A 56,221-nucleotide genomic window follows, 5' to 3' on the forward strand; every position below is an offset into this window, starting at 1 on the left:
CGGGCAGCAGGGGCGGCGGGGTGTACGGCAGCGACCCCAAGGGGGCGCGTAGGGGTCGCTGGCGTACCTCCCACCGGCCGCCGCCCGCCGGCGCGCCCGCCCCTCCGGTCGGGTCAGCTAGGGGCGGTCAGGTCGTAGACCGCCTCACCGTCGACCGTGCTGGCCAAGTAGGTCTCCGCCACCCACGCCGCGATCTCCTGGGCGGCCCGGCTGCCGCCGTTGGCACGGAAGCCCGAGCCGCCGAGGAAGTAGTGGATCTTGCCAGCCCGGACGTCTGCCTGGAACTGCGCCAACGTGGGCGACGGGTCGCTGCCGTTGAAGCCGCCCACCGGCATCACCGGCAGCCCGGTCGCCAGCTGATACCCGGCCGCGTTGTTCGAGCCGATCGTGGCGGCCGCCCAGGTGTACCGGCCGGCATCCCCGGTCAGCAGGGCCCGAAGCTCGGCGCCGGGGACGCGGGCGTCCAGCAGCCCGCCCATGCCGCCCCGACTGCCGGCTGGTCCGCCCGCACCGGACTGACCCGCACCGGACTGACCCGCGCCGGGCGCCCCCGGGGCGCCGCCCGCCTGTTGGCCGCTTCCGGGCACCTGCCCGCCGAGGTCCTGGCCACCGCCGGGAACCTGACCACCGCCGGGCAACCGGCCGCCGCCCGGGACCTGGCCACCACCCGGCACCTGGCCACCACCCGAGACCTGGCCACCACCGGGCACCTGGCCGCCGCCCGGGACCTGGCCACCACCCGGCGCCTGGCCACCACCGGGCACCTGGCCACCACCCGGCACCTGGCCACCACCCGAGACCTGGCCACCGCCGGGGAACCGGCCGCCACCAGGGACCCGCCCGCGGCCGTCGCCCTCGCCCCGAAAGCCGCCGCGGAATCCCGCGCCCCGGAAGCCGCCGCCCGGACCGAATTCGCCGCGTACGGCCGGGCCGGCCGACGGGATCGAACCGGTGTGCGCCACGGCCGCCGTGTCGAGGGCGTACCCGATCGGGCCGGCGAACGCGGCGGCCGCGCCCACGGCCAGCACCGCGGCCGAGAGCCACCGGGGCAGCCGGGCCACCACGACCAGCGCGGCCGCCGCGACCAGCCCGGCCACCAGCACCGCCGGGCGCAGCCACGGCTGCCAGTCCGCGCTGCGCAGCAGCAGCACGTACGACCAGAGCGACGTGCCGGCCAGCGTGCCGGCCAGAACGGCCACGGCCGGTAGCCACCGGCGACGGCGCCAGAGCAGCATCACCCCGGCGCCGACCAGCGCGCCGATGGCCGGGGCCAGCGCCACCGCGTAGTACGCGTGGAAGATCCCCTGCATGAAGCTGAAGGTGATCGCCGTGACCAGCAGCCAGCCGCCCCAGAGCACCAGCCCGGCCCGCCCCCGGTCGGTCCGCCCGGCCCGGCCGGCCAGCACCAGCCCGGCCAGCAGCAGCACCAGCGCGGCCGGCAGCAGCCAGCTCACCTGGCCGCCCAGCTCGGCGCCGAACAGCCGCAGCCAGCCGGTCTGCCCGGAGGCCGGGCCGAACCGCCCGCCACCGCCCACGCTGCCCTCCTCGGCGCCGGTGATCCGGCCCAGGCCGTTGTAGCCGAAGGTCAGCTCGAGAATGCTGTTGTGCTGCGAGCCGCCGATGTACGGCCGGGCGGCGACCGGCATCAGCTCGACGATCGCCACCCACCAGCCGCCGGCCACCATCATGGCCAGTCCGGCCAGCAGCAGGTGCCGGATCCGCCGCGCCGCGCCGGTCGGCGCCGCCAGCAGGTACGTGGCGGCGAACGCCGGCACCACGAGGAAGGCCTGCAGCATCTTGGTGAGGTACCCGAACCCGACGAGCGCGCCGGCCAGGGCGAGCCAGCGGGCGCTCGCGGTCTCCACGGCACGGACGGTGGCGTACGCCCCGGCCACCAGCAGCAGCACGAGCAGCGCGTCCGGGTTGTTGAACCGGAACATCAGGGTGGCCACCGGGGTGACCGCCAGCACCGCGCCGGCGAGCAGGCCGGCGGCCGGGCCGTACCAGCGGCGCACGGCCGCGAAGAGCAAGCCGACCGCGGCCACCCCGGCCAGCGCCTGCGGCACGAGGATGGCCCACGGGTTCAGCCCGAAGACGCGTACCGACAGGCCCATTACCCAGAGCGAGGCCGGGGTCTTGTCCACGGTGATCGAGTTGCCCGCGTCGGAGGAGCCGAAGAACAGCGCCTTCCAGCTCGCGGAGCCGGCCTGCGCGGCGGCCGAGTAGAACGAGTTGGCCCAGCCCGAGGCGCCGAGCCCGCACAGGTAGAGCAGTGCGGCGCCGAGCAGCAGGGCGGCCAGGGCCGGACGCACCCACCGGGGTTCCAACGCCGGACCGGGCGCCGAAGTGCAGTCATCCATGCCGGGAAGCCTTCCGGACCGCGCTGGCCCGGGACCGTGTGACGGCTATGCGTCGGCTGTCAGCAGCGGCAGCCGGATGGTGAAGGCGGTGTGCCCGGGCCGGCTGTCCATGGCCACGCCGCCGTCGTGCGCCTCGACCACGGCGGCCACGATGGCCAGCCCGAGTCCGGTGCTGCCGGCCGCCCGCGAGCGGGAGCTGTCGCCGCGGGCGAACCGCTCGAACACCTCCGGTTGCAGCTGCGCCGGGATGCCGGGCCCGTCGTCGGTGACCGTCAGCTCCGCCGCATCGTCCACGACGGCCAGCGAGGTGGTCACCGTGGTGCCCGGCGGGGTGTGCGTACGGGCGTTGGCCAGCAGGTTCGCCACCGCCTGGTGCAGCCGCTCGTCGTCCCCGGTCACCCGGACCGCCTCGGGCGGCAGGTCGAGCCGCCACTTGTGGTCCGGTCCGGCCGCGTGCGCGTCCCCCACCACGTCCACCACCAGCGCCGACAGGTCCACCGGCACGCTGGCCAGCGGGCGGCCGGAGTCGAGCCGGGCCAGCAGCAACAGGTCGTCCACCAGCCGGGTCATCCGGGTGCTCTCCGACTCGACCCGGGCCAGCGCGTGGGCCACGTCCGGCGGCACCTCCTGGCGGGACCGCCGGGTCAGCTCGGCGTACCCGCGGATGGCCGCCAGCGGCGTGCGCAGCTCGTGGCTCGCGTCGGCCACGAACTGGCGTACCCGGGTCTCGCTGGCGTGCCGGGCCGCGAGCGCGGCGCCGACGTGCCCGAGCATCCGGTTGAGCGCGGCGCCGACCTGGCCCACCTCGGTCCGCGGGTCGGTGTCGGCGGCCGGCACCCGCTCGGAGAGCGCCACCTCGCCGCGGTGCAGCGGCAGCTCGGCCACCCGGCCGGCGGTGGCGGCCACCCGGCGCAGCGGCCGCAGGGACCGGCGGACGATGAGCGTCCCGGCCGTGCCGGCCGCGATCAGGCCGGCGCCGGCCACCCCGGCCTCGGCGGCCACCATCCACCAGAGCGTCTCCTCGACCTGCCCGAGCGGCAGCCCGGTGATCACCCGGCCGTTCGGCGTGGCCCTGCTCATCAGCCGGTAGTCACCGAGCCCGGTCAGGGTCCGGGTGTACGGTCGGCCGTCGGCCGGGAGCGTCACCAGCGGCGCCAGCTCGGTGGCCGTGAGCGCCCGGGCGCCGCCCTCCTCCTGGTACAGCCGAGCGGACACCGCACCCGCGTCGCCGGCCCCGATGACCGTGCCGACCGGGGCGCCGGGGAACGGCGGTGGGCCACCGGTCGACGCCCCGTCCTGGTCGGTGTCGGGCAGCAGCGGCCCCCGGTGGTCCCGCCACGGTTCGCCGCGCCGCACGGCCGCGGTGAGCTGCTGGTCGAGCTGGTGCACGAGGACGTTGCGCAGCGCCACCGTGGTGACCGTGCCGATCGCCACGCACACCACGGCCAGCAGGCTGAGCACCGCGACCAGCAGCCGGGTGTTCAGGGTGCGGCCGGCCCACCAGGACCGTCCGGCGGCGAGCCAGCGGACCGGACGGCGGACGGCGGGTTCAGTCCGCGGGCTTGAGGACATAGCCCGCCCCGCGCAGCGTGTGGATCATCGGCGACCGTCCGGCGTCGATCTTCTTGCGCAGGTACGAAATGTAGAGCTCGACCACGTTCGCCTGGCCGCCGAAGTCGTAGTTCCAGACCCGGTCCAGGATCTGCGCCTTGCTCAGCACTCGGCGGGGATTGCGCATCAGGTACCGCAGCAGCTCGAACTCGGTGGCGGTCAGCGCGATCAGCTGGCCGGCCCGGCGTACCTCGTGGCTGTCCTCGTCGAGGGTCAGGTCGCCGACGCTCAGCACGGCCTCCTCGCGGGCGTTCACCGCCGAACCGGCGCGGCGCATCAGCCCGCGCAGCCGGGCGACCACCTCCTCCAGGCTGAACGGCTTCGTGACGTAGTCGTCGCCGCCCGCGGTGAGGCCGGCGATCCGCTCCTCCACGGCGTCGCGGGCGGTGAGGAACAGCACCGGCACCGCCGGGTCGTGCGCGCGCAGCCGCTTGAGCACCTCGAGCCCGTCGAAGTCCGGCAGCATCACGTCCAGCACCACCGCGTCCGGCTGGAACTGCCGGGCCGCCCGCAGGGCCGCGTTGCCGGTGCCGGCGCTGCGCACGTCCCAGCCCTCGTACCGCAGGGCCATCGACAGCAGATCGGTCAGGGTCGCCTCGTCGTCGACCACCAGCACCCGGACGGGCTCCCCGTCCGGGCGGCGGAGCTCGACATGCCCGGTCGCGGCTCGTCCGTTCATGACCATGTCCTCCAGGTTGCCGGGGCAGGCTGTGCCAGACCCCGGTCCAACCTGTGTATCAGCTGTGCGGGCCGCGCGGGCGGCCCGGGCCGCTATCCGCGGTAGCTCAGCACCGCCGCGACCAGCCGGACGACCGTGCCGTGCAGGGCCGCGAAGACCGAGCCGGCGCCGGGCCCCGGCGCGCCACCGGCGTACGGGTCGACGGCCTCCAGCAGCAGCTCGTTGATCCCGCCCACCAGGGCCAGGGCCATGTCCGGGGGCAGCTCCGCCAGCTCCGGGTCGGCCCGCCGGGCGGTGGCCACCAATTCCACCAGCGCGTCGGCGAAGCGGCGCTGGGTCCGCTGCCGCAGCCGGTACGCGCGCGGCCCGGCCGCCTGCATCTCCACCAGCACGGCGCGGCTGACCGCCGGCATCTCGTCGAGCGCGGTGAGGTACGCGGACACCACCGCGACGACCCGGTCCCGCCACGGCTGCCCCGGGCCCCCGGTGCCGCGCAGCACCTCCAGCAGCCGGTCGCAGCTGTCGGCGTAGAGCGCGAGCAGGCAGTCCTCCTTGTCGGCGAAGTGCTCGTAGAAGGTGCGCTTGGAGACCCGGGCCCGGGCCACCACGTCGGCGATGGTGCAGGCCGCGTACCCCTTCTCGGCCACCGCCTCGGCGAGCCCGGCGATCAGGTCCGCACGTACCCGGTCGGGGGGCCGGGTGGCACGGACCGGGCCGGACGGGCGCGCCAACCGGTCGTTCGCCATCTTCCGCCCGCCTCTACCCGGTGGTAACTTTCCGGTATCCGTGGTACCAGACGGTACCGTCTGCTCCGGATTTCCGGATCCGCCCCGCGGAGAGGAGTCGCCCCCATGGCCGGTGGGCAGCGGCAGCATGTCCGGGTCGCCGTGCTGGGCGCCGGCTTCGGCGGGATCGGCGCCGCGATCCGGCTCCGCCAGCACGGGTACGACGACTTCGTCGTGTTCGACCGTGCCGACGACGTGGGCGGGACCTGGCGGGACAACACCTACCCGGGCTGCGCCTGCGACGTCCCGTCGCATATGTACTCGCTCTCCTTCGCTCCGAACCCGGACTGGACCCGCAGCTTCTCCGGGCAACCGGAGATCTGGGCGTACCTGCGCGGCTGCGTGCACCGGTTCGGCCTGACGAAGCACCTGCGGTTGGGGCACGAGGTTACCGGTGCCGCCTGGGACACCGACGGCGCTCGCTGGCTGATCGACACCTCCGGCGGCCCGTGGAGCGCCGGCACCCTGGTGGTGGCGGCCGGCCCGCTCTCCGAACCGGCCGTGCCCGACCTGCCCGGGCTGGCCGGCTTCGCCGGCGAGGTGTTCCACTCTGCCCGGTGGCGGCACGACCTCGACCTCGCCGGCCGGCGGGTGGCGGTGATCGGCACCGGCGCCTCGGCCATCCAGTTCATCCCGCGGATCGCCCCCCGGGTGGCCGCCCTGCAGGTCTACCAGCGCACCCCGCCGTGGGTGCTGCCACGCGCCGACCGGCGGATCCGGGAGTGGGAGCGGCGGCTGTTCCGCGCGGTGCCGGGCGCCCGTCGCGCGGCAAGGGCCGGCGTCTACTGGGGCCGGGAGGTGGCCGCCACGGCGTTCCTGCGCCCGGCCGTCATGCGGGCCGGCCAGGCGGTGGCCGGCCGGCACCTGCGCGGCGCCGTGGCCGACCCCAACCTGCGGGCCCGGCTGACCCCGGGCTACACCATGGGTTGCAAGCGGGTTCTGCTGTCCAACGACTACTACCCGGCGCTGACCCGGGACAACGTTGAGCTGGTGACCGACCGGATCAGCGAGGTCCGGCCGGCCGGGATCGGCACCGCCGACGGCACGTTCCGACCGGCCGACACCATCATCCTGGGCACCGGCTTCACCGCCACCGAGCCGCCGCTGGCGCGGCTGATCCGCGGCGCGGACGGGCGGACGCTGCGCGAGGCCTGGGGCGGCAGCATGCGCGCCTACCAGGGGGTGACCGTGACCGGCTTCCCGAACCTGGCGCTGCTGCTCGGCCCCAACACCGGACTGGGCCACAACTCGGTCGTCTTCATGATCGAGTGCCAGCTCAACCACCTGCTCGGCCTGCTCCGGCTCACCGAACGGGCCGGCGCGCCGGTGGAGCCGACGCCCGCGGCCCAGGACGCGTTCGTGGCCGGGGTGGACCGGCGGATGCGCAAGACCGTCTGGACCCGGGGCGGCTGCCGCAGCTGGTACCTCGACGCCACCGGCCGCAACTCCACCCTGTGGCCGGGCTACACCTGGTCGTACTGGCTGCGCACCCGCCGGTTCGACCCGGCCGCCTATCGGACCATCGCGCCGGCGGGACCGGGTGTCCCGCCGGCGCCCTCGGAGGGAGTCGCATGACGTCAGTGCTGTCCGGTCGGGTCATCCTGGTCACCGGCGCCGCCCGCGGCATCGGCGAGCACACGGCCCGGCTCGCCGCCCGGCGCGGCGCCCGGCTCGCCCTGGTCGGCCTCGAGCCCCGCCGGCTCGCCGGGCTGGCCGACGCGCTCGGACCGCAGCACGCCTGGTTCCCGGCCGACGTGACCGACCAGGCCGCGCTCACCGCGGCGGTACGCGGCACGCTGGACCGGTTCGGTCGGATCGATGCCGTGCTGGCCAACGCCGGCGTGGCCAATCGGGGCACCGTGGCCACCGGCGACATCGAGGCGCTCGCCCGCACCGTCGAGATCAACCTCATCGGGGTCATGCGCACCGCGGCCGCCACGGCCGAGGCGCTGATCGCCAGCCGCGGCTACCTGCTGCTCGTCTCCAGCGCCGCCGCGTTCGCCGCGATGCCGGGCATGGCGGCCTACTGCGCATCCAAGGCCGGGGTGGAGCAGTTCGGCAACGCGCTCCGGCTGGAACTGGCCCACCACCGGGTCTCGGTCGGCACCGCGCACATGTCCTGGGTGGACACCGACCTGGTGCGGGACGCCAAGGAGGACCTGCCCGCGTTCCGGGCCACCCTGGCCAGGCTGCCCTGGCCGTTCGGCGCCACCACCTCCGTCGAGGCCTGCGCCGAGGCATTCGTCCGGGCCATCGAGCGCCGCCAGCGCCGGGTGTACGTTCCGGCCGGGTTGGCCGCCGCCCAGGCCGTCCGGTCCCTCCTGGTCAGCCCGGTGAGCGACCGGATCATCGGCCGGTCGGCGCGGACCGCCGTACCGGCCATGGAGGCCGAGGTACGGGCGCTGGGCCGGGCCTTCGGCCGGCACACCGCGGTGGCCGGGGCGGAGCCGGAGACCGACTGAGATGGCGCTCGACATCGTCTTCGACCGTCGGGGCGCCGGCGAGCCGCTGGTGCTGCTGCACGGCATCGGGCACCACTGGCGGGCCTGGCTGCCGGTGCTCGACCGGCTGGCCGCCGTACACGACGTGATCGCCCTCGACCTGCCCGGCTTCGGCGAGTCGCCGGTGCCGGCCGCGGGTCTGCCGCCGGACATGCGGGCCGTGGTGGCGGCCGTGGCCGACGTCTTCGCCGAGCTGGGCCTGTCTCGCCCGCACGTGGCGGGCAACAGCCTGGGCGGAGCCATCGCGCTGGAGCTGGCGGCGGCCGGGGCGGTGGCGTCGGCCACGGCGATCTCGCCGGCCGGCTTCTGCACCCCCGCCGAGCTGCGCTGGGCTATCGGCGTGCTCAGCGCGCACCGGCTCGCGGCCCGGCTGCCCGAACCGGTGCTGCGCCGGGTGCTGGCCGGGGTGGCCGGCCGGAGCGCGTCGTTCGGCATGATCTTCGCCCGGCCGGCCCTGGTGCCGGTGGAAGCGGCCCTGGCCGACGCCCGGGCGCTGCGCGGGGCCCGCGCGTTCCGCGCCGTGGCGCGGGCCGGCCGCGGGTACGCCTTCGCGGGCGCGCCCGCCGTCCCGGTGACCGTGGCCTGGGGCACCCGGGACCGGATCCTGCCCTACCGGCAGGCCGCGCTGGCCCGGCAGCGGCTGCCGGGCGCCCGGCACGTCGACCTGACCGGCTGCGGCCATGTGCCGATGTACGACGATCCGGAGCTGGTGGCGTCGGTCATCCTCGGCACCACCGGCGCGGCCGGGTTTCACGGCCGGCCCGCCGGGTAGCCGGCGGCGTGGCCGGGTTCGACGGGCATCGGTCGAGCCGAGCGGAGTCCCCGGCCCGGCTACCTGGGGGGGTCGCAGATGGCGGAGTCAGGTTTCTGGGTGCCCGAGGTCGCCGCGGCCACCGCGGCGGGTGGGCACGTCCGCACGGACGACGGCGAGCTGTCCTCGGCGCTCGCGTCGCCGCTGGCGCCGCACTGTCATGGCCTGACGCCGGAACAGCTGCTGGCCGCGGCCTTCGCGTCCTGCCTGCACCACGCGGCCGTGGAGGCCGCCTCGGGCGTCACCGACGAGGCGCACACCGTCCAGGTCCGGGCGGAGGCGCGGCTGGGCCGGGACCCCGACGGTCGGTACCGGGCCGAGGTCCGGGCCAGCATCGGCTCCGCCGGGCTGAGCCGCGAGCAGCTGGCCGACCTGGTCGAAAACGCGGACCGGCTGTGGCCGTTCTCCAGCACCGACGGCAGCCGGCATGTCCTCACGGTCACCGCGGCCGACCACCGCGCCCGGCAGACCACCAGGTAGCCCGCGCGCTCCCGCCCCGGGCGGCGGAGGCGGTCAGCGGCGGAAGCCGGCCGTGACCGCCCGGTGGTCGCTGGCCGGGGTGCGTACCGTGCCGGCGGCGGCGGCCGTGAGCCCGCGGTAGAGCACCTGGTCTGGCCGGGTCAGCGGCAGCCGGGCCGGCCAGGTGAAGCCGGGACCCGTCCCGGCCTGCGCCTGCGCGTCGGCGAGCTGGCTGGTCAGCGGCCCGATGATCCGGTCGGTCGGCGCCGTGTTGAGGTCGCCCAGCACGATCAGCTGGGGGGCCGGGTCCCGACGCACCCGGTCGGCCAACATCCGCACGCCCCGGTCTCGCAGCCCGGTGGCGCCGGCCCGGGCCGAACCGAGGTGGACCACGTACACGGCCACGTCCCCGCCCGGCACGGACACCACGGCCCGCAGGGCCCGAGTCCAGCCGAGGCCGGTGTCCACGCCCACCTCCTCGCGGATCGGGAACCGGCTCCAGAGCCCGACGGTGGAGACGCCGGCCCGGTACGGGTAGCCGGCGCGCAGGGCGTCCGCCACGGCCGCCCGGTCGTCGTCGCCGATCTCCTCCAGCGCCACCAGGTCGGGGCCGCCGCGCAGCAGCGCCGTGACGGTGGACAACGGCTCCGGATTGCCGGCCATCAGGTTCTGGCTGGCCACCCGGAACTGCACCGGACCGCCGCCGCCGACCGGCAGCCAGGGCAGACCGACCAAAACGGTCCACACCGCCGCCGGGAGGCCGACCGCCGCCAGCGCCGCCCGCGAGCGGCGCAGCAGGGCGGCGAGCAGCAGCGGCGGCAGGACCAGCACGGCGTACGGCACGGCCGTGTCGATGAGGCTGCCCATCCCGCGCACGTTGGGGATCAGCCGGTGGCCGGCGATGCCGGCCGCGAGCAGGACGGCCACCGACGTCAGCACCGTCCCCCGCCGGCGGCCGCGCTCCCGTACCACCGGTTTTCCGTCGGTCGCGTCGGTCCAAGCGGTCACCGGTTGGGATCGTATCCCCGGGCCGGGCCGGGCGGTGGCCGTTCGCCGGGATGCGGCCCCCGGCGCCCCTCGCCGCGGTGGCTCGGGCTTCACGGAGGCGGCTCGGGGCTCACGGAGGCGGCTCGGGGCTTACGGAGGCGGCTCGGGGCTTCGGCCGGTCCGTTCGGCCCCGGGCCGGCCCGGCCGGCCGGTCCCCCACCGGGTCGACCGTTCGGCGGATGCGCTCGGTGGGCCGCACCGCGGCCGACGGCCGGCGTCGTCCGTCCTATTACTGCATTCTTCAGACGGCGTTTCCGACATTACTGATGAGTGTGCTTAGCGGGGCTCCGTTGGCTCCTGTGGCTGTTGGCGAGGACTCGTGGGCAAAAGTGTGGGCCAGGCCACGCCACGGGCCCGGGTAATCGACGAATCACCTGTCTAGCCTCGGCGGGTGCATGGCAAGGACAAGATCGACACGGATTTGACCATCAACCCGTCGACTACCCGTTCGGAGGATGCCCTCTCGACCGTTGGTCGACCCGGGCCGGCCCCCGCCGTCGTCCCCGGCCAGCGACGCCTCGGTCGGGCGCTCCGGTCCACCCCGCTGCGACTGGGCCTCGCGGCCGCGCTGACCTGCGGTCTGGGCGGCGTGGCGGTGACCGAGACCCGTTCCGCCGGCCGCCCGCCGGCGGTGGACCCCGTACGGGCGGCGCTGGCCGACCGCGCGGTGGCGGCCGCGGAGCAGCCCGCGTCCCGGTCCACCCAGCGGGCCCCGGTGCCGTCGCCGTCGGCCAGCCCGACGGCCAAGCCCAAGCCGAAGCCCAGGCCGAAGCCGAAGGCCAGGCCCGCCCGGCCGGCCCGACCCCGGCCGGTGGCCGGGCTCACCCAGGCTCAGATGGACAACGCGGCCGTCGTGGTACGGGTGGGTCGCCGGATGGGCATCCCGCGGCGCGGTCTGATCGTCGCCATCGCGACCACCATGCAGGAGAGCGACCTGTACAACCTGGCCAGCGACGTCGTACCCGAGTCGCTGGACTACCCGCACCAGGGCTCCGGCGCCGACCACGACTCGGTCGGGCTGTTCCAGCAGCGCCCGAGCAGCGGCTGGGGCAGCGTCGCCGACCTCATGCAGCCGGCGTACGCGGCCCAGCAGTTCTTCCTGGCTCTGGCGGAGATCCCCGACTGGCAGGACATGAGCGTCACGCTGGCGGCGCAGACCGTGCAGGTGTCGGCCTTCCCGGACGCGTACGCCCAGCACGAGGACCGGGCGACCACCGTGGTGGACGCGCTGCTCTGACGGAGCGCAGCCGCCGGCGAGCCTCAGCCGGCCTCGGCGGCCGGCGCGGCCACTGCCGGCCCGAGTCGCGGCGCCGGCTCCCGCGCCTGCGTCCGTCGCTCCGGCGGCAGCTCGATGACCACGCCGCGCAGCAGGTCGTCGACCCGGGCCTCCCGGCACCGGCGCAGGTACAGCGCCGCCTCGAAGTCCCGGCGAGCCTGCAGGGCGTCGTCGTACGCCCGGTCGCGGACCTGCCGGGCCTCCTCCTCGGCCACGAGCAGGGCCTGGCGGGCCCGGGTGAGCAGCTCGCCAACCTCGCGCTCGGCCGGGGTGCCGCCGGCGGCCGTGGCCGGCCAGGTGGCGGCCAGCAGGCTGCGGAGCTGGTAGAGCTCGGCCTGCACCGAGCTGAGTTCGGCCCGGACCGGGGCGGCGGCCACCCGTTCCGCCGCGTGCGCCAATCGGTCACCAAGATCACGTAGGGACGACTCGATCCGGTTGCGGTGCCCCTCGGGATCGACGGCGGAAAATTCCATGTGCGGTGCCCCCATGCAGCGGAGTCCTTCGCCTGAGGTCAATCCTGACCGCACGAGCGCATCCGGTCAGCCAGATTCCCGAAATTTGCTCGGGATCCTCGGACCGGCGGTCGGCGGGACACCGCGAAACGGCTGGGGCGGTCGGACACCGCAAAGCGGCTGGGGCCGTCGGACACCGCGAAACGGCTGGGGCGGGCCGGTCGTCAGGCCTGCCGGGGCAGCACGACCACGCGGCCGAAGAACTCGTCGATCCGTCGCACCACGTCGGTGAAGTCGTCGAGGCCGATGGGCTTCGTCACGTACGCGTTGGCCTGGAGCGTGTAGCTGCTCAGGATGTCGGTGTCGGTGCTGGAGGTGGTCAGCACGACGATCGGGATGGTCCGCAGGTCCTCGTCCCGCTTGACCTCCCCGAGCACCTGCCGACCGTCCATCCGGGGCATGTTGAGGTCCAGCAGGATCATGTCGGGCCGTTCGGCGCTCGGGTGCCGGCCCTCGCGGCGGAGGAACTCCATCGCCTCCTGGCCGTCGCTCACCACCGCGATCTGCTTGTTGATCGAGGAGTCCTCCAGCGCCTCCTCGATCATCAGCACATCGCCCGGATCGTCGTCGACGATGAGGATGCGGATCGGGTCGGACACTGCTGCCGCCATGGGCACCGCCTCTGTCAAGGATCGACCGACGGCCGACCGCTGGGGCAATCTAGCCGACTACCGCTCGGTCAGCCCGGCGGGGTCGGCCGCCGGCTCGTACCGGAGCACCTGCTCCAGGCCGCTGACGGTGAGCACCCGCGAGACCCGGCCGTTGGCCCCGGTGAGCCGCAGCCAGCCGCCGCGGGCGGCGGCCATGTTCTCCCCGCGAACGAAGGCGGCCAGCCCGGTGGAGTCGCAGAATTCCAGACCGCGCAGGTCCACCAGCAGGCGCGTCTCGCCCGCCTCGATCCGTTCGTCGATCAGGGCGTTGAGCTCGGGCGCCGTCGCCATGTCGAGCTCACCGGTCACCTGGATCCGGCTGATCTCCCCGGACCGGGCGTGCGTGACGGAGAACGTCATCCCCTGCCCTTCCGTTCGGAGTGAACCGTTTGCTGTCCGGCAAGCATACGCGCCGCGCCGCCGCCGGGGCAGGGGGTGCCCGGCCGGCGACGGTGGCCCGGGCCGGCCGCGCGGCCGCCGGCCCAGTGGCCGCCAGCGCCGGTGGCCGCCAGCGCCGGTACGGTCGCTCAGCCGGTGACGGCCGGCGCGGGAACGCGGAGGTCCCGGTCCGCCCCGAGGAACCGGCGCGCCCGCGGGAAGTCCCGCAGCTCACCGGCGAAGTGCGCGAGCGTGGCCTGCACGGGCGCGGCCGGTACGCCCCGGCTGCCCAGCACCTCGAGCAGCCAGTCCAGGAACTCCTCGAACAGCGTCGGGTCGTCGACATAGACGGCCGCGGCGAGGAAGTCGACGATGTACCCGAGGTCCTCGATCGTGCGGTCCAGCTGGTCCGGCGTGTAGTCGCGGACCGCGGGAGAGGCCTGGCGCAGCGCCCCCAGCGCGCTGTCGATGAGCTCGCCGCGCCGCCGGACCAGGCCCGCGTACTCGTCGTCGGCCAGCTGCGGCGGCGGGCCGGACGGCGGCCGGTCCAGCAGCTCCTCGTTGCCGACCAGCTCGGCGGCCGTCACGGCGTCCGGCGCCCAGGTCACCCCGAGGCGCTCGGCCCACCGGCCGTCGGCGCCGAACCCGCGGCCGCCGACCAGGATGGGCACGTCGGCCCGCCGGCACGCCTCGATCATGGCGTGCGCCTGCGGCAGCCGCATCGGCACCGCGCAGCCCAGGGCGACCGCCTGGGCGTCGTTGCGGTGCAGGTAGGACACCAGGTGGGCGGCCGGGACGCTGGCGCCGAGGAACGTGACGTTCCACCCGCGCAGCCGCAGCACCTCGGCGACCAGCCGCGCCGGCAGCGCGTGCCACTCGCCGTCCATGCACGCCACCACCACCCGGCCGCGGTTCGGGCGGGGACTGGCGTACGACGAGACCGCCGCGACCACCCGCTCGCTGATGTGGGTGGCCGCGTGCTCCTGGGCCACGCTCCACTCGTTGGCCTGCCACCATCGGCCGACCTGCGCCTGCGCCGGCGCGATCAGCTCCAGCAGCACGGATTCGGCCGGCACCCCGGCGGCCAGCAGCCCCAGCGCCACATCGGTGGCGGCGTACTCGTCGGCGTCGGCGAGGCACTGGATCAGCTCCGGGTACGCGGCCGCCAGGGCGCCGGTGGGATCGGTCACGGTGCGGTGTTCTCCTCGGGTTCGGGATCGGGCACGACGTGCAGGTGCCGGCTGCCGCCGCCCGGCGGGACCGCGCGCAGCGTCAGCACGGCGATGTCGTCGTGCTCGCCGCCCGCCAGCCAGTCGCAGGTGAGCTGCTCGACGCGTTCCGCCAGCGCGGGCGCCGGCATCCCGGCACAGCCGTGCAGGGCCCGGGCCAACCGCTCCGGGCCGTACTCCTCGTCGCCGTGCCGTCCGCCCCGGGCCTCGGTCACCCCGTCGCTGTAGAGCACGCAGCTCTCCCCCGGGGCGAGGTGCACGGTGGTGGCGCCGATGTGCGGGTCGGGCACCACGCCGATCAGCATCCCGCCCAGCGACACGGCCTGCACCGTCCCGTCGGCGCGCAGCAGCAGCGGCGGCAGGTGCCCACCGCCGGCGAGGGTGAGCCGGAGCCCGCCGTCGCGGTCGGGCTGGGCCAGGCCCAGCACGATGGTGGCGAAGCGGCCCTGGTTGGCGGCCCGGACGGTCTCCAGGACCGAGTCGTTGAGCAGCCGCAGCAGCCGCTGCGGGTCCGTCTCGACCCGGCGCAGCGCCTGCAGCCCCTGCCGCAGCGCCCCGGTGAAGACGGCCGCCTCGACGCCCTTGCCCGACACGTCGCCCAGGAAGAACAGCGAGCTGCCGTCCGGCAGCGAATGGGTGCCGTAGAAGTCGCCGCCGATCCGCAGGGTGGCCTGGGAGGGCCGGTAGGCGGTGCCCCACTGCACGCCCGAGCTGGGCGCCGGCGTTGCGGGCAGCAGGCTGCTCTGCAACGTCTCGGCGATCTCCGCCTGCTCCCGGTAGAGCAGGGCGGCGTTGGCCGCCGCGCCGGCCCGAGCGGCGAACCCGCGCAACACGTCGAGATCGGCCGCCTCGAAGGGCCGGTCGACCGAGCGGGCCACCATCAGGGCCCCGGTGGGCGGGCCGCTGCCGGGCAGCGGCACGGCCCGGGCACACAGCCGGGTAAGCCCGCCGTCGGGCAGCCAGCCCGCGTCGGACAGCTGCTCGACCAGCCAGTCGGCCTCGTGCGGCTCGGCGCCGTCCAGCGCCGCCGCCACCCCGGGCGGCAGGTCGGCCACGTCGATCTCGCCACCCGTGACGACCGGCCGGCCGCCGGCGCCGACCGCGCGCCACCACTGGTGCCGGCCGGCCCGGGCGGCCAGCACCACGACCGCGGTGTCCCCGAGCACCGGTACGGCCAGCCGCACCACGGCCCGGGCCGCCCGATCGATGTGCAGCGGGTTGCCGAGCTGCTGGCTGGCCGCGGCGAGGAAACCGGAGCGTGAGCGCTCGGCGAGCAGGGCATCGGCCCGGTCCACCGCATCGGTGACGTCCTCGACGTACCAGGCGACGTGCTCGCCGTCCAGCGCCACCCGGCGGATCCGCAGCCGGCGGCCCCGGTGGGCGAACTCGGCGATCCCGGCCGCGTCGAGCTCGGCGATGCCGCTGGTCGCGAGGATCTCGCCGGCGCGGACCCCGGGCAGCAGGCGGGCCGCCACGGCGCTCACGTACCGCACGACCCGGTCACCGTCACAGAGGACAAGGCCCTCGCGGAAGTGGTCCGTGGCGCTGGCGAGGCCGGCCACCGGCAGCCGTTCCGCGCCGGACCGCGCCGACGACCCGGCGGTCTCCACCGGCCGGCGCGGCACCTGGGTCGGTGCGGTTTCCGGCGGATAGAGCCTCCTGTCGCCCGCGTCCCAGTCTCTGACGTCGGCGGAGTTCACCGGCTGAGCCCGCTCCTTCGTTCGGCTTCCCACGCGGTTCCGCGCTTCTTCGGTCCGTCCCGCCCAGGGTACGCCGTGGGCCCCGACGCGCCACCCGACGAAGCCTTCCGGGCCGCCGGTCCGGCCCGTTGGCCGGTTGTTAAAGTCTGCGCAACACACGGTCAGCGCCGGGATGGAGGTCGTCGTGCAGCGAGGGGACGGCCCGGCGCCCGCGCCGCTGACGATCACGGCGGACGAGACGGACCCGGCGAATCCCACCATGCTGGTCGCCGGTGATCTGGACTTCAACACGGCCCCGACGCTCTGGACCGAGGCGCAGGCCCTGATCGCTCCGGGACGCCACGGGCTGATCCTGGACGTCGCCGGACTGCGGTTCGTGGACAGCACCGGGCTGGCCGTCATCGTTCAGGCCTGGCAGGCCTGCCAGCAGGGCGGCATCGTCCTGGAGCTGCGGGCGGTCCCCCGGTTCCTGGAGAACATCCTGCGGATCACCGGCGTGGCCGAGCTGCTGGCCCGGCAGGGTCGACCGGCCGGCGAGACCGGCGCGGGCGGGGAGCCCGGCGGACCGCACGACGCGGGCCGCAACCAGGCGCGGACGAGCTGACCCGTGGCAGGTTTGCGGAGGTGGCCGGGGAGGGCACAGTGGTGGGCATGACCGGCGGCCCGCTGCGCGTCGAGATTTCCGGCGGTGACCGGTCCTCGGCGACCCTGCATCTGACCGGCGACCTCGCCTTCGAGACGGCCGCCGAGCTGCTGCGCGCCGCCACCGGCCTGCTCGACGAGGGGCGCTGCCGGCTCCGCCTCGACCTGTCCGGGCTGGAGCTGTGTGACTCCTCCGGTCTCAGCGCCCTGATCGAGATCCACCACGCCGCCCGGCGGGCCGGCGGGTGGATGCGGCCGGTCCGGGCGCCCCGGAACCTCACCCGGCTGTTCGAACGCACCGGCCTGGACCGGTTCTTCCTGCTGGGCCAGCCGCCCGTCGACGACCGCGCCACGGGCTGACCCGGGCGGACATCACCCGGCGGTCGCCTCGACCGGTTCCGACCGGGCGTCGGCCGGCCGCTCCGGCTCGGCGTCCTCGGGCCGGCCGTCGGCCGGCGGGTGGAAAAGGTACCGGACGAAGACGGTGCCCTCGGCCGCGTCATCCGCGCCCGGCCACTGGCCGATCGAGTCGATGCCGATCACCTCGCGGCTGCCCGGCTCGCTGTCCTCGACGAGGGCCCAGACGGTCACCGGGTACGAACACGTCACGTCCGGGGCGGTTCGCCACCGCGCGTACCACCCCGGACGGGCCGGCACGATTTCGACGATCCTCTTCATGACGGTCCACCTTCGCCCTGCTCGGAGGCTGTCGATCCAGCTCGATGGTGGCCGGTGCGGGGGTGAGGCGCCCTCATCCGGTCCGGGTGGTCGACCGCCGTCCGCCGCCCGCCGTTTCGGCGGTGCCCCGGCGGGAAGGCCCGGGGCATGGGCAAGCAGATGGAGGGCGACAACCCGCGCCGGCGAGCGTTGGCCCGGCGGGCCCGCCAGCAGGGCGAGCAGGCCAGCGGGACCGGCGCCACCCTGGGCGCCTCCAAGCAACCGCGCAGCCGGCCCGACCGGCGGCGGCAGGGTCCGGAGCCGGTGGGGCGCCACAAGCCGCCGCCCGGGCGGGTGGGCGTCGGTCCCGGCCCCACCGTCGCCGAGCGGCCCTGGCCGTACCCGGACGAGCCGGCCGGCGAGCCCACCCCGCAGGCGGCGGCCGTGCCGGTGATCCGGTACCGGGACCTCGTGGAAGGGGTCGGCCGGCGAACCGGTGAGGAGTTCCGGGAGGCCAGGGCCGGCGCCGAGGCCACCGTGCGGGCGCTGGCCGCCGCCCTCGTCGAACGGGACCGGGAACGCCTGCTGGACGCGGTGCCCGGTGAGCTGCGCGGGTCTGACGCCGGTGGGGTCGACCGGCACCGGGACCTCGCCGGCTTCCTCGCCGAGGTGGCCCGGCTGTGCCGGCGTACCCCCGAACAGGCTCGCTACCAGGCGCAGGCAACCCTGGCGGCGCTGGCCGAGCAGGACCCGGAGCTGGTCGGCTCGCTGGAGCTGCCGCCCGGCCTGACGGACCTGATCGGACCGCTGCCGGCCGGCGGCGACGGCGTCGCGCCCGGCGGCGGGACGGCGCCGCTGCCCGGCCCGGAGCTGGCCGCGGCGCTGGCCGACCTGCCGTACTGGTCGGTCGAGGGCCACGGGCTGGTCCGGACCATCGAGCTGCCGCCGGAGAACCTGGACCGGGTGCTGCAGCGGCTGGCCGGGCTCAAGCCGGCGTCCGGCCGCGGCCCGAGCATCGGCCGGCCCGGGCCGGGCAGCGCCGTGCTCACCGTGCGGACCCGCCGGGTGGACGGCGTGACCGGGCTGGACGTGGCATTGGCCCACGACGTCGACGCGGCCATCGAGGAGGCCGGCGCCGGGATGACGTGACCGGGTGCGGGTGGGGCATGACCGGCGCGCTAGGGTCCGGCCATGCGCACGAGCGACGCCGCGGTGTCCGCCGCGGACCGCGGGGAGCCGGCGCCGGAGCTGGACGCCGCGCGGCTGGTGCCCGATCCGGACCGGCCGTCCGGGCGGACGCTGCTGGTCGAGGACGTCGAGCAGTCGTACGTAGACCCGGCCGACCCGACGTACCTGCGCTTCGATTACGTGCGGCGGATGGCCAGCGTGCTGGACGTGGCCGGACCGGCGCGGACGCCGCTGCGGGTGCTGCACCTCGGCGGCGGCGCACTGACCCTCCCCCGGTACGCGGCGGCGACCCGGCCCGGTTCCCCGCAGCTCGTGGTGGACCGCGACGGCCCGCTCATGGATCTCATCGCCCGCGAGCTGCCCCCGCCACCGGACGTCCGGGTCCGGGTCGCCGACGCGCGGGAGGCGATCGGCTGGGAACCGGACGGCCGGTACGACGTGGTGCTGGTGGACGTCTACCGGGGCGCCCGGATGCCCGCGCACCTGACCACCGTGGAGTTCGCGGCCGAGGCGGCCCGGGTGCTCCGGCCGGACGGCCTCTACGCGGTGAACCTCACCGACCTGCCGCCGCTGGTGTTCACCCGGGTGCAGGTGGCCACGCTGCGCCGGGTCTTCGCCGAGGTCTGCCTGGTCGCCGCCCGACAGATGGTGCGGGCCCGGCGGTACGGCAACGTCGTGCTGGTGGCCAGCCGCCGGGAAGGGCGGCTGCCGGTGGACCGGCTGGCCACCCGGGCCGCCCGGGACCCGGCGCCCGGCCGGCTGCTGGCGGGCGCCGAGCTGACCGCCTTCGCCGGCGGGAGCCGGCCGGCCCACGACCGCTCGGACGCGGCGCCGCGCGGGTTTCCCGACCGGTCGACCGGGTAGCCGGGGCGGGTGAACGGGCCGGGTCCGGCGAGCTTCGACGACCGGCGGGTGGCCCGGCGGGTGCTGATCACCATCGGCCTGGTGCTGGCCACCGTCGCCCTGCTCGGCTTCGGCTGGGCCACCCGGCGGGTGCTGGTGTGGATCCTGATCGCCGCCTTCTTCGCGGTGGCGCTGTATCCGGCGGTGGAATGGACCCAGCGGCGCGGAGTCCGGCACCGGTCCCTGGCCACCCTGCTGGTCTTCCTCACCGCCCTGCTGCTGTTCGGCGCCCTCATCACGCTGATCGTGGCGCCGCTGGTCGGTGAGGCCGGCCAGCTGGCCGACCGGCTGCCGAAGCTCGCCGAGGAGGCCCGCACCGGCCAGGGCCGGATCGGCGACACCCTCGACCGGCTGCACCTGCGGCGGTACGTGCAGACCCACTCCGCGCAGATCCGCGAGTACGGCGGCCGGTTCGCCCGGCCCACCGTCACCGTGCTGAAGGGCGCGCTCGTCACCGTCGCCGGCATGGTGACGGTCGTCGTGCTGGCGTACCTCATGGTGTTGCAGGCCCCGCGGATCCTCGCCGGCGTGTACGGGCTGGTGCCCGACCGGCACCTGCCCCGGCTGCGCCGGGTCGGCGGTGCGTGTGCCCGGACCATCACCGGCTACCTGACCGGCAACCTGCTGATCAGCGCGATCTGCGGGGCGCTCACCTTCGCCGTGATGGCGGTGATGGGCGTCCCGTACGCGGGGGTGCTGGCCGTGCTCGTGGCGGTGGCCGACCTGGTGCCGCTGGTCGGCGCCACCATCGGCGCCGTGCTGGCCGGCGGCGCGAGCCTGCTGCACTCGCCCACCGCGGGAATCGTGGTGCTGGTCTTCTTCGTGGTCTACCAGCAGCTGGAGAACCACCTGTTGCAGCCCCTGATCTACTCCCGGATCGTCCGGCTCAGCCCGCTCACCGTGCTGATCGCGGTGCTGATCGCCGCCGACCTGGCCGGCATCGCCGGCGCGCTGCTGGCCATCCCGGCCGCGGCCATCGGCCGGATCCTGCTGACCGAGGCGTGCGGCCGGGACCGGTCCGTCTGATCACCGGGGCCGGCCGGCGCCGCCGGTCGACGCGCCGCCGCCGGCGGTCGATACGGGCGCCGCCGGCGGTCGACACGCCGGTGGCGGCGGCGTCACACCGCCGCCGGCCAGCGCACGGTGACCGGCGCCGGCGGTCAACGCACGGTGGTCTCCGGCGCCGCGTTCTCCAGCGGTACGGCGTGCGCCGGCACCAGCCCGAGCTGGACCGCGGGCCGTTCCCCGGTGGCGTCGAGCAGCCAGTCGGCGCCCACCCGGGCCCGGTTGCCGGGCATCGCCCACAGGTGGTAACCGCGGGTCACGGCCTTGGCCGGCAGCCCGGACAGCGGGATGTTCAGCGGGTTGGCCGCCGCGTCCGTGCCGCCCAGGTCGACCACGAAGCCCAGATCGTGGTGCCGGTACGGCCGGGGCCGGCGCGGGCCGAAGGAGGCGGCCACGTTGTGCGCCGCCAGCCTGCCCTGCCGTTCGGCGTGCTGCGCGGTCATCGGCGTCACCTGACCGGGTCGGGTCAGGTCCGGCACCGCGGCCGCGTCGCCGCAGGCGTACACGTCGGGGTGGCCGGGGACGGTGAGGAACTCGTCGACCACCAACCGGCCCTTCTCGGTCCGCAGCCCCAGGTCAGCCACCAGCGGGTCGGGCCGGACGCCCACGCACCAGATCAGCGAGCGGGTGGGCACGAACTGCCCGTCGCTGAGCCGGACGCCGTCCTCGGCCGCCTCCTTGACCGAACAGCCGAGCCGGACGTCGACGCCGCGCTCGGTCAGCACCCGGTGGGCGGTGGAGGACATCCGGTCGTGCAGCCCCGGCAGCACCCGGTCGGCCACGTCGACCAGCAGCCAGCGCGGCCGCAGTCCCAGCCGGGGGCGCCGGGCGGAGAGCTCGTCGGTGAACAGCTGACCGTGGGCGGCCACCTCGGTGCCGGTGTAGCCCGCGCCCACCACCACGAACGTGCACCGGGCGGCGCGCTCGGCCGGGTCCTCGGCCATCTCGGCCTGCTCGATCTGCCCCACCACGTGGTCGTGCAGGAAGAGCGCCTCCGGCAGCCCGCGGAAGCCGTGCGCGTGCTCGGTGACGCCGGGGATCGGCAGCAGCTTGTTGACGCTGCCCACCGCGAGGATCAGCCGGTCGTATGGCAGCTCGCCCCGGCCGTCCTCGGGATCGGTGTAGCCCACGCTGCGGGCCCGCAGGTCGACCCGGTCGGCCTCGCCGATCACCACCCGCACGCCGTCCAGGGTGCCGGCCAGCGGCACGGTGATCCGGGTGGGTTCCAGGATCCCGGCCGTCACCTCCGGCAGCAGCGGCAGGTACAGGAAGTAGTCGGTCGGGTTGAGCAGGGTGATCTCGGCCCGGCCGCGGGCGAGCCGGGCCAGGGTCTTCGCCGCGTGGTATCCGGCGAACCCGGCGCCGACGATGACAACACGGGGTTTGGTCATGCCTGCCCGCCTTCCCTGCCGCCCGCCGGTCAAACGTGCGCCCGGGCCCCTGTTGTCGCCGGGGCCCGGGGATTCCGTTCCGCCCCGCCGGGATTGACATTGGTCGGTGGCCGGGGCAGCGTGTCGGGGTATGCCTGATCGTGAATCGACCGGCGCCCGATCCGCCGGTACGAACCGACGTACCTTTCTGTCCGCTTCCGCCGCCACCGCGGCGGCCGCGGTGACCGGCCCGCTGGTCGCCCAGCCGGCCCAGGCGCACGACCACGACGACCACGACGACCGGCACGACAACGGACCGGGCCGGCGGATCAAACCGCAGGCGCCGGACGCCGAGCTGCGGCGGTTGCTCCGCGAGGTCGACCGGCACCGGATCGAGGCCACCGTGCGCCGGCTGGCCGCGTTCGGCACCCGGCACACCCTGTCCAGCCAGACCGACCCGGTCCGCGGCATCGGCGCCGCGCGGGACTGGATCTACGCCCAAATGCGCGAGCACGCTGCCGCGTCCGGCGGCCGGATGACGGTCGAACTGCAGGGGTACGACCAGCCGCCCGCGTCCCGGATCCCGACCACCACCCGGATCACCAACGTGGTAGCCACGCTGCGCGGCGACGTGGCCCCGCAGCGCACGTACGTGATCACCGGCCACTACGACTCCCGCTGCACCGACGTCATGGACTTCACCAGCGACGCTCCAGGCGCCGACGACGACGCCTCCGGCGTGGCGGTGGTCCTGGAGCTGACCCGGCTGCTGGCCACCCGCCGGACGGCGGCCACCATCGTGCTCGCCGCGGTGGCGGCCGAGGAGCAGGGGCTGTACGGCTCGGACCACCTGGCCAAGCAGCTGAAGGCGGCCGGCGCCGACGTGCAGGGCATGTTCAGCAACGACATCGTGGGGTCCAGCCGGGCCGACGACGGCACGGTGGACGCGCGCACGCTCCGGCTCTTCGCCGAGGGCGTGCCCACGACGGAGACCCCCGACCAGGCCAAGACCCGGCTGTCGGTGGGCGGCGAGAACGACTCGGTGAGCCGGCAGCTGGCCCGGTTCGCCCTGAACGTGGCGGAGAACCCCGCGACCGGCATGGACCTTCGGTTCATCTACCGGCGCGACCGCTATCTGCGCGGCAGCGACCACATCTCGTTCCTGCAGCAGGGCTGGCCGGCGGCGCGGCTCACCGAGCCCAACGAGGACTTCGCGCACCAGCACCAGGACGTCCGGGTGGTGGACGGCAAGCAGTACGGCGACCTGCCCGAGTTCTGCGACTTCGACTACATCGCCCGGGTGGCCCGGGTGAACGGGGCGACGCTGTGGTCCCTCGCGCAGGGCCCGGGGACGCCGCGCAACGCCATCATCGACACCAGCAACCTGACCAACGACACCACCCTGCGCTGGGAGCTGGGCACCGAGCCGGACCTGGCGGGGTACGAGGTGGTGTGGCGGGAGACCACGGCCGCCGACTGGCAGTGGGCGATCCCGGTGGGCAAGGTCAACACCGCCACCATCGACCTGTCCAAGGACAACGTCTTCTTCGGCGTACGCGCCGTGAACCGGGCCGGCAAGCACAGCCCGGTCGCGTTCCCCAAACCCGGCAGCTGACCACGCGCGGTGGCTCGGGCCGATCGGCTCGGGCCACCGCGCTGTCCAGCGCCGCCGGCCGTAGGGCAATCCCTACCGGGAAGCGGGAGGCGGGCGGGATGTCGCGGGCCCGTCCGGTTCGCCGATGCTGGTGGCATGCGATCCGACATGGGCATCCCCGGGACCGTACGCGCGGCGTTCATCGTGTGGCTGGTCGCCGTCGCCGCCGGGGTCTTCGAGACGGTCCTCGTGGTGGGGAGCGGACGGGCAGGGGACGGCGCCGGCGCCGGGGTGGCGGTTCGGGCCGCCATCTTCGTCGCCGCGACCCTGGTGGCGCTGAAGATGCGCACCGGCCGGCGGTGGGCTCGGCTGACCCTCGCCGTGGGCCTGGGAGTCCTCGGCACGCTGTCGCTGATCGTCGGCCCGCTGCTCTGGCTGATCCACGGCCACTCCCTCACCCCGCTGCTCGCGCACGCGACCGCGCTGGACCTCACCTTCGGCAGCAGCCGGGTGGTGCATGTGGCGGCCGTGCTCGCCGGATGCGTCCTGATGTTCGTGCCCTCGGCCAACGCGTACTTCCGAGATCCTCATCCGGCCTCGTGAGGATCGGTCGGCCGTCGACCGGGTCCGCCAGCTCGATCGGACCCGGACCGCTCCGAGCGGCCCCGGGGCGGACCGGGACCGCTCCGAGCGGCCCGGGGTGGGGCCCCGCGCCCCCATCCCCGGGTCGCCGCCAGCCGGTTTCGCCGCCACGCCCGTTCCGCCGCCGTCAGGACGGGACCGCCTCCAGCGGACGTCGTCGCGACCTCACCATCGCCGGCCCGCCGCGTGCAGCATCGCGTCGGTCTCCGGGTCGGGCATCAGCTCCCGGACCTCCTGGGCGCAGCGGCACGAGGCGGCGATCCTGGCGGCCCACTCCAACGCCTCGGCCCGGGACGCCACGTCGACGACGGTGAATCCCCCGATGACCTCCTTGGTCTCCGGGAACGGACCGTCGGACACCATCCCGTCCGTGGCCACCACGCTGGCCTGCTGGCGCTCGATGCCGGCGCCGAACACCAGCACCCCGGCGTTCACGGCCTCCTGCATCACCGCGTGCGAGGCCTTGCCCACGTCCGGCCAGTCTCCCTCGGGGATGTGGTCCATCGCGCCGTCGTTGAACGAGATCAAGTACCGCGTCATTCCCTGACTCCCCTTGTCCGGATGGCCCGCTCCAGGCCGCCTCACTCTTGTTCCACGAACGATCCGCCCCCGATCGGACACCCCTTCCACAGAAATTCCCTGGCCCGCCTCCGGCGGACCGGAACCTCCTCGCGCTCAGGCCCGGTGGGACGCGAGTTCCAGGGCCAGCCGCACCGCGGCGGCCGGGTCCGGAGCGATGGTGAGGTCGACCGGCCGGCCCGCGCTGTCGACAATCCCCCAGCCGCCGAGGCAGACCACCGGCACCCCGAGCCGGTACGCGTGGGCCAGCTCGCTGAGCGTGCCCCACGATCCGCCGATCACGATCACCGCGTCCCCGCTGGCCGCCACGATCACGTTGCGGGCCTGACCCATCCCGGTCGCCAGGGCCGCCGACAGGTCGGGCCCGGCCGCCCGTCGGTCCGCCTCCGGCAGCACGCCGAGCACCAGCCCGCCGGCGGACCGGGCGCCCGCGGCCACGGCCGCCATCACCCCGCCGCCCCCGCCGCAGACGACCACGGCGCCGGCCTCGGCGAGCAGCCGGCCCACCTCGGTGGCGTACCGGGCCTCCCGCTCGGCGCACTCCGCCGGACCGCACACGGCGATCTGACGTCGCCGGCCGTCCGTCATCGCGGCCCGCCGCCCGGGGTCCGCCACGGCCCCGCGGCGGCCGTCCGGCGCCAGATCGCGGGCGCGGTCACGACGAACCACCCGAGCACGGCGACCAGCCGCCAGAACCCGCCCGCGTTGGCCGGCGCGACGCCGGCACGACCGAGCACCTCGTAGGCGTTGAGCGGCACGTCCACCCCCAGCACCGCGGCGCCGACCAGCAGCCCGGCCCTGGTCCGGACGACGAGCAGCCAGGCCACCAGGGCGTCGATCGGACCGAGCGCCGCCCAGAACGCGTTGCTGCCGGGACCCGCCGCCGGGTACGGCGGCCAGCCGCGGGCCGCGAGGTCGTACGCGTGACTCAGGGCGCCGTACGCGAAGAGCAGGACATCGGCCCAGAGCAGGAAGCGGATCCGCGCCGGCGCGCCACCACCATCCGGCCGGGAAACGGTCTCCACGGCGGCCAGCCTAATCAGCGGATGTGAATCTTGGACGGAGACCGTCCAGGCCGAACGGTTTCCGTCCAAGATTCACCTTTCCCGGTCGGCCCGGTATGGTCTCCTCGACGGTGCTACGACAGCGGGAGGTCGATCATGGGCATGGTTCTCCTCGACACGACGACGATCCCGGCTTCGATGCGGACCGCCGCGGCGGGCTGACGCTCCGCCGCACCCGATCGATCCCCGCCGCCTGCGGCGGGACGATCAGCCGATCCCACGCCGCGCGGTGCCACCCGCGCCGCGATCATCGATTCTCTCCGCATGACGGGTGACCTTTGCCCTGCCACCGATCCAGGTGGCAGGTGCCCGGTCACGATGATCGGTCCGCCTCGAAGCGATGGCCCGGCTCCGGGAACGCCCGGAGCCGTCCGCGCCGGCGCTCTCTGGAGCACCGGGTCGCACCTGTCGAGGAGAACCGTGTTTCCGCAACTCACGTCCGGGCGCCGACGCGCGCCCGGCCATACCGCCATGCCCCCGCGCCGGCCCGGCCGGTTGGGCGCCGATTTCCACCGGCTGTGGCTGGCGAACGCCGTATCCAATCTGGGCGACGGCGCCACCATGGTGGCCGGCCCGCTGCTGGTGGCCAGCCGCACCGCCGATCCGGCTCTGATCGCCGGCGCGGTCCTCGCCCAGCAGCTTCCCTGGCTGTTGTTCAGCCTGGTCAGCGGCGCCGTGGTGGACCGGCTCGACCGGCGCAGGCTGATCGTGTCGGTCAATCTCGGTCGCTGCCTGGTGCTGGCGGCCCTCACCGGCGCCATCGTCGCGGGTATCGCCGGAATCCGGGTGATCTACCTGGCGTTCTTCCTGCTCGGCACCGGTGAGACGCTGGCCGACACGGCGTCGTCCGCGCTCCTGCCGGCGGTGGTGCCGGCGGACCGGCTCGAGCAGGCGAACGCGCGGCTGATGGCCACGTTCGTGATCGGCAACCAGTTAGCGGCCAAGCCGCTCGGGGCGTACCTGTTCGTGGTGGCCGCGGCGCTGCCGTTCGGATTCGACGCCGGGACGTTCGGGCTGGCCGCGCTGCTGGTCGCCGCGCTGCGTTGGCGGCCCGTACCAGAGCCGGGGCCGGCGGGCGGCGGTCCGGACCGGCCGGTGCGACGGCGACTGGCTGCCGAGATCGTCGAGGGCGTCCGGGCGTTGTGGTCGCTGCCGGCGCTGCGGATGCTGGCCGGTTGCATGGGGGTGCTCAACGTGGCGTTCTGCGCCGCGTTCGCCACCTTCGTGCTGTACGCGCGGGACCGTCTGGGCCTCGCCCCGATGGGCTACGGCCTGCTGCTGACCGCGTCGGCGGCCGGTGGGCTGCTCGGGACCGCGCTGGCGCCCCGGCTGCGGGCCCGGTTCGGCGTCGCGGCCCTGCTGCGGGCCGGCCTGCTGGTGGAGGTCGGTACCCACACGGTGCTGGCGACCACCCGCACGCCGTGGGTGGCCGGGCTCATCCTCACCGTCTTCGGCGTGCACACCATGGTGTGGGGTGTGCTGGTGGCGTCGCTGCGGCAACGGCTCGTGCCGGACCGGCTGCGGGGCCGGATCGGCAGCATCTACTCGCTGCTCGACCTGGGCGGCGCCGCGCTCGGCACCGCGCTCGGCGGCGTGCTGGCGCGGGCCGGCGGCGGGGTGCTCATGCCGTTCTGGGCCGCGGCCGCCACCGCGGCCGTGGTGGCGGCGTTCGCCTGGAGGCCGATGGGCCGGCTGGACAGCGCCTGACGCGACGGTCGGCCCTTAGGCCGTGTTTCGCAAGGACTGGCCGGCCTGCGGCGGGCCCAGACGACGCCCGGCGGCGTTGCGGTTTCGTCCGGATACAACACCGGTATCCGGACGAAACCGCGCCTTGCCGGACGCCGCCTGGACTCCGCCTCGGCTCGACCGCCCTTGCGAAACACGGCCTAGCCGTCGAGGGGGTTGGTCAGCTCGACCGGCGCGGCCAGCCCGGTCGGGTTGGCCAGCCCGGCCTGGTCGGTCAACCCGGTCGGGGCGGCCAGCCCGGTCGCGGCGAGCTCGTCCATCCGGCGGTCCGCCTCGACCGGGCCCAGCTCGTCGGCGGGCAGCGGCACCCGGAGGAAGGTGGCCCCGCGCAGATCCAGCCAGGCGCTGTGCGGGGCCCGGACCACCCGCAACATCACCTCGGTGCAGCCGGGGCAGCGGGCCACCAGCCCGGGGGCGTGCGCGTACACCAGCAGGTCGGCCAGCGGGCCGGTGCGGCCGCAGCTCGCGCACCGCCCGGTGGCCGCGGACACCTCCACCGCGAAGATCTCCCGCAGCGGGCCGGCCAGCATGTTGCCGTCCAGGTAGTCGCCGTCGTCCATCTCAACCTCCCGTGGGTCCGAACCGCTCGGTCCGGACCCGTCGGGGGTCGTGGCCGAGCGCGACGAGGATGTCGGCGACCGTCTCGACGAAGCCGGTCGGCCCGCACACGAAGCAGGCCGGCTCGAACGACGGCGGCCAGCCGTTGGTGTTGAGGTCTGCCGTCGAGATGCGGCCCGCCGGCCGGGTGGCGCCCTCCGGCGGTTCCCGGGTGAACAGCGGGAAGACGTCCAGGCCCAGGTCGTCGCGGGTCCGGCGGCGCAGCTCGTCCGCGTACAGGACGTCTGCCGCGGTCCGCGCCGAGTAGATCAGCCGGAACGGCACCCGGCTGCCGGCGGCCCGCCGGGCCCGGACCATGGCCATCAGCGGCACGATCCCCGAGCCGCCACCGACCAGCAGCACCGGCGCCGGGTCCGCCGGCCGCCAGACGAACCAGCCGCCGACCGGTCCGCGGAGCTCCACCGGGTCGCCGACGGCGAAGACATCCAGCAGGTACGGCGAGACCTCGCCGTCCGGCACCCGCTGCACGGTGAGCTCGATCCGGTCGCCGTCGGCCGGGGCGGCCAGCGAGTAGGCCCGCTCGGCCCGGTAGCCGTCCGGGGCGGTGAGCCGGACGTCGACGTGCTGACCGGGTAGGTGGCCCGGCCAGTCCGGCGCGTCGAGGACCAGCGTGCCGGCCGTCGGCGTCTCGGCCCGGCGCTCGACGAGGTGCGCCACCCGCCAGCCGAGCCGGTTGCTCAGTCGCCCTGGTACCGCTGCTCGCGCCACGGGTCACCGTAATCGTGGTAGCCGGCGGTCTCCCAGAACCCCGGCTCGTCCGCCATGCTCAGCCGGATGCCGCGCACCCACTTCGCGGACTTCCAGAGGTAGAGATGCGGGACCAGCAGCCGGGCCGGGCCGCCGTGCTCGGCCGGCAGGTCGTCGCCGTCGAACCGGTACGCCACCCAGGCGCGGCCGCCCTGCAGATCCTCCAGCGGCAGGTTGGTGGTGTACCCGCCGTACGAGTGCGCGAGCGCGTAGTCGGCGGCCGTCTCCACCCCGTCGAGCAGGACGTCCAGCGACACCCCCGCCCAGCGGGTGCCGAGCTTGGACCACCGGGTCACACAGTGGAGGTCCACGGTCGGCGTCTCGGTCGGCAGGTTCTGGAACTCCGACCAGGTCCACCGGAACTCGGCGCCGGTTTCCGTGGAGATCACGAACTCCCACTCGTCCAGCGAAACCCGCGGCGTCGGGCCGGCCGACAGCACCGGAAAGTCCTCGACCAGGTACTGCCCCGGCGGCAGATCCGGCCGTTCGGACCGGCGCCGGCCGGTGAAGCCGGGTGACACGATGCCCATCAGATAGTCGTACCACCCGCCCGGCTCCCCCGCACCGCCCCGACCGAAGGAAGGGCCCCTTGTTATCGCTTCTGGTATAGGAAGGGCCCCCTCTTAACGCCTCCCCCGCGCCCGGCGCGGGCGGACGCGGCCGGGCGGGCACGGCCGGGCGGTCACGGCCGGGCGGGCACGGCCGGGCGGTCACGGCCGGGCGGTCACGGCCGGGCGGTCACGGCCGGGCGGTCACCGGGTGGGCGGTCACCCGGTGGGCGGGCCGCCGGCGCTGGCCGCCGGCTCCGACTCGACGCCGCGGGTGGCGCGCAGGCTCGTGACGGTCACCACGCCCAGGATCGCGATGATCACGCCGAGCGAGGCCAGGGTGGGGATCTGCGGCACACCGGGCCACACCCCGTGCGCCCAGTGCAGCGCCAGCTTGGCGCCGATGAACGCCAGGATCACCGCGAGGCCGTAGCTCAGGTGCACCAGCCGGCTGAGCGCGGCGTGCAGCACGAAGTACAGCGCGCGCAGGCCGAGCAGCGCGAATGCGTTGGTGGCGAAGACCAGGTACGGATCCTCGGTGATGCCGTACACCGCGGGCACCGAGTCGACCGCGAACACCACGTCGGTCCCGAGCACCGCCACCACCACCAGGGCCATCGGGGTGAGCGCCCGGCGGCCACCGAGCCGGGTGGTCAGCGCGGGGCCGTGGTATTCGTCGGTCACCGGCATGAGCCGGCGAAGCAGCCGGACCGATCGCATCGAGGAGATGTCCACCTGCTGGTCGTGGCCGCGGACCGCGTCCCGGAGCAGCTTGACCGCGGTGGCGATGAGGATCGCCGCGAACAGCAGGAACGCCCAGTCCAGCGTCTCCAGGGCGGCCGCACCGACCGCGATGAACACGCCGCGCAGCACGAGCGCGCCGGCGATGCCGTACAGCAGGACCCGCTGGGCCAGCACGGCCGGCACGGCGAACGCCGCCAGCAGCAGCATGAAGACGAACAGGTTGTCCACCGAGAGGGACTTCTCGACCAGGTAACCGGTCAGGTATTCCAGGCCGTGCTCCCCGCCGTACCGCTGCCAGACGAAAACCGCGAAGGCCAGCGGCAGGGCGACGTAGAACGCGGACCAGCCCAGCGCCTCCCGCAGGGACACCTCGTGCGGTCGCCGGGTGACCAGGAAGTCCAGCACGAGCAGCGCCAGCACGCCAGCGATGGTGCCGGCCCAGAGCGCGGGGGTGCCCACCGAGTCCAGCGCGAGGGTGGACGACGACGGACCGATCATGGAAAGCCTCCTCGAACACGATGACATGCTCGAGGTCTCCTTCACCCACCTTCGTGGGCAACCACCCGAGGCGCCCGCGGGCGCCGTACTGACCGGCATGGTTCGTGGGAAGTACTCCCCTCGCCGGTAAGGTTAGGCGACCCTTCGCCGGCAGGGCAAGGACGCGCGGCTGGGAGTTCCCTGACTATGGTGTCCCGGTGACCGAGGACACCGCGCCGGCCGGGCCGCTGTCCGGCGTCCGGGTGGTCGAACTGGCCGGCATCGGACCGGGCCCGTTCACCGCCATGCTGCTGGCCGACATGGGCGCCGACGTGGTCCGGGTGGACCGGACCGCCGAGGTACGACCGGAGCTGTTCGGTACGCCGCACCCCGATCTGCTCGGCCGGGGCCGCCGGTCGATCGGGGTGGACCTGAAGCGGCCCGCCGGCCGGGACGTGGTGCTCGACCTGGTGGGATGGGCCGACGTGCTGCTGGAGGGCTTCCGGCCGGGCGTCACCGAGCGGCTCGGCCTCGGGCCGGTCGACTGCCACGCCGTGAACCCCCGGCTCGTGTACGGCCGGATGACCGGCTGGGGACAGGACGGTCCGTACGCGCCGAACGCCGGGCACGACATCGACTACCTGGCGCTGACCGGCGCCCTGCACGGGATCGGCCGGGCCGGCGAGCCCCCGGTCCCGCCGATGAACCTGCTGGGCGACTTCGGCGGCGGCGCCATGATGCTGGCGTTCGGCGTGGTCTGCGCGCTCTACGCCGGCGGCGAGGGGCAGGTGATCGATGCGGCCATCGTGGACGGGGTGTCGCTGCTGACCACCCAGATCCACGCGCTGCGCCGGATGGGCATGTGGCAGGACCCGCGCGGGGTCAACCTGCTGGACGGCGGCGCGCCGTTCTACGCCACCTACGAGTGCGCCGACGGACGCTACCTCGCGGTGGGGGCGCTGGAGGACCGCTTCTACGCCGAACTGGTCCGGCGTACCGGATTCGAGCCGCCGGCCGGCGCGGGCCGGGACCGCGCCGACCCGGCGCAGTGGCCGGCGGCCCGCGAGCGGTGGGCCGCGCTGTTCCGCGGCCGCGGCCGGGACGAGTGGGTGGAGCTGCTGGCCGGCACCGACGCGTGCGTGGCGCCGGTGCTGGACTGGGACGAGGCGCCCCGGCACCCGCACCTGGCCGCCCGGGGCACCTTCGTGACGCCCGGTGGGGTGACCCAGCCCGCCCCGGCGCCCCGGTTCAGCCGGACCCCCGGCGCGGTCCGCCGGCCCCCGCCGCAGCCCGGCGAGCACACCGACGAGGTGCTCACCGAGCTCGGCCTGGCCACCGAGCGCATCGCCGAGCTGCGCGCCACCGGCGTCGTGGCCTGATGGCGCGGCCGGACGGCCGCCGGGTCGGACGTTAACAAGGGGCCCTTCCTATACAAAAAGCGATAACAAGGGGCCCTTCCTTCGCGATCAGGCGTGCCGGGTGATGCGGGTGGGAGTGGGTTCGATGAGGGCCTGGTAGTCGTCCGGCAGGCCGGCCACCAGCTCGTCGAACTCGTCGCCGGTCACCGCCTCGTGCAGGGTCTCGAAGAGCGCCCGTACGGCGTCCCGGGCCGCCGGCTCGGTCACCCCGGCCCGCTCGGCGACCCGGCGGGCGAACTCGGCCGCGTCGAACAGCTCGGCCTCCTCGTCGGGCGGGCGGAGCAGCCCCTGCAGCGGCAACGGCAACTGCGCGGCGAGGTCCAGCGCCTCCCCCGCGGTCAGCCGGTCGGTCAGCGTCTCCAGGGTGGCCCGGCTCAGCTGCACGGCCTCCTCGTCGTTCACCCGGGCCCGGCGGGCGACCAGTTCCACGAAGGTGTCGTAGTTCATGGGGGCGGTTACCCGCGTTCCACCAGCGCTAACGACGCGCGCCCGGCGGCCGCCGGGCGCGGCGCCCGGACCGGCCGAGCCGGCGCCACGACCGGCCGAGCCGGCGCCACGACCGGCCGACCCGGCGCTAGGCCGTCCCGGGTCGGTCAGGCGTGACCGGGTCGCCGGCGGGTATCCGGGCCGCGGCCGGACCGGCCGCGCGGTGACCGCCCGCGGCGACCCGGCCGGGGGCGTGCGCGGGCGAGGAGCGGGGGACGACATGGTGAGCAACGAGCAGGTCATCGACTACCTCTCGGCGATGGACTACCCGGCCGCCAAGGAGGACATCCTCCGGGAGGCGGAGCGGGCCGGCGCCCCGCCGGAGGTGCTGCGGGCGCTGCGGGCGCTGCCGCCGGTGGACTACGCCAACACCAACCAGGTGGTCCGCTCGGCGCGTACCGACACGGCGCCGGAGGTGGGCCCGGCCGAGCGGGCCGCGAAGGCCCGGGACCGGCATCAGCGGGTCGCCCGGGACCTGCGGTCGATCTGACGCCCCCCGGTGGCACGCCTCGTCGAGGACCATCCGCGGTCCGCGCGCGGGAAGCTGCGCCCGCTGCGCGACCGGCCGGCGCACGCGCCGGCGCAGTTGGGCGGGATGACCCTGGCCGGCATCGGCGCCGGCGTGCTGTTCGCCCGGTTCTCCACCGGTCGGCTGGCGCCGCTGGTCGGCTGGGATGTGGCCGCCCTGGCGTACCTGAGCTGGGTCTGGGCCCGCGTCTGGCCGATGGACGCGGGCCAGACGGCCCGGCTGGCGGTACGGGAGGACCCGGGTCGGGGCCCCCGCGAGCTGCTGCTGCTGTCGGCCTGCTCGGCCAGCCTGCTCGCGGTGGCCTTCGTGCTCACCGGCGCCAAGGGTGAGCGCGGGGTGGCCGAGCAGGTGCAGGTCGGGGTGGCCGTGGCCAGCGTGCTGATCTCGTGGGCCATGGTGCACACCGTCTTCACCGCCCGGTACGCCCGGATCTACTACACGGGCATCGACGGCGGGATCAACTTCAACCAGAGCGCCCCGCCGCGCTACTCGGACTTCGCGTACGTGGCGTTCACGGTGGGGCTCACCTTCCAGGTCTCGGACACCAACATCACCAGCGGGGAGATGCGCGGCACCGTGCTGCGGCACGCCCTGCTGGCCTACCTGTTCGGCGCCGTGATCATCGCGGTCACCATCAACCTGCTGGCCGGCCTGGTCCGGTAGCCGGCCGGCTCAGCAGCGGCCGGCTCAGCAGCGGCCGGCTCAGCAGCGGCCGGCTCAGCGGCGGCCGGCTCAGCGGCGGCCGTTGACGGCCAGGTTGGCCAGCTGCGGGATGAGCCAGGGCGCGATCCAGCGCTGCACACCGTCGGGCGTGAAGTGCAGCCCGTCGCTGCGCAGCCGGACGTTGTCGACCGACCAGGTGAACCTGCCGTCCGGGCAGGCCCGGCCGTTCAGGTCCACGACGTCCACCGAGCCGCCGCCACGGGCGGCCGCGGCGCGCAGCAGGCCGTTCCAGGCGTCCACCCGGGCCGGGTCGTCCTCCGGCCAGAGACCGCCGTCGGGCCGCTCGGCCCGCCGGGTGTAGGGCGCCGTGAGCAGCGCCACCCGCGCGCCGCGGGAGCGCGCGATCGAGACGGCCAGGTCCAGCTCCTTGTTCAAGTACGCGTCGAACTCCGGCTCACCGATGTGCCGGTACTCGCCATCGATCTTGCGATCCATCAGCTCCCACCGGTCCAGGAGGATCACCGCGAGGTCCGGGTCGGCGGCCTGCACGCCGCTGCGCCAGCGCCCGTCCCACTTGTCACAGCCCGGATAGTTCGGGTGCGGCTCGCCGATGTACCGGATCTCCGGCAGCCTCGCGATGCCGCAGCCCTGGATCGACTTGACGCTGATGGACAGGCCCGGCTGGGCCGGCAGGTAGGTGCCCAGGGACCAGGAGACCGAGTCGCCGAGGAAGGTGATCCGGGGTTCCTTGCCGGGCCGGCGGCCGGATCGCAGCATGGGCGATGCCGACCTTGCCGAGTTCCGCGCCGCCGGGGCCGTGGGCGCGGCGATCGCCACCGGCGCGGCCGGCCCGCGGGGCAGCGCCGGCGGCGCGGTGGCCAGGAACGCCACCGCCACCACCGAGGCCACCGCGCCGGTGGCCACCGCGGGGGCCAGCAGGCGCCGCCGGGGCAGCAGCCGGCCGGTACGGATGGGCTGCTCGACCGCGTAGTAGGAGACCAGCGCGATCGCCAGGGTGGCCAGCAGCCGGACGGCCAACAGCCGGAGACCGGTCAGTCCGGTCCGGTCGGCGTCGACCCAGCCGTAGAGCGGCCAGTGCCAGAGGTAGACGCCGTACGAGATGCGACCGAGCCAGACCAGCGGCGGCAGCCCGAGCAGCCGCGCGGTGGGCGAGGCGGGGCTGAGCACCGCGTGCGCCAGCACCGCGGCCACGGCAAGCGCCACGAGCAGGAAGCCGCCGGCGTAGAGCCAGGCGGACGCGCCGGTGGCGTGCCGCCAGGACCATGCGATCACCAGGGCGCCGGCCAGCGCCGACGCGCCCAGCACCGGGTGCCGGACCCGGGCCCACACGCCGGCGCCGCGGTGCCGGCCGCCGCCGGCGGCCCACCCTGCGCCGGCCGGACGGCCGGCCCGGTGCATGCCCCCGACCGGCGGCTCGACCGCGGCCATCCCCCCGGCCGGCAGCCCGACCCGGACCACGCCCCTGGCCGGCCGACCAGGCCCGGTCGCGACCGCACCCCGGACCGCGGCCGGGCGGCGGAGCGGGCCGGCCAGCAGCACGGCCAGGGCGGCGCCCACCAGCAGCGCGGCGGCCCGGGTGTCGGTGCCGTAGTACGCCCGGTCCACCGCGCCGGGCACGAACAGCCGGCCCAGCAGCAGGGTCGAGACGGCCACCCCGGCCAGGGTGAGCCCGAACAGCAGCCGGCGGCGCGCGGCCAGCACCACGACGACCAGCGGCCAGAGCAGATAGAACTGCTCCTCGATGCCGAGCGACCAGGTGTGCTGCAGCGGCGAGGCGGTGGCCGTGGCGGTGAAGTAGTCGCCGCCCCGGTACGCCATCCGCCAGTTGGCGACGTACCCGATGGCGGCGAGGGCGTCGGACCGCAGCGCCGGCAGCTCGGTGGCCGGGGTGATCCGCCGGCCGACGGCGACCACCGCCACGACCACCAGCAGCAGCGCCGGCAGCAGCCGGCGGGCCCGCCGGGCCCAGAACGCGCCCAGGGCCAGCCGCCCGGTGCGGCCGTGCTCGGCCAGCAGCAGCGAGCTGATCAGGAACCCGGACAGCACGAAGAACACGTCGACGCCGAGAAACCCGCCGGGCAGCGCCGCCACGCCGCCGTGGAAGGCCAGCACGGCGGCGACCGCCAGGGCGCGTACGCCATCCAGCGCCGGGCGGTAGCCGAGACCGTGGGGTTTGTCGTCGCTCACCGCGACGCCTCTTCCCCACCCGGGGGTGTTCATGCGCCGGATCGGGGTATGGCCAGCAAGGATGGGCCGATCGGGAGGTCGGACGAGGTGCCCGGCCACCGCGGCGGGCCGTCCGGGCACCACGTCCGACCGCACCCCGGCGACCTCCGGCGCCCGAACCGGGCGCCCTCGCCGGATGGCGGCCCGCCGGCCCGACACCAGGCCGGCACTGCTACCGGGACCATCGTACGAGGGCGGATCGCCCGATCGGTGGAGAATGCCGGAATTCCAGGCCGGCCGCCTACATGTTGATCATGTGGCCGGCCAGCCCGTGCAGCGCCTCCTTCACGGCCTCACCGAGCGTGGGGTGCGCATGCACGTTCCGGGCCAGCTCGTGGACGGTGAGATCCCACTGCTGGGCCAGGGTGAGTTCGGGCAGCAGCTCGGTCACGTCGGGCCCGATCAGGTGCCCGCCCAGCAGCTCGCCGTGCCGGCCGTCGCTCACCAGCTTCACGAACCCGCCGGTGTCCGCCAGCCCGTGCGCCTTGCCGTTCGCGCTGAACGGGAACTTCGCCACCCGTACGTCGAAGCCCCGCTGCCGGGCCTGCGCCTCGGTGAGGCCGAAGCTGGCGATCTGCGGTTGGCAGTACGTGGCCCGCGGGATCATCGCGAAGTCCAGCTCCATGGTCTCCGCGCCGGCGATGGTCTCGGCCGCGATGATGCCCATGGCCTCGGCCGCGTGCGCGAGCATGAGCTTCGCCGTCACATCACCGATGGCGTACAGGTGCGGCACGCTGGTCCGGCCCCGCCCGTCCACGTCGATGGCGCCCCGCTCGGTGAGCCGGACCCCGGTCCGCTCCAGGCCGTAGCCGGCGACCCGGGGCTGGAAGCCGATGGCCTGCAGCACCTTGTCGGCCGTGAGCTCCTCCTGCCGGCCGTCGCGGCGCACAGTCACCCGGACCCGCTCACCCGTGTCCTCGATGGCCTCGACCCGGGTCGAGGTGAGCACCCGCACGCCCAGCTTGCGGTAGCGCCGGGCCAGCTCCCTCGACACCTCCTCGTCCTCGGTGGGCACCATCCGGTCGAGGAACTCGACAATCGTGACATCCACGCCGTAGGCGCGCAGCACGTAGGCGAACTCCACGCCGATGGCCCCGGCGCCGGCGATGACGATGCTGTCCGGCAACTCGTCGGCCAGGATCTGCTCCTCGTAGGTCACCACCCGGGGCGAGAGCGAGGTGCCGGGCAGCAGCCGGGTGGCCGCCCCGGCGGCGATCACGCAGTGCGCGAACGTGATCGTCGTGCGATCGCCGTCGGCGCCGGTGACCTCGAGGGTGTGCGGGTCGACGAACCCGCCCCGCCCGTCGTACTGCCGGATGCCGTTCTTGCGCATCAGGTAGTGCACGCCCCTGACCCGGCCGTCGGCCACGGTCCGGCTGCGCCGGTACGCGGCGCCGTAGTCGAGGCTGATCCGGCCGTCCACCCGGATGCCGAACTCCTCGGCCTCGGTGGTGACCAGGCGGGCGAGTTCGGCGTTGCGGAGCAGCGCCTTGGACGGGATGCAACCCACGTTGAGGCACACCCCGCCCCAGTACCGTTCCTCCACCACGGCCACCGACAGGCCGAGCTGGGCGGCGCGCACCGCGGCGGTGTAGCCGCCCGGCCCGGCGCCGAGGATCACGACGTCATGATGTTCCGTCATGCCCTCAGTCGATCATGTTCCCCCGCCGATTCCCACCGTGGCGCCGGTCACCCCAGGGCGCCCGCGCGCAGCCGCCCGTACGCGTTTTCGACGTCGGTGCGGGCCAGCGCGCCCACCAGCCAGGCGAACCGCTCCGACTCCCGCTGGTCGACCAGCGCCACCAGGTCCCGGACCGTACGGCCCAGCCCCAGTTTGCGGGCCGCCGCGAGGGCGCGCCGGTCGGCCACCGGCCCGGCCTCCGGCCAGAGCGCCTGCGCCTCGCGCAGGAACAGGTCGACCACCACCGGATCCACCCCGGGCAGCGCGGTGAGCAGGGCCCGCTCCCGATCCGGCCGGTACCGCGCCGCCACCCGAAGCCGCCGCAGGTCGCCCCGGTACCGCTGGGACACCGTCTCGGCCAGGTCGCCCAGCCGAACGGCCAACCCGGTCACGTCGTTGCCGCGCCAGCCGTACTCCCGGAGCAGCTCGGCGCGGTCCTCCGCGAGGGACCGGGCCAGCCGGGCGGCCGTGTCCCAGCCGCGGTCCCGCATCCCGCGCGCCGTGGCCGTGGGCCGGCCGACGTCGCCGGTCCGCGCCAGCAGCACGGCCAGGTAGAGCACCTGGAACAGGCTGCCGGGATTGTTGGTGACCCGCAGCCCGTACGCCTCGGCGAAGCCCCGGCCGCTGGCGGCGAGCCGCCGTACCATCCGCCTCCTGCGCTCGGTGTCCGAGCCGACGATCCTGGTCATCAGGCCCGGGTACCCGCCCCGCGGGTCGACACGCCCCGGCCGCGGCCACCGGCACGTCCGAGCGCGGCCACCGGCACGCCCGAGCGTGGCCACCGGCACGCCCGAGCGTGGCCACCGGCACGCCCCAGGCGGCGCCTACCAGGCGGGCGGGGGCCCGCCGGGCACCGGGGTGCTGGGGGGCGCCCCGCCCTCGTCCGCCGGCGCGATCCCGCCCGGGCCCGCTCCCGGCGCAGCGCCCGGACCCGGGCCCGCTGCCGCCGCCGGGCCCGCGGCCATCCGGTCGAAGAAGCGCAGCAGCTCCACCGGGAACGGCATGACCAACGTGCTGTTCTTTTCGGCCGCCACATCGACCACGGTCTGCAACAGGCGCAACTGGTACGCCCCCGGCGTGGCCGCCATGGCCCGGGAGGCGTCGGCCAGCCGGCGCGAGGCCTGGAACTCGCCGTCCGCGGCGATCACCCGGGCCCGGCGTTCCCGCTCGGCCTCGGCCTGCCGGGACATCGACCGCTTCATCGACTCGGGCAGCGAGACGTCCCGCACCTCAACCCGCTCGATGAGCAGGCCCCACGGCTTCTCGGTCGGCGCGTCGATGACCGTCTTCAGTTCGGTGTTGATCTTGTCGCGGTTCGCCCAGCACGGTGTCCAGGTCGCCCTTGCCGATCACCGACCGCAGCGCCGTCTGGGCCACCTGGAGCACCGCGGCCGGATAGTCACGCACGTTGACCAGGGCCTTCACCGGATCGACAACCCGGTAATAGACCACCGCGTCGACCGTGAGGGTCACGTTGTCCCGGGTGATGGCGCTCTGCGCCGGCACGCCGATCACGTTGGTCTGCATGCTGACCCGGACCATCCGGTCGGCGATCGGCACGATGAGGCGCAGACCCGGCTCGCGGACCCCGGCCAGCACCCGGCCGAACCGGAACACGATGCCCCGCTGGTACTGCTGCACCTGCCGGACGCTGGTGGCCAGCAGCAGCACGAGGACCGCGACGACCACCACCGCGCCGACGATCGACCCCGCCATGGCTTCCCCGTTCCGCGGGGCGTCCGCCACCGCCGGGCCCGCATACCCGCGCACGGCCGCGGCACGCCGGTTCAGCCGTACGTCTGCCCGTGCCGGTCCCGCGCCCGGATCCGGGTGGTCGGCATGGCCGGCGCGGGCAGGCGCTGCGCCGGGTCACCGGCCACCGGGCCGAACCGCCGCCCGGCCGCCCAGTCCGCCCGCGCCGCCACGATCTCCTCGTGCGAGCGCCCGACGAAGTTCCACCACATCACCAGCGGCTCGTCGAAGGGCGCGCCGCCGAGCAGCACCAGCCGGGTCGGCTCGGCGGCCGCCAGGGGCAGCTCGACCGGGCCCGGGGCCAGGTAGAGCAGGGCGCCGGGCGCCAGCGGGGCGCCGGCCACCTCGGCCCGGCCGGACATCACCAGCACGCCGTGCTCGTACCCCGGATCGAGCGGGAGCGTGCCCCGGGCGCCGGCCGGCAGCAGCGCCTGCACGCCGAGCAGCGGGCTGTGCACGCTGGCCGGCGAGCGCGCGCCGGCCAGCGCGCCCACCAGCACGGTGAGGTCCAGGTCGCCGACCCGCAGCGTGGGCAGGTCGGCGTGGTGGCTGAAGTCGGGGTCGCCGTGCCGGGTGCCGTCGGGCAGCGCGATCCACAGCTGGAGCCCGTGCATCATCGCCGGATGCGCCGGCGGCGACTGCTCGGAGTGCGCGATGCCCCGGCCCGAGGTCATCAGGTTCAGCTCGCCCGGCCGGATGAGCTGGTCGTTGCCCAGGCTGTCGCGGTGCCGGATCTCCCCGGCCACCAGCCAGGTCACGGTCTGCAGGCCGGTGTGCGGGTGCGGCGGCACCTGCATGCCCGGCCGGTCGGCCACGTCGTCCGGTCCGAAGTGGTCCACGAAGCACCAGGCGCCGACCATCCGGCGGCGCCGGTGCGGCAGCATCCGCCGGACCGTGGTGTAGCGGCCCAGCGGCACGTCGTGGCCGGGCAGCAGCACGCTGGTCGGCTCGCCGCCGCCGTCGGACGCCCCCGGCGGCCGGATCTCGGCCGGCATCGGTTCCGCAACGCTCACCGGCACGACTCTACGGCCCCCGTCCTCCCCGATCGCCGCAGAAACCGGTTACAGTGCTCGGACCGGACCAACCGAGACCCCCCGGAGGACCTGGTGACCAACGCGAACGTCCCGCAAGCCCCCGCCGCCCGCGACGACTGGCAGGCGCGCATCTCCCGGCGCAGCGACGAGGCCGGCGCGGCCGCGCCCACCCCGGCGCTGCCGGCGCCCGCCGGGCTGAGCGCGGTGGCCGGCGTCGGCCACGTCCGGCTGACCTGGCAACCGGTGGACGGCGCGGTGGGATACCTCGTCCACCGGGCGCCGGTGCGCGATGGCCGGCCCGCCGGCCCGCTCACCCCGGTCGACCACCTCGGCGGCGACGTGCTGTCGGTGCCCGACACCTGGTACGTGGACACCACCGGCGAGCCGGGCCGGACCTACGCGTACGCGGTGGCGGCCGTGCCGGAGGTGACCGTGACCGGACCGCTCGGCGACACCGTCGCGGCGGCCGCGCAGCCGGCCGACGGGCCGGCGCCGACGGTCGAGCTGCGCCTGGCGGCCGACGCCGACGGGACGCCGCTGCACCGGCCGTGGCAGCCGATGATCGGCAGCGAGCGGCTGTCCCAACTGCTCTGCACGGACACCTCGGGCGGCCGGGAGATCGGCCCCGAGCTGCTGGCCGCGCTGCGCCGGATCCGTACCGAGGTCGGGGTGGAGTCGGTCCGCGCGCACGCGATCCTGCACGACGACCTCGGGGTCTACCGGGAGGTCGACGGCCGCCCGGTGTACGACTTCACCCGGCTGGACGAGGTCTACGACCTCATCCTCGACATCGGGCTCCGCCCGGTGGTGGAGATCGGGTTCATGCCGCGCGACCTGGCCACCGACCCCGAGAAGACGGTCTTCACCTACCGCGGCGTCATCTCGCCGCCGCGGGACTGGGACCGCTGGGGCGACCTGGTCCGCGCGCTGGTGGCGCACCTGCTCGACCGGTACGGCGCGCAGGTGCTGGGCTGGGACTTCGAGGTGTGGAACGAGGCCAACCTCGAGGTGTTCTGGTCCGGCACCCGGGCCGAGTGGATGCGGCTGTACGACGTGACGGCCCGCGCGGTCAAGGACGTGGACCCGCGGATCGCCGTCGGCGGTCCGTCGTCGGCGGCGGCCGGCTGGGTCGACGCGCTGCTCGAACACGCCGCCGGGTCCGGCTCGCCGGTCGACTTCGTCTCCACCCACACGTACGGCAGCCCGCCGCTGGACCTGCGGCCCACGCTGACCCGGTTCGGGCTGCCCGACGCGCGGATCCTGTGGACCGAGTGGGGCGTCACGCCCACCCACTTCAACCCGGTGAACGACGGCGCCTCGGCGGCCACCTTCCTGCTCTCCGGCATGCGCTCGGCGGCCGGCCGGGTGGACGCGCTGTCCTACTGGGTGGCCAGCGACCACTTCGAGGAGCTGGGCCGGCCACCGGCGCTGCTGCACGGCGGCTTCGGCCTGCTCACCGTGGGTGGCATCGCCAAGCCGCGCTACCACGCGCTGCGGATGCTGGCCCGGCTCGGCGAGACCGAGCTGCCGGTCACGGCCGGCGGCGACGGCGCCGACGGGCTGGTGCAGTGCTGGGCCAGCCGGCGCGCCGACGGCAGCCTCGCGGTGCTGGTCTGGAACAGCACCCTCGACCAGGGCAAGCGGGACGGCGATCCGGCGCTGGGCCGCCGGATCCGGCTGGCCGTGTCCGGCGCGGCCGGGCGGACCGCCCTGGTCAGCCGGCTGGACCGGGAGCACGGCGACATCACCACGGTGGCCGGCCGGCTGGGGATTGGCGACTGGCCGACCGACGAGCAGTGGGCCGCGCTGCGCGCCGTGGACACGCTCGCCGCCGAAAAGGTGCAGCCGGCCGACGAGAACGGGACGGCCGTGCTCGAGCTGGACCTGCCGCAGCCGGGCGCGGTGCTGATCGAGGTGGCCGGGGCCTGACGCCGTGCCCACCCCTCCCGCACCGGAGCGCGCGGCTGCGCCGGCCGCGCCCGCCAACCCGGCCGGATCCCGACCCGCCGACCCGGCCGGGCCCGCGCCCGCCGAGCCGGCCGGATCCCGACCCGCCGACCAGGCCGGACCCGCGGTTGCGGCGCCGAGGGTCGAGGCCGGCCGGGGGCTGATCACCGTGGACTGGGCGCCGGTGCCGGAGGCGGTCGGCTACCTGGTGTGCCGCGCCGACGACGGCGGTCCGCTCGCGGTGGTCGACCACCGCGGCGGTGACCTGCTCGCCGTGCCCGGCCCGCCGTACGCGGACACCACCGTGGCGCCCGGCCGGCCGGTCCGGTACGCGGTGGTGCCGGTCCTGGATCCGGACCGCCCGGACGCCGAGCCGGCCGGGCCGCTGTCCGGACCGGTGTCCCTGCCGCCCGACCGTTCCCGGGAGAACCGTCCGACCCGGAACCGAACGACCGAGGGCCGCGACCCGGGACCCGGACTGGCGACCGTCACCGTACACACCGACCGGCCGTGCGGACCGGTGCACCGGCCCTGGCGGGACATGGTCGGTTCCGAGCACCTGAGCCTGCTGCTGTGCGCCGACCGGGTGGGCGGCGAGCAGCTGGGCGCCGGGCTCGCCGCCGCGCTCGCCCGGGTCCATTCCGAGTTGGGGGTACGGCGGGTCCGGGCGCACGGCATCCTCGGCGACGACCTCGGGGTGTACCGCGAGGTGGACGGCGAACCGGTGCACGACTTCACCGGCATCGACGCGGTGCTGGACCGGTTGGCGCCCACCGGGCTCCGCCCGGTGCTCGAGCTGTCGTTCGTGCCGCGGGCGTTGGCCCGGGACCCGTCCCGGGTCGTCACCGCGGCCGGGGTGTCCAGCCCGCCCCGCGACTGGGACCGGTGGGCGGCCCTGGTGGGCGACCTGGTCCGGCATCTGCGCCGGCGGGTCGGCGACGCCGAGCTGCGCCGCTGGGCGGTGGAGGTGTTCAACGAGCCGGACCTGGAGTGTTTCTGGACCGGCAGCCGCGCGGACTACCTGCGGATGTACGAGGTGACCGCGCGGGCGGTCCGGGCGGCCTGCCCCGGGTTGCCCGTCGGCGGTCCGGCCACCGCCGCCACCCGGTGGATCGAGCCCTTCCTGTCCCACGTGGACGCCACGGGGGTTCCCCTCGACTTCGTCTCCACCCACGTCTACGGCTCGCCCCCGCTGGACCTGCGCCCGATGCTGCGCCGGCACGGTCGGGCGGACACGCCGCTGCTGTGGACCGAGTGGGGGCCCTCCCCCACCCACTTCGCCCCGGTCAACGACTCGGTCCTGGCGGCGGCGTTCGTGGCCACCGGGATGCGGTCGGCGGCCGGGCGCGTGGCCGCGCTGGCCTGCTGGGTGGCCAGCGACCACTTCGAGGAGCTGGGGCGGCCGCCGGCGCTGCTGCACGGCGGGTTCGGCCTGCTCTCGGTCGGCACCCTGGCCAAGCCCCGGTACTGGGCGCTGTGGATGCTCGACCGGCTCGCCGAGGTCGAGCCGGCGTACGAGTGCTCCGGCGGCGACGCCGGCGCGCTGGTCCAGGCGTGGCCCTCGGTCGACCCGGACACCGGCCGAGTCGCCGTCCTGCTCTGGAACGGCACCCTCGACCAGGGCGTGCTGGACCGCCCGGACCGGCGGGCCGCGCTGCGCCGGGCGGTCACGCTCCGGCTCACCGGCCTGCCCGCCCGCGGCTACCGGGTGCGGCACCGCCGGCTCGACGACGACACGTCCAACCTGTCCGCAACCGCCCGCCGGCTGGGCGTCACCGACTGGCCCGACGAGCGGCAGTGGCGGGCGCTGCGGGTGGCCGACCGGCTTTCCGACGTGCCGGCGCCGGCCCGCGCGGCGCCGACGGACGGCACCCTGAGCCTGCCGGTGGACCTGCCGATGCCGGCCCTGTCGCTGCTGGAGCTGACCCCGCGATGACCGCCGGAGAGTCCCGCGACCCGTGGTGGCGCGAGGCCGTCGTGTACGAGATCTACCTCCGGTCGTACGCCGACGGCACCGGCGACGGCCTGGGTGACCTGCCCGGCGCCCGGGCCCGGTTGGCGCATCCGCGGGACCTCGGCGTGGACGCCGTGTGGCTGACGCCCTTCTACCCGAGCCCCGATCAGGACGGCGGGTACGACGTCACCGACCACCGGGCGGTGGACCCGCGCGCCGGGACCCTCGGCGACCTCGACGGCCTGCTCGCCGAGGCGCACACCGCCGGCCTGCGGGTGGTGCTGGACCTGGTGCTCAACCACGTGTCGAGCCTGCATCCGTGGTTCCGCGCGGCCCGCGCCGGCCCGCCGGGCTCGGCCGCCCGCCGCCGCTTCCACATCCGGCCCGGCCGCGGTCCGGGGCGGGCGCAACCACCGACCAACTGGCGGTCCATCTTCGGCGGCCCCGCCTGGAGCCCGCTCGGCGACGGCGAGTGGTACCTGCACCTGTTCGACGCCGAACAGCCGGACCTGCGGCACGATCACCCGGAGGTGGCCGAGGACGCCGCGGCCACGCTGCGGTTCTGGCTGGACCGGGGGGTGGACGGCGTCCGGTTCGACGCCGCCGGCTCGCTGGCCAAGGACCCGCGGTATCCGGATCTGCCACCGGGCTGGCGCCCCGGCGACCCCGCCCCGTACAGCGACCGGGACGAGGCGCACGCCATCTACCGGCGGTGGGCCCGCCTGTTGGCCGGCTATCCGGGCGACCGGCTGGGCGTGGCCGAGACCTGGGGCGGACCGGACGTGATCGGGCCCTACCTGCGGCCCGACGAGCTGGGCCAGGCATTCGCGATGGAGCCGTTGTTCTGGTCGGCCGAGGACGCCGCGCGCTGGCGGGCCGGGGTGACCGAGCTGATCGCGACCGCCACCCAGCACGGCCGGCTGCCGGCGTGGGTGCACGGCAGCCACGACGTGCGCCGGGCCGCCGACCGGTGGGGCGCGGACGGCGCCCGGGCCGTCCTGCTGCTGATGCTCGCCCTGCCGGGCGCGGTCTACCTGTACGCGGGCGACGAGCTGGGCCTGCCCGAGGTGGCCGTGCCGGACGACGCGATCCGGGATCCGGTCTTCCGCCGGTCCGCGGGCCGGGACCGGGGACGGGACGGGGCCCGCGTGCCGCTGCCCTGGCAGGACGGACCGCCCCCGTACGGCTTCGGGCCGGACGGGACCACGCCGTGGCTGCCGCAGCCGGCCGGCTGGGGCGGGTACGCGGTGGACCGGCAGGCGGCCGACCCCGCCTCGACGCTCACGCTGACCCGGACGGCGTTGCGGCTGCGGGACCGGCACTGGCGCGGGCGGCCGGCCGAGCCCAGCTGGCTGGCTGGCCCGGACGGGCTGCTCGCCTTCCGGCGCGGCGCGGACGGCCCCACCTGCCTGGTCAACCTCGGCGCCGGACCGGTGCCGTGGCGGCGGTACGGCGACCGCCCGTTGCTGGCCAGCCGGCCCGACCTCGGCGATCTGCTGCCACCGCGGAGCGCGGCCTGGCTGGCCTGAACCCGTCGCACCGCTGCGCCCCTCGGCCCTGCCCGGGGCGGGCCGAGGGGCGCAGCGGCGACCGGCTCAGCTCGGTGGCGAGGCCGCCGCGAACGGATTGGGAATCGAGTCGAGCAGCAGCTTCGTGTAGTCGTCCCTGGGTGCGCCGATCACCTCGGCGGCGGTGCCCCGCTCCACCAGATCACCGTGGTGCAGCACGAGCACCTCGTCGGCGAGCAGCCGGGCGCTGAGCAGGTCGTGGGTGATGTAGAGCATCGCCAGGCGGCGGGTGCGGGCCAGGCCGGCCAGCAGCTCGAGGATCTCCGCCCGGATCGACACGTCGAGCATCGAGATCGGCTCGTCGGCGATCAGGATCTCCGGCTCCGGCGCCAGCGCCCGGGCCGTCACCACCCGCTGGCGCTGGCCGCCGGAGAGCTGGTGCGGCAGCTTGTCCAGGAACTGCCCGGCGGGGCTCAGCCCCACGCTCTCCAGCAGCTCGGCCGCCCGCTCCCGGATCGCCGCGCCGCGCAGGCCCGCGTAGTTGACCAGCGGGCGGGACAGCGCGTACCCGACCGTGCGGGTGGGGTTGAGCGCGCTGAACGGATCCTGGAAGACCAGTTGCACGTGCCGGCGGTAGTCACGCAGCGCCCGGCCCCGCAGCCGGTCCACCCGGACCGGGTCGCCACCGGTCCCGACGAACCGGACCTCGCCGCTGGTGGGCCGCTCGATTCCGGTGACCATCCGGGCGATCGTCGTCTTCCCGCTGCCGCTCTGCCCGACCAGCGCGGTCACCCGGCTGCGCCGCAGCTCCAGCGACACGCCGCGGACCGCCTCCACGGCGCTGGTGCGCAACCCGTGCCGGGTGGTGTACCGCTTGCGCACGTCCGACACCACCAGGATCGGCTCGTCGTCCCCGGACGCCGGGGCGGTGGCCTCCGCGGGCCGGTCCGACGCCGCCGGCGCCGCCGAGACGGGAACGCCCGACCCGGCCGGCGACACGGGAACGGCCGGCCCGGCCGGCGACACGGGAACGCCCGGCGACACCGGGGCCACCGACGGAACGGGCGCGGCGGGCGAAACGCGCGCGGCCGACGGGCTCGATGGCGCCGTCGCGGCCTCGGCGGTGGGGAAGGCCGGATCCACCACATCCCGCGCGCCGTCCCGGACGGCCATGCCGGGCAGCCGGTCCTCCTGGGCCACCAGGCAGCGCACCAGGCCGTCGTGGTCGGGCAACAGCGCCGGGTGGGTCGTCCCGCAGGCGTCCTCGGCGTACGGGCACCGCGGGGTGAACAGGCAGCCGGCGTGCTCGATCGACAGGTCCGGCGGCCGGCCGGGGATCGAGGTGATCCGGACGTGCTCGGCGCGCGGGTCGGCGTACGAGCCGAGCAGGCCCCGCGCGTACGGGTGCCGGGCGCCGCCCAGCATCTCGGCGGCGCGGCGGTCCTCGACGATCTCGCCGCCGTACATCACCAGGACCCGGTCGGCCATCTGCAGCACGGTGCCCAGGTCGTGGCTGATGAACAGCACGGCGAACCCGAGTTCCGCGCGCAGCGCGGCGAGCCGGTCCAGGATGCTGCGCTGCACCACCACGTCCAGCCCGGTGGTGGGCTCGTCCAGCAGGACCAGCCGGGGCCGCAACGCCAGCGCGAGCGCCAGGGCGACCCGCTGCTTCATCCCGCCGGACAGCTCGTGCGGGTACGCCCGCAGCACCCGCCGGTCCAGCGACACCAGCTCCAGCAGCTCGCCGGCCCGGGTGTCGACGTCCTCGGTGATCCGGTGCGCCGCGAAGGTGTCCGCGAACTGCTCCCGCACCCGGATCACCGGGTTGAGCGAGTTCATGCTGCTCTGGAAGACCGTGGACAGGTCGACCCAGCGCAGCTCGCGCAGGCGCGCGGCGTCCAGGCCGGCCAGGTCGGTCCCGTCGAAGCTGACCCGCCCACCGGTGATCCGGGCCGGCGGTTGCAGCAGCGAGAGGATCGCGTTGCCCAGGGTGGACTTGCCGCAGCCGGACTCGCCGAGCAGGCCCACGAACTCGCCCTCGGCGACGCTGAACGAGACGTGGTGCACGGCCCGGGTGGCCGGCTGGTTGCGCGGGGCGTACGTGACCGACAGGTCCTCGACGTCGAGCAGGGTCATCGGTCCTCCCGCAGGTTCGGATTGCTGAGCGCGTCGATACCGAAATTGATCAGCGTGAAGGAGGTGATCAGCAGGGCCAGGGCGAGGCCCGGCGCGATCAGCCAGGCCCACTGTCCGGTGAGCATCGCGCCGCCGAGGCTGGCCTGGTTGAGCATGGTCCCCCAGCTGACCGTGAGCGGGTCGCCGAGGCCCAGGAAGGCCAGCCCGGCCTCGCCGCCGATGGCCGCCAGCGCCGCGCCCATGAAGCTCACCACGATCAGCGAGGTCATGTTCGGGACGATCTCCCGGGCGATGATCCGGGCCGTGCCGTCGCCGGCGAAGCGCGCGGCCGTGATGTAGTCCCGGGTGCGCAGGGTGATGATCTGCGAGCGCTTGATCCGCGCCCCGTACGCCCAGCCGGTCACGCTGATCACCGCGATGATCAGCCACAGGCCGCGCACCGGGGCGTACGCGGCCAGGGTGATCATCAGGGGCAGCGCGGGCACCACGAGCCCGAGGTTGATCAGGAACGACAGCACCTCGTCGACCCAGCCCTGCAGGTAGCCGGCGGTGAGCCCGATGACCAGCCCGATGAGCGTGGACAGCAGGCCGGCCGCGAGACCGACGGTGAGCGACGTGCGGGCGCCGACCACGAGCTGCGAGAACACGTCCTCGCCCTGTGCCGTGGTGCCCAGCCAGTGCGCGCCGGTGGGACCCAGCGAGGTCGGATAGTCCGTGGCCCGCGGGTCGTACGGGGCCAGCAGCGGCGCGAACACCGCCACCAGGATGAAGAGCCCGAGCAGCACCAGTCCGGCCCGGCACTTGCGGTTGTGCCACAGGATGCCGAACCAGCCGGGCAGCCGGGTGCGCCGGCCGAACTCCCGGGCGGCCACCTGGACGCCCTCGGTGTCCCCGCCGCGGACCGGCAGGGCCGGGGCCGGCGTGCTCATGTCGGCTCCTCGCTGCGCTCGGACCCGCCATGAGGCTCCACCGCACAGAGCCCGATGATTCGCTCGCTCCGCTCGCTCATGCTCCTACCTCGCCGCGCCCGGCGTCACGCTTACTCATGCCGTCTCCACCTTCCGAACGCGGGGATCGAGGAAGCCGTACAGCAGGTCGGCCAGGAAGTTGGCCACCAGCACCCCGATCGTGGTGAACAGGAAGATCGCCTGCATCAGCGGGAAGTCCTTGTTGGACACCGCCTCCAGCAGCAACCGGCCCATGCCGGGATAGTTGAAGACCGTCTCCACCAGCACGGTGCCGCCGACGATGCTGCCCAGCGCGATGGCGAAGCCGGTGACATTCGGCAGGATGGCGATCCGCGCGCCGTAGGTGAGCGCGATCCGGCGCTCCGGCAGGCCGCGCGCCATGGCGAGCCGGGCATGGTCCTCGCCGAGGCTCTGCACCATGTTGTTGCGCATCCCGATGATCCAGCCGATCGGCCCGGTGATCAGCAGCGCCAGCCCGGGCAGCACGCTGTGCTGGAAGGCGTCGGACAGGAACACCCAGCTCCAGCCGGGGCTGCTGCCGCCGCCGTAGCCGCCGCGTTCCGGGAACCAGTGCAGGCTGATCGCGAAGACGTAGATGAGCAGCAGCGCGATCCAGAAGAACGGCAGGGTGCCCACGAAGGTCGAGCCCAGGGTGATCACCGAGTCGATCCGGCTGTTCCGCCGGTACGCGGCCCAGGTGCCGAGCAGGTTGCCGATGATGAAGGACAGGATCTGGGTCACGCCGACCAGCACGACGGTCCACGGCAGCGCCTGCCCGATCATGTGCGTGACCGAGTACGGGAAATAGGTGTACGAGACGCCGAAGTCGCCGTGCAGCACCGAGCGCAGGTAGTCGACGTACTGCTGGAAGAGGTTGCCGCCCGGCACGCCGAGCATGGCTCGGACGGCCGCGACCTGCGCGGGGTCGATGGCCTGGCTCTTGCCGGCCAGCCGGCTCACGATGGCCTCGGCGGGGTCACCCGGCTGCAACCGGGGAATCAGGAAGTTGAGCGTCACCGCCGCCCAGAGGGTGGCGAGAAAGAAGGCGAACCGCCTGGCGAAGTAGGCCATCGGGGCCCTCCCTTCCGCGGGGGTGGCCGGCCGGCGCCGCGGGGGCGGCGCCGGCCGGCGGGATGGCTACTTGGCCGCTTCGGCGGGCTTGAGGTGCGTGATGATCAGCAGGTTGTCGGTGGGGATGGCGTACGGGTCCTGCTCGTTGGGCCAGCCCACCGCGCGGGTGGTGCGGTACTGGAACCAGCGCGCGCCGTACCAGAGGGGAATCACCGGCACCTGGTCGACCATCACCTTGGACAGCTCGCCCACCGCCGCCTTCTGGGCGTTCTCGTCGGTCGCGTTGGCGAGCGTGTCGAGCACCTGGTCGGTGTGCGGGTCCTGCCAGCGGACGAAGTTGCTGACCGCCTGCTTGCCGATCGGGGCGCTGGCGGCGCTGGCCAGCGGCTCGTAGTAGTTCCGGTACATGTTGCAGCTACCGCCGTGCACGCCCAGCAGCGCGTCGTAGTTGCCGGCCTTGCGGTCGGCCTCGTACGACTCGGGGGTGGGGCCCTCCTGCCGGACGGTGAGGCCCAGCGCGTTCAGGTTGGCCACAATGATCTTGCCGGCCTGCACCCAGTCCGTCCACGCGCCGGGGGTGCGGAAGGTGAAGCTGATCGGCTTGCCGTCCTTGCCCACCCGCTTGCCCTGGGCGTTCTTCGGGTAGCCGGCGGCGGTCAGGTCGGCGTCCGCCTTGGCCGGGTCGTACCCCATGATGCCGTTGTTCGGGATGTCCTTCGGCAGCCACTGCTCCTGACCGGGGATCACCAGCCCGGTCTGGCTGGCCGGCTTGACGTAGCCGAGCTGCGCCTTGTCCACGATGTCCTGACGGTTGAACGCCGGCACCAGGGCCTTGCGGAAGGCCATGTCGTTGAACGGGGCCTTGGTCAGGTTGAGGTAGACGCTGATCGTGCCGCCCGGCGGGTACCAGTAGTGGTTGTGCTCCGGATCCCGGTCCACGAACGCCTTCTTGATGTCCGGCACGAACATCGCGTTGGTGTCGTACTCGCCGCGGCTGAGCTTGAGCTGGTCGATCTGGCCGCCGTTGTCCGACTTGTGGAAGCGCAGCTCGTCGACCTGGACCTTGTCGGCCTGCCAGTAGTCCGGGTTGCGGCCCAGGGTGAGCTGCTGCGGGTTGAAGCTCTTCACCGTGTACGGGCCGGTGCCCACCGGCTTCTCCGCGTTGGTGAAGGTGACCGGATCCTTGACCGTCGACCAGACATGCTTCGGCACGATCTTGATGTCGCTGAACAGGTTGAACGTCGAGGCGCCCGGCTGGGCGAAGGTCATCGTGACGGTCTTCGGGTCGGTCACCTGGACCCCCGACAGATACCGCCAGATGCCCTTGATGTCCAGCGCCTTGTTCTGCTTGAGCAGGTCGAACGTGTACCCGACGTCGTCCGCCGAGAACGGCTGGCCGTCGTTCCACTTGACCCCGTCGCGCAGGGTCCAGACCAGCGTCTTCGGGTCCTTCCACTCGAACTTCGTGGCCAGCCACGGCCGCGCCTCGCAGTGGAAGTTGTCGTACGCGATCAGCGGCTCGAACACGTAGTCGAAGGCGCCCAGCCGGGTCGCCTCGAGGTAGGGGTTGTAGTTCTGCTGCGGGTTGCTGCCGCCGCCGAAGTCGCCGAAGTCGAGGAACGCCACGTGGCCGGCCGTGCCGCCGGTGGACTTGCCCTCCGTGCCGGTGCAGCCGCTGACCGCGAGGGCGGCCACCGTGGCCACCGCCGCGGCGCGGATCAACAGAGACCTTCTCACTTGCCGGTACCTCCAGTTGTAAGGGGTGGGGGGCAGCCGCAACTGCGGCGTAGGACCGGTTCGGTGGGCAGCACGAGGTCACCGGGGGCGGGGGCGCCCGGTCTGTCGACCGCGGTGAGCACGATCCGGGCCGCCTCGGCGGCCAGGTCCCGGACGGGTTGCCGGACGGTGGTGAGGCCGGGGGTGACCAGCGCGGCCATCGGCGCGTCGTCAAAGCCGGTGATGACCACGTCCTGCGGCACCCGCAGGCCGCGGCCGAGCGCGCCCACCAGCACGCCGAGGGCGGTCTCGTCGTTCGCGCAGACCACCCCCTCCGGCCGGCGGACACCGCGCCCGGCGCGCAGCAGCCGCTCGGCGGCCAGCACCCCGTCGGCCTGTTGCAGCCCCACGGCCACCGGCGCGGCGGGCGGGCGCAGACCGAGCGACCGGTGCGCGTCGAGAAAGCCGGTCCAGCGCTGGGTGACGTCCGGCGAGCCCTCGGGGTTGCCCACGAAGACGAGGTCCCGCAGCCCGTGGTCGACCAGCAGGTGCCGAGTCAGCGCGGCCATGCTCGCGGTGTTCTCCACCCGGATGCTCGGAACGCCGCCGGGCGCCTCGCCGGCCACCACCACGACCGGCACCATCTCGGCCAGCCGGGACAGCGCGGTGTCGGAGATCGTCCCGCCGATGACCGCCACGCCGTCGACCCGGCGGCCCATCTCCAGCACCTGGGCGTCCGAGTCCTCCCGCAGGTGGGTGCAGAGGATGTGCACGCTGGCCTGGGACGGCACGGCCTCGGACTCGAACCCCTGGATCAGCTCGGTGAAGTACGGCCCGGACAGGCCCGGGAACACCAGGCCGAGCGCGCCGTGCCGGCGGGCCGCCAGGGCGCGCCCGAGGTGGTCCGGCCGGTAGCCGTGCTTCTCGATGGCCTCCAGCACCCGCCGCCGCATCTCCGGGGAGACCTGGCCGGTGCCGTTGGAGACCCGGGAGACGGTCGCGACGGAGACCCCGGCGAGCCGGGCAATTTCCCGAACCGTCACGCGGCTGTTGCCCATGTCCTCCCCGATCCGTAACACGCGTGGAACAGAAACCGGTTTCAGGCGACCATAGGCAGCCGAGACGTAGTTCACAAGTCGCCGCGGCCCAGCTGCGGGAGGAACTGGTTCGCGGGCACGTTGAACGTCTCCCTGGCGATGATCGGCCGGATCCGGTGCTCGAACTGCGGCGAGACGAAGGCGCGCCGGATGACGTCGTTGCCCAGCTCGTTGCCGAGCGCTCCCATGATCATCGCCTGGTCGAGCGAGAGGTACCGCTTGGCGACGGTGCCGCTGCGCACCGCCACCGCGTCATAGAAGCCGCCCGGCCCGTACGAGTCGAAGTTGGCCTTCAGCCGGGCCAGGTCGTCCACCACCGGCCCCTTGGCGTACGGCAGGGCCAGGAACGCCGCGTGCGGGGTCACCACGCCGTCGCCGTAGGTCGGTGCCGGCCCGGCCGGGCGGCAGCCGTCGAAGCCGGCGTCGTACTTCGAGCCCTCGGCGTCGGACGGATACCCGTCGGTGTCCATGCCCATGGCGTCCACGCCCCAGGCCCGATAGCCACCGGCCGGGTCGCTGGCCGGCGAGAAGCCCCAGTAGCCGTACCCGGCGTCGTTCATCCCGTGCTCGATCTGCGCGGCGACGGTGGCCGGATGGTTGCGGCCCCAGCTGTTCGGCGCCCAGCGCGCCTCGGGCACGAACAGATCGGGCATGAGCGCCTCGAACATGTCGCCGCCCCAGCTGGGCACGAACTGGATGCCGCGATACCGGTACGCGCCCTCGAAGACCGGCACGCCCTGGTACGTGGTGTCGAAGCCGACCGGCCGCATCTCCTGCCAGCTGTAGTCGCAGGTGGGCGGCAGGGTGCGCATCGTGTGGTAGTAGGCCTCCGGCGGGATCTGCCCGGCGGCGATGCCGAGGTACGTGGCCATCCGCGGCTCGGTCACGGTGATGTCGTAGTGGTTGCAGGTGAACCAGACGCCGTCGCGCTGCTGCGAACACCCGGACGGCGCCGCGTCCCAGAAGCCGCCGGCGAGCAGGCCCTTGACCCCGTACGCCGTGCTCGCGGCCGGGTTGTAGTAGAAGCCGAAGTTCATCGTGCGCAGGATCGCGTCGGCCTGGCCGCGCAGTTCCGGCACGGCGCCCTCGACCACCCGCAGCCCGGCCGCGAGCCAGCCGTTGTCCACGCTGGACAGGAACGGGTAGACGGTGTTGCCGTCGTCCGGCCAGACCGTCAGCACCGAGCCGTCCCGGGGGTCGTACCAGTTGTAGTACATCCCCGACGGGGTGTGGTGCTTGAGCCGGGCCAGCGTGTCGAGGGTCTGCGCGATCCTCGCCCGCGCCTCGGGGCGGGAGATGATGCCGAGCCGCTGGGCGGCCACGGCCGCCCAGAGGTAGCCGCCGATGTTGGTCGGCGAGGTGTAGCCCGAGCGGCCCCCGGCCGCGAGATCACCGGTGATGCTGTCCGCCACCAGGCCGGTGTGCGGGTCGGTCATGGCGACCATCGAGCGCCAGGTGTCCCGGGCGTACCCGAGCAGCGCCCGGTCGGCCGCGGGGCCGGAGCGGGACCGCTCGGCGGCGGGCGCGGCGGCGGCGACGGAGCCGCCGGTCAGCGTGAGCGTCAGCGCGAGCAGCGGTGCGAGTAGGCGTCGCATGGCTGTGTTGTCCTTCCCCTGGTGGGTGCGGAGGATGAGCCCGCCGGCGACTGTTGCCCCGGTCCGCTCCGTTCCGTACGGTGCGAGGCAGAAACCGGTTTCAGGCGACCATAGGCAGCTGAGACGCAGTTCACAAGTCGGGGGTCCACTATCTCCGCCCAGAGGGAGCTCTGCCCGATATGCCCGAGGTACTACTCCGGGACCGCCGGATCCTCATCGACGGCCGGCCCCGGCTGCTGCTGGCCGGCGAGGTGCACTACTTCCGGCTGGCCCGCCGGGACTGGGCGGACCGGCTGGACCGGCTGGTGGAGTGCGGCGGCGACACCGTGGCCACGTACGTGCCGTGGCTCTGGCACGAGCTGCCCGACGGCTCGGTCGACCTGACGGGGCGTACCGACGAGCGCCGCGACCTGGCCGGCTTCCTCGACCTGGCCCACGAGCGCGGACTGCGCGCGGTGGCCCGGCCCGGGCCGTTCATCATGGCGGAGATCAAGAACGAGGGCATCCCGTTCCGGGTGTACGACGAGCACCCGGACCTGCTGCCGTCCACCTGGGACGGCGCCCCGATCGCCACCCGGACCCTCGACTATCTCGCGCCGGACTTCCTGGCCGCGGCCGAGGTTTGGTATGCCGAGGTGATGCCGGTGCTGGCCGAGCGGCTCGCCGGGCGTGGCGGTCCGGTGGTGGCGGTCCAGCTGGACAACGAGATCGGCATGCTGTCCTGGGTCACCAACTCGCCCGACCTGACCGACGGGCTCTGCGCCGACCTGGCCGCCTGGGCGGTGCGGCGGTACGGCAGGCAGACCGCGGCCGCCCGGGTCGGCGCCGACCCGGGCGACGCGCCGGCCTGGGCCGCGGCGCTGCGCACCCCGGCCGAGGAGCGGTCGCTGACCCTGCACGACGACCTCGGCCGGTACATGCGGGACCGGTACCGCCGGTACGTCGCGGCGCTGCGCTCGGCCGCCGAGCGGCATGGGGTGACCGGGGTGCCGTTCCTGGTCAACGTGCACGGCACCGGGGGCGGCCGGGGGCGTACGTTCCCGATCGGAATCAGCCAGCTGGCCGAGGCGTACCGCGACCAGCCGCAGCTGACCGCGGGCTCGGACTACTACCTGGGCGACCTCACCGTCGCGAACGTGGCCGACCTGTACGTGTCGAACGCCTTCCTCAGCGCCTCGCTCGGCCCGGACCAGCCCGTCACCTGCCTGGAGTTCGAGGCCGGTGACGGCGACTACGGCGAGGACCTGTCGATCCGCTACCCGCCCGAGGCCATCGACCTCAAGGCCCGGCTCTGCGCGGCGCAGGGCAACCGGCTGCTCAACCTGTACCTGTTCGCCGGCGGGCACAACCCGCCGCTGGCCGAGCCGGTGGGCGACGGCAACGACCGGATCGCCTTCACCGGCGAGCGGCACGGCTTCGCCGCCCCGGTGAACCCCGAGGGCCGGCTCAACCCGACGTACCCGGCCGCCCGGCGGGCGCTGTCCGCGCTGCGCGCCGCCGCCGACCTGCTGGCCGACGGCGACCAGGAGCACGACGACCTGGCGCTGGGCTTCGTGCCGGACCACTACCTCACCGAATACCGGCACCCGGCCTCGACGGCCCGGGCCGACCAGGTCGCCGAGCTGGAACGGTTCCGCGGCATGGGCTCGCGGGACATCCTGGCCCGGGCCCTGCTGCTCGGCGGCTTCTCCTTCCCGGCCATCGACCTGGCCGCCCCGACCGCCGACGCCGCCCCGACCGCCGACGCCCCGACCGCCGACGCCCCGGCGGGCGGCGCCGACGCCGCCTGGACGGGCGGCACCGCGCCGGGGGTGCTGGCCGTCGCCACCGCGCCCAC

At 74.8% G+C, this 56,221-nt stretch carries 50 protein-coding genes and 2 pseudogenes (1 of these 52 only partly in view); 20 read left to right on the forward strand and 32 right to left on the reverse strand.

The features are described from left to right. Positions 1–113: 113 nt before the first annotated feature. From ACFFHU_RS23515 to ACFFHU_RS23530, 4 genes are all read right to left on the reverse strand, one after another. The gene (locus tag ACFFHU_RS23515) at positions 114–2,360 is read right to left on the reverse strand and encodes a mannosyltransferase YkcB-related protein (protein WP_446687014.1); all 2,247 of its coding nucleotides are present in this window, start codon (positions 2,358–2,360) and stop codon (positions 114–116) included. Positions 2,361–2,405: 45 nt separating this feature from the next. Next, the gene (locus ACFFHU_RS23520) at positions 2,406–3,932 is read right to left on the reverse strand and encodes a sensor histidine kinase (RefSeq protein WP_377342309.1); all 1,527 of its coding nucleotides are present in this window, start codon (positions 3,930–3,932) and stop codon (positions 2,406–2,408) included. Continuing rightward, positions 3,910–4,656: a response regulator transcription factor gene (locus ACFFHU_RS23525; protein ID WP_377342311.1), complete on the reverse strand. Its 747-nt coding sequence runs from the start codon at positions 4,654–4,656 to the stop codon at positions 3,910–3,912. The genes ACFFHU_RS23520 and ACFFHU_RS23525 overlap by 23 nt, the downstream gene beginning before the upstream one ends. An 86-nt stretch (positions 4,657–4,742) precedes the next feature. Further along, positions 4,743–5,396, reverse strand: coding sequence for a TetR/AcrR family transcriptional regulator (locus ACFFHU_RS23530; protein WP_377342312.1), 654 nt, complete (start codon positions 5,394–5,396; stop codon positions 4,743–4,745). A 105-nt stretch (positions 5,397–5,501) separates the two neighbouring features. Between ACFFHU_RS23530 and ACFFHU_RS23535 the strand changes: the two genes are divergently transcribed. The 4 genes from ACFFHU_RS23535 (at position 5,502) to ACFFHU_RS23550 (ending at position 9,227) form a co-directional block, all read left to right on the forward strand. Further along, positions 5,502–7,010 (forward strand): flavin-containing monooxygenase, encoded by a 1,509-nt coding sequence (locus tag ACFFHU_RS23535; protein WP_377342313.1) that lies wholly within the window; start codon positions 5,502–5,504, stop codon positions 7,008–7,010. Continuing rightward, a complete protein-coding gene (locus tag ACFFHU_RS23540; protein ID WP_377342315.1) occupies positions 7,007–7,897 on the forward strand; it encodes an SDR family oxidoreductase in 891 nt (296 codons plus the stop codon). The genes ACFFHU_RS23535 and ACFFHU_RS23540 overlap by 4 nt, the downstream gene beginning before the upstream one ends. Position 7,898: 1 nt before the next feature. After that, positions 7,899–8,708, forward strand: coding sequence for an alpha/beta fold hydrolase (locus ACFFHU_RS23545; RefSeq protein WP_377342317.1), 810 nt, complete (start codon positions 7,899–7,901; stop codon positions 8,706–8,708). Between the two features lie 78 nt (positions 8,709–8,786). Beyond that, positions 8,787–9,227, forward strand: coding sequence for an OsmC family protein (locus ACFFHU_RS23550; protein WP_377342319.1), 441 nt, complete (start codon positions 8,787–8,789; stop codon positions 9,225–9,227). A gap of 33 nt (positions 9,228–9,260) precedes the next feature. On the opposite strand, the gene ACFFHU_RS23555 is transcribed toward ACFFHU_RS23550, so the two are convergent. After that, positions 9,261–10,214 carry an endonuclease/exonuclease/phosphatase family protein gene (locus tag ACFFHU_RS23555; protein ID WP_377342321.1) on the reverse strand — a complete coding sequence of 318 codons (954 nt, stop codon included), beginning with the start codon at positions 10,212–10,214 and terminating at the stop codon, positions 9,261–9,263. A 430-nt stretch (positions 10,215–10,644) separates the two neighbouring features. On the opposite strand from ACFFHU_RS23555, the gene ACFFHU_RS23560 reads away from it, so the two are divergent. Continuing rightward, the gene (locus ACFFHU_RS23560; RefSeq protein ID WP_377342322.1) at positions 10,645–11,490 is read left to right on the forward strand and encodes a hypothetical protein; all 846 of its coding nucleotides are present in this window, start codon (positions 10,645–10,647) and stop codon (positions 11,488–11,490) included. A 23-nt stretch (positions 11,491–11,513) separates the two neighbouring features. On the opposite strand, the gene ACFFHU_RS23565 is transcribed toward ACFFHU_RS23560, so the two are convergent. The 5 genes from ACFFHU_RS23565 to ACFFHU_RS23585 form a co-directional block, all read right to left on the reverse strand. Further along, positions 11,514–12,017 (reverse strand): ATPase, encoded by a 504-nt coding sequence (locus ACFFHU_RS23565; RefSeq protein WP_377342324.1) that lies wholly within the window; start codon positions 12,015–12,017, stop codon positions 11,514–11,516. Positions 12,018–12,205: 188 nt separating this feature from the next. Then, a complete protein-coding gene (locus ACFFHU_RS23570; RefSeq protein WP_377342325.1) occupies positions 12,206–12,652 on the reverse strand; it encodes a response regulator in 447 nt (148 codons plus the stop codon). 57 nt (positions 12,653–12,709) lie between these two features. Further along, a complete protein-coding gene (locus ACFFHU_RS23575) occupies positions 12,710–13,051 on the reverse strand; it encodes an STAS domain-containing protein (RefSeq protein WP_377342327.1) in 342 nt (113 codons plus the stop codon). A 167-nt stretch (positions 13,052–13,218) separates the two neighbouring features. After that, the gene (locus tag ACFFHU_RS23580) at positions 13,219–14,259 is read right to left on the reverse strand and encodes a cobalamin B12-binding domain-containing protein (RefSeq protein WP_377342329.1); all 1,041 of its coding nucleotides are present in this window, start codon (positions 14,257–14,259) and stop codon (positions 13,219–13,221) included. Beyond that, on the reverse strand, positions 14,256–15,998 hold the full coding sequence (locus ACFFHU_RS23585) for a PP2C family protein-serine/threonine phosphatase (RefSeq protein ID WP_377342331.1): 1,743 nt from the start codon (positions 15,996–15,998) through the stop codon (positions 14,256–14,258). The genes ACFFHU_RS23580 and ACFFHU_RS23585 overlap by 4 nt, the downstream gene beginning before the upstream one ends. A gap of 184 nt (positions 15,999–16,182) precedes the next feature. Between ACFFHU_RS23585 and ACFFHU_RS23590 the strand changes: the two genes are divergently transcribed. Together ACFFHU_RS23590 and ACFFHU_RS23595 are read left to right on the forward strand one after the other, a co-directional pair. Then, complete coding sequence (locus ACFFHU_RS23590; RefSeq protein ID WP_377342333.1) at positions 16,183–16,602, forward strand: STAS domain-containing protein; 420 nt, start codon at positions 16,183–16,185, stop codon at positions 16,600–16,602. 47 nt (positions 16,603–16,649) lie between these two features. After that, complete coding sequence (locus ACFFHU_RS23595; protein ID WP_377342335.1) at positions 16,650–17,000, forward strand: STAS domain-containing protein; 351 nt, start codon at positions 16,650–16,652, stop codon at positions 16,998–17,000. 12 nt (positions 17,001–17,012) lie between these two features. On the opposite strand, the gene ACFFHU_RS23600 is transcribed toward ACFFHU_RS23595, so the two are convergent. Continuing rightward, on the reverse strand, positions 17,013–17,318 hold the full coding sequence (locus ACFFHU_RS23600; protein WP_377342337.1) for a hypothetical protein: 306 nt from the start codon (positions 17,316–17,318) through the stop codon (positions 17,013–17,015). A 147-nt stretch (positions 17,319–17,465) separates the two neighbouring features. Between ACFFHU_RS23600 and ACFFHU_RS23605 the strand changes: the two genes are divergently transcribed. Genes ACFFHU_RS23605 through ACFFHU_RS23615 form a run of 3 tightly spaced genes read left to right on the forward strand, consistent with a single transcriptional unit; the run spans position 17,466 to position 20,414 of the window. Continuing rightward, complete coding sequence (locus ACFFHU_RS23605) at positions 17,466–18,446, forward strand: DUF2267 domain-containing protein (protein WP_377342339.1); 981 nt, start codon at positions 17,466–17,468, stop codon at positions 18,444–18,446. A gap of 42 nt (positions 18,447–18,488) precedes the next feature. After that, positions 18,489–19,349: a spermidine synthase gene (locus ACFFHU_RS23610; RefSeq protein ID WP_377342340.1), complete on the forward strand. Its 861-nt coding sequence runs from the start codon at positions 18,489–18,491 to the stop codon at positions 19,347–19,349. 9 nt (positions 19,350–19,358) lie between these two features. After that, the gene (locus ACFFHU_RS23615) at positions 19,359–20,414 is read left to right on the forward strand and encodes an AI-2E family transporter (RefSeq protein ID WP_377342342.1); all 1,056 of its coding nucleotides are present in this window, start codon (positions 19,359–19,361) and stop codon (positions 20,412–20,414) included. 134 nt (positions 20,415–20,548) lie between these two features. Here ACFFHU_RS23615 and ACFFHU_RS23620 read toward each other — a convergent pair whose 3' ends face one another. Beyond that, positions 20,549–21,844 carry an NAD(P)/FAD-dependent oxidoreductase gene (locus ACFFHU_RS23620; protein ID WP_377342343.1) on the reverse strand — a complete coding sequence of 432 codons (1,296 nt, stop codon included), beginning with the start codon at positions 21,842–21,844 and terminating at the stop codon, positions 20,549–20,551. A 130-nt stretch (positions 21,845–21,974) separates the two neighbouring features. On the opposite strand from ACFFHU_RS23620, the gene ACFFHU_RS23625 reads away from it, so the two are divergent. Together ACFFHU_RS23625 and ACFFHU_RS23630 are read left to right on the forward strand one after the other, a co-directional pair. Next, positions 21,975–23,438 (forward strand): M28 family metallopeptidase, encoded by a 1,464-nt coding sequence (locus tag ACFFHU_RS23625; RefSeq protein WP_377342345.1) that lies wholly within the window; start codon positions 21,975–21,977, stop codon positions 23,436–23,438. A gap of 135 nt (positions 23,439–23,573) precedes the next feature. Further along, positions 23,574–24,020, forward strand: a complete 447-nt coding sequence (locus tag ACFFHU_RS23630; protein WP_377342347.1) for a hypothetical protein — start codon at positions 23,574–23,576, stop codon at positions 24,018–24,020. A gap of 204 nt (positions 24,021–24,224) precedes the next feature. On the opposite strand, the gene ACFFHU_RS23635 is transcribed toward ACFFHU_RS23630, so the two are convergent. From ACFFHU_RS23635 to ACFFHU_RS23650, 4 genes are all read right to left on the reverse strand, one after another. Beyond that, positions 24,225–24,599 carry a YciI family protein gene (locus tag ACFFHU_RS23635; protein ID WP_377342348.1) on the reverse strand — a complete coding sequence of 125 codons (375 nt, stop codon included), beginning with the start codon at positions 24,597–24,599 and terminating at the stop codon, positions 24,225–24,227. A 135-nt stretch (positions 24,600–24,734) separates the two neighbouring features. Next, positions 24,735–25,226: a TIGR00725 family protein gene (locus ACFFHU_RS23640; protein WP_377342350.1), complete on the reverse strand. Its 492-nt coding sequence runs from the start codon at positions 25,224–25,226 to the stop codon at positions 24,735–24,737. Then, on the reverse strand, positions 25,223–25,663 hold the full coding sequence (locus ACFFHU_RS23645; protein ID WP_377342352.1) for a hypothetical protein: 441 nt from the start codon (positions 25,661–25,663) through the stop codon (positions 25,223–25,225). Before ACFFHU_RS23645 ends, ACFFHU_RS23640 begins: the two co-directional genes overlap by 4 nt. Positions 25,664–25,776: 113 nt before the next feature. Then, complete coding sequence (locus ACFFHU_RS23650; RefSeq protein ID WP_377342354.1) at positions 25,777–25,953, reverse strand: hypothetical protein; 177 nt, start codon at positions 25,951–25,953, stop codon at positions 25,777–25,779. A 220-nt stretch (positions 25,954–26,173) separates the two neighbouring features. On the opposite strand from ACFFHU_RS23650, the gene ACFFHU_RS23655 reads away from it, so the two are divergent. After that, positions 26,174–27,409 (forward strand): MFS transporter, encoded by a 1,236-nt coding sequence (locus ACFFHU_RS23655; RefSeq protein WP_377342357.1) that lies wholly within the window; start codon positions 26,174–26,176, stop codon positions 27,407–27,409. Between the two features lie 335 nt (positions 27,410–27,744). On the opposite strand, the pseudogene ACFFHU_RS23660 reads toward ACFFHU_RS23655, so the two are convergent. The 4 genes and pseudogenes from ACFFHU_RS23660 to ACFFHU_RS23675 form a co-directional block, all read right to left on the reverse strand. Further along, a pseudogene (locus ACFFHU_RS23660) lies at positions 27,745–28,008 on the reverse strand (DUF6510 family protein); the annotation flags it as partial. Position 28,009: 1 nt separating this feature from the next. Next, on the reverse strand, positions 28,010–28,774 hold the full coding sequence (locus tag ACFFHU_RS23665; protein ID WP_377342359.1) for a ferredoxin reductase: 765 nt from the start codon (positions 28,772–28,774) through the stop codon (positions 28,010–28,012). After that, complete coding sequence (locus ACFFHU_RS23670) at positions 28,744–29,343, reverse strand: sulfite oxidase-like oxidoreductase (RefSeq protein WP_377342361.1); 600 nt, start codon at positions 29,341–29,343, stop codon at positions 28,744–28,746. The genes ACFFHU_RS23665 and ACFFHU_RS23670 overlap by 31 nt, the downstream gene beginning before the upstream one ends. 237 nt (positions 29,344–29,580) lie before the next feature. Beyond that, positions 29,581–30,603, reverse strand: a complete 1,023-nt coding sequence (locus ACFFHU_RS23675) for a TerC family protein (protein WP_377342363.1) — start codon at positions 30,601–30,603, stop codon at positions 29,581–29,583. 197 nt (positions 30,604–30,800) lie between these two features. Between ACFFHU_RS23675 and ACFFHU_RS23680 the strand changes: the two genes are divergently transcribed. After that, the gene (locus ACFFHU_RS23680; protein WP_377342365.1) at positions 30,801–31,961 is read left to right on the forward strand and encodes a CaiB/BaiF CoA transferase family protein; all 1,161 of its coding nucleotides are present in this window, start codon (positions 30,801–30,803) and stop codon (positions 31,959–31,961) included. Positions 31,962–32,048: 87 nt separating this feature from the next. Here the strand turns inward: ACFFHU_RS23680 and ACFFHU_RS23685 are convergent, their stop codons facing one another. After that, positions 32,049–32,447 carry a DUF2267 domain-containing protein gene (locus ACFFHU_RS23685; RefSeq protein ID WP_377342367.1) on the reverse strand — a complete coding sequence of 133 codons (399 nt, stop codon included), beginning with the start codon at positions 32,445–32,447 and terminating at the stop codon, positions 32,049–32,051. Positions 32,448–32,706: 259 nt separating this feature from the next. Between ACFFHU_RS23685 and ACFFHU_RS23690 the strand changes: the two genes are divergently transcribed. Together ACFFHU_RS23690 and ACFFHU_RS23695 are read left to right on the forward strand one after the other, a co-directional pair. Continuing rightward, a complete protein-coding gene (locus ACFFHU_RS23690; protein ID WP_377342369.1) occupies positions 32,707–32,976 on the forward strand; it encodes a DUF2795 domain-containing protein in 270 nt (89 codons plus the stop codon). 9 nt (positions 32,977–32,985) lie between these two features. Then, entirely contained in the window at positions 32,986–33,678 is a 693-nt protein-coding gene (locus ACFFHU_RS23695) for a DUF1345 domain-containing protein (RefSeq protein ID WP_377342371.1), read from the forward strand. Positions 33,679–33,747: 69 nt separating this feature from the next. Here the strand turns inward: ACFFHU_RS23695 and ACFFHU_RS23700 are convergent, their stop codons facing one another. From ACFFHU_RS23700 to ACFFHU_RS23720, 5 genes and pseudogenes are all read right to left on the reverse strand, one after another. After that, positions 33,748–35,886, reverse strand: coding sequence for a DUF459 domain-containing protein (locus ACFFHU_RS23700; protein ID WP_377342374.1), 2,139 nt, complete (start codon positions 35,884–35,886; stop codon positions 33,748–33,750). 280 nt (positions 35,887–36,166) lie between these two features. Beyond that, complete coding sequence (gene lpdA, locus ACFFHU_RS23705) at positions 36,167–37,567, reverse strand: dihydrolipoyl dehydrogenase (RefSeq protein WP_377342375.1); 1,401 nt, start codon at positions 37,565–37,567, stop codon at positions 36,167–36,169. 47 nt (positions 37,568–37,614) lie between these two features. Next, a complete protein-coding gene (locus ACFFHU_RS23710; protein WP_377342377.1) occupies positions 37,615–38,295 on the reverse strand; it encodes a hypothetical protein in 681 nt (226 codons plus the stop codon). Between the two features lie 135 nt (positions 38,296–38,430). Then, a pseudogene (locus ACFFHU_RS23715) lies at positions 38,431–39,322 on the reverse strand (SPFH domain-containing protein). Between the two features lie 71 nt (positions 39,323–39,393). Continuing rightward, positions 39,394–40,371 carry a pirin family protein gene (locus tag ACFFHU_RS23720; RefSeq protein WP_377342378.1) on the reverse strand — a complete coding sequence of 326 codons (978 nt, stop codon included), beginning with the start codon at positions 40,369–40,371 and terminating at the stop codon, positions 39,394–39,396. A gap of 93 nt (positions 40,372–40,464) precedes the next feature. Between ACFFHU_RS23720 and ACFFHU_RS23725 the strand changes: the two genes are divergently transcribed. The 3 genes from ACFFHU_RS23725 to ACFFHU_RS23735 are packed head-to-tail and all read left to right on the forward strand — an operon-like array spanning position 40,465 to position 45,822. Then, entirely contained in the window at positions 40,465–42,321 is a 1,857-nt protein-coding gene (locus ACFFHU_RS23725) for a GH39 family glycosyl hydrolase (RefSeq protein ID WP_377342379.1), read from the forward strand. A 4-nt stretch (positions 42,322–42,325) separates the two neighbouring features. Continuing rightward, positions 42,326–44,275 carry a GH39 family glycosyl hydrolase gene (locus ACFFHU_RS23730; protein ID WP_377342381.1) on the forward strand — a complete coding sequence of 650 codons (1,950 nt, stop codon included), beginning with the start codon at positions 42,326–42,328 and terminating at the stop codon, positions 44,273–44,275. Next, positions 44,272–45,822: an alpha-amylase family glycosyl hydrolase gene (locus tag ACFFHU_RS23735; protein ID WP_377342383.1), complete on the forward strand. Its 1,551-nt coding sequence runs from the start codon at positions 44,272–44,274 to the stop codon at positions 45,820–45,822. Before ACFFHU_RS23730 ends, ACFFHU_RS23735 begins: the two co-directional genes overlap by 4 nt. A 66-nt stretch (positions 45,823–45,888) precedes the next feature. Here ACFFHU_RS23735 and ACFFHU_RS23740 read toward each other — a convergent pair whose 3' ends face one another. From ACFFHU_RS23740 to ACFFHU_RS23765, 6 genes are all read right to left on the reverse strand, one after another. Continuing rightward, positions 45,889–47,937, reverse strand: a complete 2,049-nt coding sequence (locus ACFFHU_RS23740) for an ABC transporter ATP-binding protein (protein ID WP_377342385.1) — start codon at positions 47,935–47,937, stop codon at positions 45,889–45,891. Further along, entirely contained in the window at positions 47,934–48,866 is a 933-nt protein-coding gene (locus tag ACFFHU_RS23745) for an ABC transporter permease (RefSeq protein ID WP_377342387.1), read from the reverse strand. The genes ACFFHU_RS23740 and ACFFHU_RS23745 overlap by 4 nt, the downstream gene beginning before the upstream one ends. 114 nt (positions 48,867–48,980) lie before the next feature. Continuing rightward, positions 48,981–49,976 (reverse strand): ABC transporter permease, encoded by a 996-nt coding sequence (locus tag ACFFHU_RS23750; protein WP_377342390.1) that lies wholly within the window; start codon positions 49,974–49,976, stop codon positions 48,981–48,983. A 66-nt stretch (positions 49,977–50,042) separates the two neighbouring features. Continuing rightward, on the reverse strand, positions 50,043–51,713 hold the full coding sequence (locus ACFFHU_RS23755) for an ABC transporter substrate-binding protein (RefSeq protein WP_377342392.1): 1,671 nt from the start codon (positions 51,711–51,713) through the stop codon (positions 50,043–50,045). Beyond that, the gene (locus tag ACFFHU_RS23760; RefSeq protein WP_377342394.1) at positions 51,710–52,750 is read right to left on the reverse strand and encodes a LacI family DNA-binding transcriptional regulator; all 1,041 of its coding nucleotides are present in this window, start codon (positions 52,748–52,750) and stop codon (positions 51,710–51,712) included. The genes ACFFHU_RS23755 and ACFFHU_RS23760 overlap by 4 nt, the downstream gene beginning before the upstream one ends. A 71-nt stretch (positions 52,751–52,821) precedes the next feature. Next, the gene (locus tag ACFFHU_RS23765; RefSeq protein ID WP_377342396.1) at positions 52,822–54,384 is read right to left on the reverse strand and encodes a DUF3131 domain-containing protein; all 1,563 of its coding nucleotides are present in this window, start codon (positions 54,382–54,384) and stop codon (positions 52,822–52,824) included. A 179-nt stretch (positions 54,385–54,563) separates the two neighbouring features. Between ACFFHU_RS23765 and ACFFHU_RS23770 the strand changes: the two genes are divergently transcribed. Continuing rightward, positions 54,564–56,221, forward strand: the 5' portion of a protein-coding gene (locus tag ACFFHU_RS23770; protein ID WP_377342398.1) for a beta-galactosidase. 841 nt of this gene lie beyond the right edge of the window; the window shows 1,658 of its 2,499 coding nt (coding positions 1–1,658); it begins with the start codon at positions 54,564–54,566; the stop codon falls past the right edge of the window.

Source organism: Plantactinospora siamensis (genome assembly GCF_042434095.1).
GTDB lineage: Bacteria > Actinomycetota > Actinomycetes > Mycobacteriales > Micromonosporaceae > KBS50.

Coding starts and splice junctions, on each gene's coding strand:
- ACFFHU_RS23515 (WP_446687014.1), bottom strand. CDS start 2,360: ATGGATGACTGCACTTCGGCGCCCGGTCCGGCGTTGGAACCCCGGTGG.
- ACFFHU_RS23750 (WP_377342390.1), bottom strand. CDS start 49,976: ATGGCCTACTTCGCCAGGCGGTTCGCCTTCTTTCTCGCCACCCTCTGG.
- ACFFHU_RS23550 (WP_377342319.1), top strand. CDS start 8,787: ATGGCGGAGTCAGGTTTCTGGGTGCCCGAGGTCGCCGCGGCCACCGCG.
- lpdA (WP_377342375.1), bottom strand. CDS start 37,567: ATGACGGAACATCATGACGTCGTGATCCTCGGCGCCGGGCCGGGCGGC.
- ACFFHU_RS23535 (WP_377342313.1), top strand. CDS start 5,502: ATGGCCGGTGGGCAGCGGCAGCATGTCCGGGTCGCCGTGCTGGGCGCC.
- ACFFHU_RS23760 (WP_377342394.1), bottom strand. CDS start 52,750: ATGGGCAACAGCCGCGTGACGGTTCGGGAAATTGCCCGGCTCGCCGGG.
- ACFFHU_RS23595 (WP_377342335.1), top strand. CDS start 16,650: ATGACCGGCGGCCCGCTGCGCGTCGAGATTTCCGGCGGTGACCGGTCC.
- ACFFHU_RS23635 (WP_377342348.1), bottom strand. CDS start 24,599: ATGACGCGGTACTTGATCTCGTTCAACGACGGCGCGATGGACCACATC.
- ACFFHU_RS23600 (WP_377342337.1), bottom strand. CDS start 17,318: ATGAAGAGGATCGTCGAAATCGTGCCGGCCCGTCCGGGGTGGTACGCG.
- ACFFHU_RS23655 (WP_377342357.1), top strand. CDS start 26,174: ATGCCCCCGCGCCGGCCCGGCCGGTTGGGCGCCGATTTCCACCGGCTG.
- ACFFHU_RS23625 (WP_377342345.1), top strand. CDS start 21,975: ATGCCTGATCGTGAATCGACCGGCGCCCGATCCGCCGGTACGAACCGA.
- ACFFHU_RS23735 (WP_377342383.1), top strand. CDS start 44,272: ATGACCGCCGGAGAGTCCCGCGACCCGTGGTGGCGCGAGGCCGTCGTG.
- ACFFHU_RS23565 (WP_377342324.1), bottom strand. CDS start 12,017: ATGGGGGCACCGCACATGGAATTTTCCGCCGTCGATCCCGAGGGGCAC.
- ACFFHU_RS23525 (WP_377342311.1), bottom strand. CDS start 4,656: ATGGTCATGAACGGACGAGCCGCGACCGGGCATGTCGAGCTCCGCCGC.
- ACFFHU_RS23640 (WP_377342350.1), bottom strand. CDS start 25,226: ATGACGGACGGCCGGCGACGTCAGATCGCCGTGTGCGGTCCGGCGGAG.
- ACFFHU_RS23520 (WP_377342309.1), bottom strand. CDS start 3,932: ATGTCCTCAAGCCCGCGGACTGAACCCGCCGTCCGCCGTCCGGTCCGC.
- ACFFHU_RS23610 (WP_377342340.1), top strand. CDS start 18,489: ATGCGCACGAGCGACGCCGCGGTGTCCGCCGCGGACCGCGGGGAGCCG.
- ACFFHU_RS23630 (WP_377342347.1), top strand. CDS start 23,574: ATGCGATCCGACATGGGCATCCCCGGGACCGTACGCGCGGCGTTCATC.
- ACFFHU_RS23675 (WP_377342363.1), bottom strand. CDS start 30,603: ATGATCGGTCCGTCGTCGTCCACCCTCGCGCTGGACTCGGTGGGCACC.
- ACFFHU_RS23570 (WP_377342325.1), bottom strand. CDS start 12,652: ATGGCGGCAGCAGTGTCCGACCCGATCCGCATCCTCATCGTCGACGAC.
- ACFFHU_RS23745 (WP_377342387.1), bottom strand. CDS start 48,866: ATGAGCACGCCGGCCCCGGCCCTGCCGGTCCGCGGCGGGGACACCGAG.
- ACFFHU_RS23740 (WP_377342385.1), bottom strand. CDS start 47,937: ATGACCCTGCTCGACGTCGAGGACCTGTCGGTCACGTACGCCCCGCGC.
- ACFFHU_RS23540 (WP_377342315.1), top strand. CDS start 7,007: ATGACGTCAGTGCTGTCCGGTCGGGTCATCCTGGTCACCGGCGCCGCC.
- ACFFHU_RS23690 (WP_377342369.1), top strand. CDS start 32,707: ATGGTGAGCAACGAGCAGGTCATCGACTACCTCTCGGCGATGGACTAC.
- ACFFHU_RS23575 (WP_377342327.1), bottom strand. CDS start 13,051: ATGACGTTCTCCGTCACGCACGCCCGGTCCGGGGAGATCAGCCGGATC.
- ACFFHU_RS23605 (WP_377342339.1), top strand. CDS start 17,466: ATGGGCAAGCAGATGGAGGGCGACAACCCGCGCCGGCGAGCGTTGGCC.
- ACFFHU_RS23530 (WP_377342312.1), bottom strand. CDS start 5,396: ATGGCGAACGACCGGTTGGCGCGCCCGTCCGGCCCGGTCCGTGCCACC.
- ACFFHU_RS23650 (WP_377342354.1), bottom strand. CDS start 25,953: ATGATCGCGGCGCGGGTGGCACCGCGCGGCGTGGGATCGGCTGATCGT.
- ACFFHU_RS23545 (WP_377342317.1), top strand. CDS start 7,899: ATGGCGCTCGACATCGTCTTCGACCGTCGGGGCGCCGGCGAGCCGCTG.
- ACFFHU_RS23685 (WP_377342367.1), bottom strand. CDS start 32,447: ATGAACTACGACACCTTCGTGGAACTGGTCGCCCGCCGGGCCCGGGTG.
- ACFFHU_RS23620 (WP_377342343.1), bottom strand. CDS start 21,844: ATGACCAAACCCCGTGTTGTCATCGTCGGCGCCGGGTTCGCCGGATAC.
- ACFFHU_RS23710 (WP_377342377.1), bottom strand. CDS start 38,295: ATGACCAGGATCGTCGGCTCGGACACCGAGCGCAGGAGGCGGATGGTA.
- ACFFHU_RS23670 (WP_377342361.1), bottom strand. CDS start 29,343: ATGGGCATCGTGTCACCCGGCTTCACCGGCCGGCGCCGGTCCGAACGG.
- ACFFHU_RS23765 (WP_377342396.1), bottom strand. CDS start 54,384: ATGCGACGCCTACTCGCACCGCTGCTCGCGCTGACGCTCACGCTGACC.